The organism is Limnohabitans sp. JirII-29 (assembly GCF_003063395.1).
Taxonomy (GTDB): Bacteria; Pseudomonadota; Gammaproteobacteria; order Burkholderiales; family Burkholderiaceae_C; genus Limnohabitans.
In genome coordinates, this window is record NZ_NESB01000012.1 from 1 (window position 1) to 57,671 (window position 57,671).

Sequence of the window (57,671 nt, forward strand, 5' to 3'; positions counted from 1 at the left end):
CACCCTCAACGTGAACGATGTGCTGGACATGGCCGGCATGAACCTGTTCAACAGCAGCAACACCAGCGCAGCTTCAGGCAGCGCCTTGGACGCCAGCGTGGCCAAGCACCAGCTCATGGTGTGGGGTAACGCCAACGACCATCTGGCGTTCAACCTGAGCAGCAGTGGCTGGGAGGTGTCTGCACTGCAAACCGCGATTGCTTACCAAGGGCACACGATGGCGGTGTACAACGCCAGCAATGGCATCACCGCTGTCCAGTTGTTGGTGGACCAACAGATGGCTCTGACAAACAACCCGCTGCTGTGACGGGCTCAGGCTACGCTTGAAGAGAGGGTGCACTGCAGCAGCTGTGCAGCCACCGCCACCGCAATCACCTCGGGCTCTTTGCCGGTGATGCCTTCAATGCCGATGGGGCAGGTCACCCGCGCCAGCTCGTCGGCGCTGAATCCGCGTGCTTCCAAGCGGTGACGAAAGGTGGCCCATTTGGTTTTGCTGCCAATCAGGCCAATGAAGCCTATGTCGCCCAAGGCGCGCTGACGCTTCAAGCAGGCCGCCACCACATCCAGGTCTTCAGCGTGGCTGAAACTCATGATGAGCACGGCTGAGTGGGGTGCCAAATCGGCCACCGCTGCGTGCACCGGGTCCGAGTGTTCGCACACCACATTCAGGGGCACCTGGGCCGGAAAAATTTCGTCTCGGCTGTCAATCCAGCGCACCGCAAACGGCAAGCTGCCCAACACATGAATCAGGGCACGCCCTACGTGACCGCCACCAAACAAGGCCAGCGGTTGACCATTGGCGAGCAAGCGTTGCTGCAACGCTGGAGCGTCGGCAACGCCAACGGGTTCAAACCGCAGATGCACCACACCGCCACAGCATTGGCCCAGCGCCGGCCCCAGCGCGTAACGCAAGGTGAAGGTGTGGTCTTCGTGGCTGGCTGGCGCCTCGGCAGAGGCATTAGCGCGCCTGTGGAGCAAGGCGCGTGCTTCGTCGATGGCCTGAAACTCCAGGTGGCCACCGCCAATGGTGTTGACCAAGGTGTGCGGAAAAACCGCCATCCAAGCCCCCACGTCGCGCGGGCCCGAGCCTTCGACGCTGTGCACCGTCACCAGCACGCCGTCGGCGTGCTGGAGTTGGTTCAAGAGTTCAGCGGTGTATCGCGGCACAAGCTCAGTGTGCAGCGGCTTTGGCGCGTTCGCAGGCCATCAAGATACGCTCGGGCGTGGCCGGTGCATTCATGTGGACCACGGTTTTGTGGTCGGCACTGGCACTCACCGCATCGCGCAAGGCAAAGTAGGTGGACAGGGCCAACATCAGCGGCGGCTCGCCCACAGCCTTGCTGTTGAACGGCGTCGGCTTGACGTTGCTGCCATCGAACAAGGTGATGTTGAGGTGCTCTGGAATGTCACCAGCCACCGGGATTTTGTAGGTGCTCGGACCATGGGTGAGCAGCTTGCCTTTTTTGTCCCAAATGCACTCTTCCATCGTGAGCCAGCCCATGCCTTGCACGTAGCCGCCTTCGATTTGGCCTTTGTCGATGGCCGGGTTGATGCTCTTACCCGCGTCGTGCACGATGTCCACCGCTTTGAGCCACCACTCGCCGGTGCGGGTGTCGATCTCGACCTCGGTCACCGCAGCGCCGTAGCAGTAGTAATAGAAAGCACGGCCATTCAAGGTGGTGAAGTCGTACGCAATTTCGGGGGTCATGTAAAAGCCCGTCACCGACAAGCCCACGCGGTCGAGCCAGGCTTGCTTGGCCAGCGCAGACCAAGCCACCGACTTGCCACCACCATGGGCTTGGCTGTCGGCAAAGGTGACGGCGGAAGCGTCGCAACCCAACATGCGGGCGGCCACGGGTTTCAAGCGCTCACGCATTTGTGCGGTGGCGTTCATGATGGCGGCACCGTTGATGTCGGCACCACTAGAAGCCGACGTGGCCGATGCATTGGGCACCTTCTGGGTGTCGGTGCCTGTGACGCGCACGTACTGCAAAGACACACCCAAACCATCGGCACACACCTGGGCCATCTTGGTGTTGAGGCCTTGGCCCATTTCCGTGCCACCGTGGTTGACGCTGATAGAGCCGTCCATGTAGATGTTGAGCAAGGCACCCCCTTGGTTGAGCATGGTGGCGGTGAAGCTGATGCCAAACTTCAAGGGCACCAAAGCCAGGCCGCGCTTGCGCTTGGTGTTGGCCTGGTTGAAGGCGTTCACGCTGGCACGACGCTCGCGGTACTTGGACTCGGCTTCGACTTGGTTGACCACTTGGTCACCCACCCAGTCTTCGATCAACTGGTTGTACTGCGTGGTCATGGTGGCGGGGTTGCCCGAGATGGCCGGGTCTTGGTACATGTTGAGCTTGCGCACATCCAGCGGGTCTTTGCCCAAGGTGTTGGCGATTTGCTCAATCACGGTCTCAATGCCAAACATGCCCTGTGGGCCACCAAAACCACGGAAAGCGGTGGCGCTTTGGGTGTTGGTTTTGCAACGGTGGCTGATGAGTTGCAGGTTGGGGATGTAGTAGCAGTTGTCGATGTGCAAGCAGGCACGGTCGTTCACCGGGCCCGAGTAGTCGGTGCTGTAGCCGCAGCGTGACAGCAAGGCAATGTCGGCACCCAAGATGCGGCCGTCGTTGTCAAAACCCACCTCGTAGTCAATCCGAAAGTCGTGGCGCTTGCCGGTGATGGTCATGTCATCGTCGCGGTTGACGCGCAGCTTGACCGGCTTTTGCAGCAAATGGGCCGCCAGCGCAGCGCTCTGGCTGAAGATGCTGGCATTGCCCTCTTTGCCACCAAACGCACCGCCCATGCGACGGCAAATCACTTCGACGTCGTTGGTGGTGAGGTTCAGCGCCGCAGCGGCTTCACGCTGATTGCCATCGGGGTGTTGGGTTGACGAATACAAGGTGAGTTGACCGTCTTCACGCGGCACCGCGTAGGTGATGTGGCCTTCGAGGTAGAACTGCTCTTGCTGACCGGTTTCGGTGCTGCCTTTGAGCTGGTGCGGTGCCTTGGCAATCGCTTCAGCCGCGTTGCCACGGGTGATGCCTTTGGGGGGCATGACAAAGCTTTGTGCGGCCATGGCCTCGTCGATGGTCAAGATGGGCGTGAGTTCTTTCACTTGCACCTTGGCTTTTTTGGCGGCTTCGCGTGCGTACAACATGTCGCGCGCCACCACCACCGCCACGGCTTGACCAATGAACTCGACCTTACCCACGGCCAAGAACGGATCGTCGTGGTTGATGGGGCCGCAGTTGTTTTCACCCGGAATGTCTTTGGAGGTGTAGACCGCCACCACGCCGTGTTCTTTCAGAATGGCGGCGCGGTCAATGCCGTCGCCGATCAACTCGCCATGCGCCACGGGCGACAAAATGAGGGCGGCGTACAAGGTGCCAGCCAACTCAGGAATGTCGTCGGTGTAGGTGGCTGAGCCGGTGACGTGCAGGTGTGCCGACTCGTGAATCACGTCGGTACCTTGTTGCACACCCGAGGCGGGCAACAAGTTTTTGAGGTTGATAGGAGCATTCATTTACGCCACCTCCGAGGTTTGTTCTTCGATGAAATCCAGCACCAGGTTGCGCGCCACCAGCGAGCGGTAAGCCCAGGTGGCCCGCAAGCCGTCACGCGCCACAAAGCTGGCTGCAATGGCAGCATCCAGCTCAGCCGCGCTGACGCCAGCCGGTGTTTTGCCTTCCAACACCGCTTCGAGCTTGGGCGCACGGCAAGGCGAGGGCGCCAAACCGTTGTAGGCCAGCTTGACGCCGCTGAGCTTGCCGTCTTTGAGGCTGTAGCTGATGGCGGCGCAAGTGGCCGAAATATCTTGCTCAAAACGCTTGCTCACCTTGTGGGCACGGAACACCGCGCCCGCTGCCGGTTTGGGCAGTTCAATGGCTTCGATGAATTCACCGGCTTGCAACACGTTTTGCTTTTGCCCGGTGTAGAACTGATCCAGTGCCACGGTGCGGGTTTTGTTGCCAAGGCGCAGCACCAAGGTGGCGCCCAAGGCCATCAAGCAGGGCATGGTGTCGCCAATCGGAGAACCGTTGGCAATGTTGCCCGCCAAAGTGGCGGTGGAACGAATGGGCGGCGAACCAAAGCGGCGCAGCACCTCGGCAAAGTCGGGGTAGGCCTGGGCCACCAGGGTTTCAACCTGCGTCAGCGATACCGCAGCACCGATGCGCCAGGCCTTGGGGGTGTCGGCCACTTGGCGCAGCTCTTGCACGTTGCCCAAGTACATGATGTGGTCAGGGCGGCTGAACTGTTTGTTCACCTGCAAACCCACTTCGGTGCTGCCTGCCAGCAAGGTGGTGGTGGGGTGCTTGACCAAGTAGTCAGCCACTTCGGCCAGGGTGGCGGGCGACACGAACTCGTTGCCCTTTTTGGTACGCACCACGGGCTGCACGATGATGTCGCCGTCCAAGCTCAGGGTGGGTGTGGCGGCACGCTTGATTTCTTGCAACAGCGGCACATCGGCGCTGTCATCCACTTTCAAAGCGGTTTTCTTCTCGCAGGCTTTGACCGTGGCGTCGATGATGGGGGTGTAGCCCGTGCAGCGGCACAGGTTGCCGCTCAGGGCATCGGTGATCTCTTGGCGTTTGGGGCTGGTGTTGGTTTGCATCAGGTTGACCAAGCTCATCACGATGCCAGGGGTACAGAACCCGCATTGCGAACCGTGACAGCCCACCATGGCTTCTTGCACCGGGTGCAGGGAGCCGTCGGCTTTTTTCAGGCTTTCCACGGTCTTGACCGATTTGCCATCCAAAGCGGGCAACAACTGGATGCAGCTGTTCACCGGCACATAGTTCACGCCAGTGCCAGCGGCATTGAGCTCGCCCACCATCACCACACACGCACCGCAATCGCCTTCGGCGCAGCCCTCTTTGGTGCCGGTGCGGTGCAGTTGCTCACGCAGGTAATCAAGGACAGTGGTGGTGCGGCGCACACCTTGGGCTTCAACGATTTGGCCGTCGAGCACAAATCGCACAGTGTTGGTGACTTGGGTCATGGTGGGGGCTGAAAAGCTAGAGAAAAATATCACAGGATTTTAATGACTTGCTCCCCGAATTCGGGGCAGGTATGCCACTTGGTATACAAATAAATCAGGTCTGCAGCGCACTAAATAGCTAAATCGACCGCCCTACACTGAGCCTATGGAACACAAAGACTATTCTTCTTGGCGCGTCAAATCCAACAGCAGCCTCAAGCTGCGCGATATCGAGACTTTGCCCTCGCCCAAAGACTTGCCCACCGATGAGGCATGGCAAAGCAGCATGCACAAACTCGGCGACAAGCTCAACAAGCTACAAGGCACTTTGCATGCAGGCAAAAGCAAGGGCTTGCTACTGGTCTTGCAAGGCATGGACACTGCGGGCAAAGACGGGGTGATTCGCAGCGTCTTCACCCACATCAGTCCTTTGGGCGTGCGTGCCGAGGCCTTTGGTGCGCCCAGCGACTTAGAGAAAAGCCACGACTTTTTGTGGCGCATCCACCAAAAGACGCCTGCGTTGGGTGAGATGGTGATTTTCAACCGCAGCCATTACGAAGACGTGCTGGTCACGCGTGTGCGTGGCTGGGTGAAAAAAGACACCTGCGAGAAACGGTTTGATGACATCAAGCACTTTGAGAGCCTGTTGGCTGATTCGGGCATCACCGTTCTCAAATGCTATTTGCACATCTCCAGAGCCGAACAAAAAAAGCGTTTGCAAGCGCGCCTAGACGACCCTCACAAACACTGGAAGTTGCAGCCCTCAGACTTTGAAGACCGTCAACTGTGGCCCAAGTTTGCCGAGGCCTATGAAGACGCGCTGTCGGCCACCAGCACACCCGACGCACCTTGGTATGTGGTGCCTGCCGACTCCAAACCCTACCGCGACTTGTTTGTGGCAGACCTGTTGGTACAAACCTTGGAAAGCATGAAGCTGGAAATGCCCAAGCCTTTGTTTGACCTTTCTAAAGTCAAGCTGGACTGAGCGTCTGCATGCGGCAACATGTAACCCCGCTCAGTCCTTTTCGAGGAGTATTTATGCCAAGTGCCAACGCCTCAGCCTTGAAAGTTGCTCGCTCACGTGAACGCAAGCGAGCGGCAGGGTTGCGTCCCGTGCCATTTTGGGTACTTGATACCCGCCAAGATAGCTATGCCACCGAATTGCGCATGCAATATTTGGCATTGAAAGGGGACTTGGGTGAAGCCCAAGCAACGACCTTACGGAGGCAGCTGCACAGCGGCTGGGTACGACGCAGCGGGGGGACTTGGTAACCATTTACCCGTCCGGTGACCAGCGTGATCCGCACGGCAACTTTTCGAGTGAGTGTTGAACTTATGCCCGGCAACGGATTGCGTCATGTGTCTCAAGTCATGGTGGACAAACTATCCACGCTGCCTCGGTCCAAGGTCAGCGAGCCCTTTGGGCACCTTGAAGAAGAAAAGATGCGAGAGGTCGAAAGAGCGATGTTGTTGGTGATTGATGTGATTTGAAAAATAGATACTGAACAGCTCACTCGTCAGTCACTGCGCCAGCGGCTTCTAACAAATGCGATGGCAATGCCTTGGTGGGTTTCACACCAAGCTCTTTAAGCATCTCGGCCTGACGGATGACATTCCCTTTATTCGTACTGAGCTTGGCAAAAGCGTCTTTATAGGACTCTTGCGCTTGTCGCAGTCTGTCACCCACCCTTTCCAAGTCTGAAACGAAAGCAAAAAGACGGTCGTAAAGTTCAGCACCTCGCTTGGCGATGTCTTGTGCATTTCGGTTCTGCGCTTCTTGACGCCACAAATGAGCAACCGTGCGCACAACGAAAAGCAAGGTAGAAGGACTAACCAACAAAACATTTTTGCCCCATGCATCCATGAACAGTTTGTCATCCTGAGTCACGCCCAACATGAACGCTGGCTCAATAGGTATGAACATCAAGACGAAATCCAAAGACTGCAGGCCATACAGACTTTGGTAGTTGCGCTCAGACAAGCCCTTGATGTGACTGCGAATCGACTCAAGATGACGGCGAAGCGCTGCTTGGCGCTCTGCATCGTTTTCTGCAGACGCATACTCTTCATAAGCTGTTAACGAAACCTTGGCATCAACCACCAAGTGCCTATTCTCGGGTAAGTGAATCACTACATCAGGCTGGGCACGGGAACCGTCCTCGCGTGTGTGGCTCTCTTGTACGTCGTATTCCTCTCCCTTACGAAGGCCCGATGCCTCAAGCACACGCTCAAGAATCAGCTCACCCCAATTACCTTGCGACTTGGATGAGCCCTTCAATGCCAATGTCAGATTTTTAGCATCGTCACTCAGCGTTTTATTCAAATCCATCAATTGCGTCACTTGCTGCGCAAGTGCTGAACGCTGCTTGCCCTCAGTGTCGTAAAAGAGTTCAATCTTTCCTTGAAATTCTTGCAAACGTGTTTTTAGTGGATCAAGCAGTTGCCCTAGATTATTTTGGTTCTGCTCCGTGAAGCGTTTGCTTTTTTCTTCAAGGATATCGCTGGCCAAACTTTTGAATTGATTGGTGAGCGCATCCTTGGCCTCCAATAAAAGTGCCAACTTTTCTTCTGATTGTTTACGTTCGGACTCTAATCGTGTCTTCAGTTCCGTAAGCTGGGATTGCTGAATCGAAACCTCGATGGTTGCAGTCTTCAGCAATTCACTGGTTTGAGCAGATTCAGTACGCACCAATTTATGTGCATCTTTTTCGGCCTGTAGTTCGGCCTGTACACGTCCTACGTCTTCGCGCAGTGATGAGAGCGTCATTTGGTGCCGTGCGTTGTCTTGTTCTAGACGGGCAACTTGTTCACTGAGCGGTGCGATTCGTTCGTTATCCACTGCTAAGCCTGCGCACCTAGATTGCTCTTGTGCAAGTAGTTCTGACGTGTTTCTCAACCGGTTCGAAACGTCTGCAATGGTTAACCTGAGCTGCTCAATCATGTTTCCAGATTCATTACGCACAAGTGTGTGTGCATCTTTTTCGGCCTGTAGTTCGGCCTGTACACGCCCTACGTCTTCACGCAATGATGAGATCATCGTTTGGTGCCGCACGTTGTCTTGCTCTAGGCTGGCAACTTGTTCGCTAAGCGGCGCGATTCGTTCGTTATCCGCTGCTAAACCTGCACACCTAGATTGCTCTTGCGCGAGCAGCTCTGACACGTTCTTTAAACGATCTGTTATGGTTTCAAAATCACGTGCTAATTCTTGGTTACGTGCGTTCACAACCTGCAATTCACGCGCTTTTTCAGCTTCACTTGTTGACAGTTCAAGAATGCGCGCCTGCGCATTCTGGTTATACGAAGTTGATTGGTTCAACTGCTCATTGAGCTTATGCATTTCACTTTCAAGACCACGCATACGCTCACGTACCGTCGCCAATTCAGTCGCTGAATCGTTCTTTACTTGCTGGGTGATAGCGTCCGACTGGCTTGCATTGATGCTCTTTTTCAACCAGTACCCTATGGCAAGCCCAACGAGCAAGACCGTGACCATTGCGATAGTATTTAATTCATTCATGCCTGCTGCTCCATGCGATCTTCAACAAGACTTTGATTAAAAACCTCAGGCACAGCTAACCGTTGCGCTGGGTCGCCGATAAGTTCAAACCACTTGTTAAGAAAGTGCCTGAATCCTTCAACGCTTGTTGTTGCTACTTCCCATCCAGTAAGCGTTCCCTTTTTATCTCTAATTTCAGAGAAAAAACTGATGCTATCGATATTTAATTCAGTTGAACCAAGAGCAAAAAAACCGCTATGTGCCAGTGCGTTGCGTAAACAATGTAGAAGACGACTTAGTGTAATTTCGCTGTTTTCAATTATTCCTATTTTTCTTTCAGCAACATCATGTACTTCTTCAAAATTAACACATTTTCCTATTGTCCAAAACTGCTCATCGCCTGTTTTAGCTAATTCACTTATATTAATTTTCTCTGCGAATTTAATAGCAAGGGCTTTTAATGCCCCGCCATATTTCTCAGGGCTCACACTCTTAAAAGCTGGATGCTGCTTCCAATCAGCGCTTTGTTTTTTTGGGGCATCGTTATTTTTTAAATATTGCCAAGGCATAGCAAAGCCAGCGACAGCAATAACCAGCAAGGTTGTTACGCTCAAGTCCTCTTGGTGCGTGTTTTCTGATTGTTCGATTCGGCACCACAACTCTTTGCATCTTGAAGGGAAATCACTGTAAATATCCTGATAACAACTCATAAGCTTTAGCCCTTCTGACTCAATTTTTTGTACGGCCCAAAACCAAATTTGGACTGTTGCGATTCGATCATCAAAGCGACCGAGACATAAAAAACGTCACGATTATGAGCTATTTAGTTGTAAATAATGACTTTATCTTCAGCCATTAAAAAGTAAGCGGAACTGGGTTCAGAAGGCCGTCATTAAGATGGACTTACATCGATTGATGCTGCCTCAACCCACTTGAAATACCAAGACAGCATTTCAAGCTTCAACGCATAGAGCACCTAAAACTCAAGACCCCCGATAGGTCGAATAACTCCAGGGGCTGACCAGCAACGGCACGTGGTAATGCTGGTCGGTATGGGCCACGCCGAAGTCCAGGATCACTTGGTCTAGGAAGTTAGGTTCTGGCAAAGCCACGCCCTTGGAGGCGAAGTAACCCTTCACGTCAAACACCAGTCGGTAGGTGCCCTTCTTCAGGCTGTCGTTGTCATACAGCAGGCCATCTGGGTTGCGACCATCGTGGTTCAGGGTGAACGATTTGACCAAGCTGGCTTGGCCATTGGCTGTGGTAAACATTGACACCTGCATGCCTGCGGCGGGGCCACCGTGCATGGTGTCTAAAACGTGTGTGCTCAATCCCATGTGTCGCTCCAAAAAAAGATGGCAACCAAAACGGTTGACTGAAAGTGTATACAGTTTTTGTATTTGAAGCTATCATTGAGCGACAACGACCTTGCCGGAGACCCTCATGGACAGCTCAACCGCCACTCGAAGCATTGTGGATGCGATGACCAAAGCCATCGTGGAACACCGCCTGCACCCAGGCACCAAACTGGCCGAGCAAAAACTAGCCGATCACTTTGGCGTGTCACGCACCTTGGTGCGCCAGGCCTTGTTTCAGTTGGCACAAAAACGCCTGATTCGCATGGAGCCCGCACGCGGCGCCTTTGTGGCCACCCCCTCTTCCGACGAAGCGCGCCAAGTGTTTGCCGTGCGCCGCATGCTCGAAGCCGAAATGACGCGCAACTTTGTGCGTCACGTCACTCCTGCGCAAATCAAAGCCCTCAAAGAACACGTGGCGCAAGAAAAAGCCGCGGTGAGCAGCGGCGATGTGCCAGGCCGCACCGACTTGCTGGGCGACTTTCATGTGCGCATCGCCGAATTGATGAACAACCAGGTGCTGGCCCAAATGCTGGGCGAGTTGATTTCACGCTGCGCGCTGATCACGCTGATGTACCAAAGCACCCATGCCGCGGAGCACTCGGCAGAAGAGCACGCCGACATCATCAAAGCCATTGCCGCCAAGGACGAGAAGTTGGCTGTGCGCTTGATGGACGAGCACCTGCGCCACGTGGAAGAAAACCTCACCCTCGACCGCAAAGTGCCCAGCAACGACATTGCCATGGCCTTAGCCTGAACCGGAACACCCCATGTCTAACCCCCACGCCATTTACAACAGCACCGCCCCCTACCCGCGCGACTTGGTGGGCTATGGCCGCACACCGCCGCATGCCCAATGGCCGGGCCAGGCCCGCGTAGCGGTGCAGTTTGTGTTGAATTACGAAGAAGGCGGCGAGAACGCCACCTTGCACGGCGATGCCGGCAGCGAAATGTTCTTGAGCGAGATGTTCAACCCACCGAGCTTTCCAGACCGCCACCTGAGCATGGAAGGTATTTACGAATACGGCTCACGCGTGGGCGTGTGGCGCATCTTGCGCGAGTTTGAAAAACGCGGCCTGCCCTTGACGGTGTTTGGCGTCAGCATGGCACTGGAACGTCACCCAGAACTCACGGCTGCACTGGTCGAGATGGGACACGAGATTGCCTGCCATGGCTTGCGCTGGATCAACTATCAAACCATCGATGAGGCGACAGAGCGGGCGCATCTGGAACGCGGCATTGAGATCATCGAGCGTTTGACGCACACCACCCACGGCAACTCGATCCACGGCGCGGGTTGGTACACCGGACGCGACAGCCCCAACACACGCCGGCTGGTGCTCGACCATGGCGGCTTTGAGTACGACAGCGACTACTACGGCGAAGACCTGCCCTTTTGGATGCAAGTGCAAAAAAGCAATGGCGACATCGCGCCGCACTTGGTGGTGCCCTACACGCTGGACTGCAACGACATGCGCTTTGCCTTGCCACAAGGCTTTAGCCAGGCAGAAGACTTCTTCATCTACTTGCGCGACACCTTTGATGCGCTCTACGCCGAAGGCGAAGACGCCCCCAAGATGATGAGCGTGGGCATGCACTGCCGCTTGCTGGGCAAGCCCGGACGCATCGTGGCGCTGCAAAAGTTTTTAGACCACATCGCCAAACACGACCGTGTGTGGGTGGCGCGGCGCATTGACATTGCCCGCCACTGGAAGCAAGTGCATCCCTACCCAGCCAACGTCTAACCGCATCCGCAGGACACCCCATGAGCACCACGCACATCACGCTGAACCAAATCAACACCTTGCCCCGCGCAGAGGCTGCGGCCTTGCTGACGGGCTTGTACGAACATTCAGATTGGATTGCCGAACAAGCCCTCGACGCACGTCCTTTTGCGTCTGCTGCCGCGCTCAAACACGCCATGGTCGAGGTGCTCAACCGTGCGGGCCGTGACGCCCAAGTGGCCCTGGTACGTGCCCACCCTGAATTGGCTGGCAAAGCCATGGTGACAAAAAGCCTCACCGCTGAATCAACGAATGAGCAAAGCAAAGCGGGGTTGACCGACTGCACCCCGCAAGAGTTTGCTCACATCCAACAGCTCAACGCCAGCTACAACGCCAAATTTGGGTTTCCCTTCATCCTGGCGGTGCGTGGCCCACGCGGTGCGGGCTTGACGCGCCAACAAATCATTCAAACTTTCGAACGTCGTCTGGACAACCACCCCGACTACGAATTGGCTGAGTGCTTGCGCAACATCCACCGCATTGTGGAGATTCGCCTCAACGACAAACTTGGCTACCAACCCACACTGGGCCACGAGGTGTGGGACTGGCACGAATGGCTGGCCCAATTCAGCGATGCAGACGACGCGCTGACCGTGACCTATCTGACCGATGCCCACCAGAAATGCGCCCGCACGATTGAACTGGGGCTTCAAGCCTGCGGCTTTGACGATGTGCGCATTGACGCGGTGGGCAACGTGGTGGGCATCTACAAAGCAGCCACCGAGAACGCCAAAACCTTGATGACCGGCTCGCACTACGACACGGTGCGCAACGGCGGCAAGTACGACGGACGCCTGGGCATTTTTGTGCCCATGGCCTGCGTGCGTGAACTGGCCCGCGCTAACCAGCGTTTGCCCTTCAACCTGGAAGTGGTGGCCTTTGCAGAAGAAGAAGGCCAGCGTTACAAAGCCACCTTCTTGGGATCGGGCGCTTTGGTGGGCGACTTCAAACACGAATGGCTGGACCAAGCCGATGCCGACGGCGTGACCATGCGCCAAGCCATGCAACAAGCGGGCTTGAAACTGGCCGACATCCCCAAGCTGGCACGCGATGCATCCAAGTACCTGGGGTTTGTGGAAGTGCACATCGAGCAGGGGCCGGTGCTCAACGAGCGCGACCTGCCCCTGGGCGTGGTGACCTCGATCAACGGCAGCGTGCGCTTTGTGGGCGAGGTGAGGGGCATGGCTAGCCATGCAGGCACCACCCCCATGGACCGCCGTCGCGATGCCGCAGCAGCCGTGGCCGAACTGGCCTTGTATGTGGAGCAACGCGCTTTGCGCGACCGCGGTGCTGACGGCCAATGCAACGCCGTGGGCACAGTGGGTTTGCTGACGGTGCCAAATGGTTCGATCAACGTGGTGCCAGGGCGCTGCCAGTTCAGCCTGGATTTACGCGCCCCCACCAACGGACAGCGCGACCTGTTGATGCGCGATGTGCTCAATGCTCTGCAAACCATTTGCACCCGCCGTGGCGTGCATTACACGCTGGAAGAAACCATGCGTGCCAGCGCCGCCCCCAGCTCACCGCAGTGGCAAGCGCGCTGGGAAGCCGCCGTGCAAGCCCTGGGCGTGCCCTTGTTTCACCTGCCCAGCGGCGCCGGGCACGACGCCATGAAGTTGCATGAGGTGATGCCCCAGGCCATGCTGTTTGTGCGTGGCCAAAACGCAGGCATCAGCCACAACCCGCTAGAGAGCACCACCAGCGACGACATGCAGCTCGCCATCGACGCCTTCATGCACTTGCTGCACAACACCCACGCTTGAGCCTGCGCACCCCACCACGAGACACCCATGACCGACCACAACCACAACGCCGCCTACGCCCAACTCGATGCTTGGATCGACGCCCACTTTGACGAACAGGTGAAGTTCTTGCAAGCCTTGGTGCAAGTGCCCACCGACACACCCCCCGGCAACAACGCGCCCCATGCAGAGCGCACCGCTGAATTGCTGCAAGGCTTTGGCTACGTCGCCGAAAAACATGCCGTGCCCAGCGACGAGGTGAAGGCCTATGGCTTGGAGAGCATCACTAACCTCATCGTGCGCCGCAAGTTTGCCGATGGCGGCAAAACCATTGCCCTCAACGCGCATGGCGATGTGGTGCCCCCAGGCGAAGGCTGGACCCACAAGCCCTACGGCGGCGAAATTGACAACGGCGCCATGTATGGCCGCGCCACCGCCGTGAGCAAAAGCGACTTCTCCACCTTCACCTTTGCCACACGCGCCTTGGAATCTTTGGGTCTGCTACTCAAGGGCGGCGTAGAACTGCACTTCACCTACGACGAAGAGTTTGGCGGCGAAAAAGGCCCCGGCTGGTTGCTGGCCCAAGGCCTCACCAAGCCAGACCTCATGATTGCCGCAGGCTTTAGCTACCAGGTGGTGACCGCGCACAACGGTTGCCTGCAAATGGAAGTCACCGTGCAAGGCGAAATGGCGCACGCCGCCATTCCCGACAGCGGCACCGACGCGCTGCAAGGCGCGGTGCATATCTTGAATGCGCTGCACGCACTCAACGCCCAGTACCTCAAGACCACCTCCAAGGTGGAAGGCATCACCCACCCTTACCTCAACGTGGGCCAAATCAGTGGCGGCACCAACACCAACGTGGTGCCGGGCAAGGTGGTGTTCAAACTTGACCGCCGCATGATTCCCGAAGAAAACCCCGTCGAGGTGGAAGCGTCGATTCGCAAAACCATCGAAGACGCAGCCGCTTCATTCAACCCACCGCGTGGCGGCAAGCAACTCAAGGTCGACATCAAACGCCTGTTGCTGGCCAAAGCCATGGTGCCACTCGCGGGTAACCAGCCCTTAGTGGACGCCATTCAAAAACACGGCGAGCAACTGTTTGGCGAACCTATCCCCGCTGTGGGCACCCCGCTCTACACCGATGTGCGTTTGTATGTGGAGCGTGGCATTCCCGGCGTGATTTACGGGGCAGGCCCGCGCACCGTGCTAGAGAGCCACGCCAAGCGCAACGACGAACGTGTGATGCTGGAAGACGTGCGACGCGCCACGAAGGTGGTGGCGCGGACGTTGTTGGATTTACTCAGCTAAAGCAGTCAGCACATAAATGCGGATACGGCCCTCATGGGCCGTATTTTTTTGAGCGCCACATTTACACACCATTCTTTTTGAATGCAAAGATGAATTCATAAATATTTTGTAAACCCATGATTTACACTTTATGATCATCAGCTTCAAACATAAAGGCCTCGAAACTTTTTTTCACACCGGCAGCGTTGCTGGCATCCAAGCCATTCATCGCAAACGATTGCGTGAAGCGCTAACTGTGTTGAACGTGGCACAAGGACCAGAAGACTTACAGCGTCCTTCTTGGCGAATACATCAATTGCGCGGTGACCGAAAGGGGTTCTATGCAATTTGGGTTCAAGCCAATTGGCGACTGACTTTTCGATTCATAGACACAGACGTTGAACTGCTCGACTACTTGGACTATCACTGATGGCAACTTTAAAAATGCACAACCCCGCATCCCCTGGTGAACTTTTGTCAGGCTGGTTAAAAGACCTGCATATGAGCGTGACTTTGTTTGCGTCTCACATTGGCACCAGCCGCGTCATGCTCTCGCGGGTGGTCAATGGGCGCTCGGCCATCAGTGCCGATATGGACTTGCGCTTATCCGAGGCCCTCGGTACTACACCTGGCCACTGGCTGGCCTTGCAGCAGCAACGCGATCTTTGGACCGCGCAGCAGCTTGCCAAGAAACGCAAGCGCATCAAACCGCTCACCCCAACGCTCAAAAGTACGAGCTAAAAGAAAACCCGTCTTTTGCACGTCTGCTTTGCAGCAGAACCTTGGCCGAGACCAAGACGTGTGGCGGGTGAACCGCCCCGGGAACCGAGGAGGCTCCAACCTTTGAGAAGGTGGAGCCATGAACAAGATAAACAAGTTTTCCCCCGAAGTCCGGGAGCGTGCGGTGAGGCTGGTGCAGGAGCACCGAGGCGAATATCCCTCGCTGTGGGCGGCTGTTGAATCGATTGCGCCCAAGATCGGCTGTTTGCCCCAGACGCTGCTGGAATGGGTCAAGCGCGAGGAAGTCGACAGTGGGCAACGCGAGGGACTGAGCACCAGCGAGCGTGACCTCTGCAATGGGCGTGAGCTACTCATCGAGTTGAAAGCCACACTTGAGTACTACTTCGTCGCGAACGGCTTGCGCGTCGAGCGTGTTGAACAAGCTGGCCTCTTTGTCGGCAATGAAGGCTTTGAACACGGCGAGTTGTTCGGCTTTGTTGGCGTTGGGATCAGGCGCGAAGTCGGCACGGGGGAAGGCGCTCTTTTGCAGCGTTAACAAGCCAGCGAACAACGATTGCCCGTGGCGTGATGCACTACTTTTAGCTTATTAAATCGTCCAGTAAGGGTTTCCCGTTATGCAGCTTACATACAAAACTGTATACAGTTTGCCCCGTAACGACCTTGTAAGGACCCCCCTATGACCCAATCCACCCATCCCGTCGATGAACGCTTGCCCAACAGCAAACTGGCAGCGTTAGGACTTCAACACGTGCTGGTGATGTATGCCGGCGCTGTGGCTGTGCCTCTGATCGTGGGCCGCGCCTTGAAACTCAGCCCTGAGCAAGTGGCGATGTTGATCTCGGCCGACTTGTTTGTTTGCGGCTTGGTCACACTTATTCAGTCGTGGGGTGCCACGCAGTGGTTTGGCATTCGTCTGCCAGTGATGATGGGCGTGACCTTTGCCGCTGTGGCACCGATGGTGTCGATGGCCAATGCCAACCCGGGCGACACGGGCGCGCAACTGATTTTTGGTGCCATCATTGGCGCAGGTGTTATCTCCATCTTGATTGCACCGGTCGTGAGCCGACTGCTGCGGTTTTTCCCGCCTGTGGTGACAGGCACCATCATTGCTGTGATCGGTATCAGTCTGATGCGCATTGGCATCAACTGGATTTTTGGCAACCCCTTTGGCCCCACGGCACCATCGATCGTGAATCCTGAGCATGCCAAGTGGCTGGCTGACGCTGCGGCCGCTGCCTCAGCACCAGGGTCTGTCTTGCCCCCCGTGCCGAAGGGCCTGGCCTTGGTGGCTCAGGTGCCCAACCCCAAGTATGCAGACCTCACGGGCGTGGGCATTGCCGCACTGGTGCTTGGCTCCATTTTGTTGATCGCCAAGTACGCACGTGGCTTCATTGCCAATATTTCGGTGCTGTTGGGCATCATCATTGGCGGTATCGTCGCCACGTCCTTGGGCTTGATGAATTTCGACAAGGTGGGCAAAGCTGCCTGGTTTGACGTGGTGCTGCCCTTCCAATTCGGCATGCCTGTGTTTGACCCCGTGCTCATCTTGACCATGACGCTGGTGATGATTGTGGTGATGATCGAATCCACGGGCATGTTCCTGGCCTTGGGCGAAATGACCGACCGTCATGTGGACCGCGCCGCCTTGACGCGTGGTTTGCGCACCGATGGCCTGGGCACCTTGATTGGTGGCATCTTCAACACCTTCCCCTACACCAGCTTCTCGCAAAACGTGGGACTGGTAGCGGTCACTGGTGTGAAGAGCCGTTTTGTCTGCGTGGCAGGCGGCATGATCTTGATCATCTTGGGCGTGATTCCCAAAATGGCCGCCTTGGTCGAGTCACTGCCCACCGTGGTGTTGGGTGGTGCAGGCTTGGTGATGTTTGGCATGGTGGCGGCCACCGGCATTCGCATCTTGGGTGGCGTGGACTTCAAGAACAACCGCTACAACAGCTTGGTGGTCGCGATCTCGGTGGGCATCGGCATGATTCCACTCATCGCACCCAACTTCAAGCAATGGATGCCGCACAACCTGCACCCGCTGATTGAGTCAGGCATCTTGCTGGCATCCTTGTCGGCAGTCTTGCTGAATCTGTTTTTCAATGGTGTGAGCGAAGACGACTCAGCCGCCATCGAAGCAGCGCGTCAAGCCGATAGCCACTGACCCTTGCACAACCGCTAGATTCACAAAGGCCCGCATTGCGGGCCTTTGTTTTTTGGCAAACATCCTGGCAACAACATTGTTTGGCGCGCCCTGCGATGGGTCACCCCTTGCGCAAGATTGGCACCAGACAAGTGCAAGCAACCAAGGGTAGACCCACCCGCGGGGAACCCCAAATCATTCGCGCCCCAAATTCGCGCACAATTTGCCCCTGAATGGTAGGTCTGTGGTTTTGTAACTGGCACCCTTATTGCAAGACCATTGCATACAACTTTGTTCACTCTTTTCGCCCTTCAGGAGCACCCCCATGATCAAACGCGACTTTTTTAAAACCACTCTGAGCTTGGCCTTGATGGCCGGCTTTGGCATGGCTCAAGCCCAAACCACGCCCATCAAGTTCCAACTCGACTGGCGCTTTGAAGGCCCTGCCGCTTTGTTTTTGGTCCCTGCTGCCAAAGGCTATTTCAAAGACGCCAAGCTCGACGTGACCGTGGATGCTGGCAACGGTTCTGGCGGTGCCGTGACCCGTGTGGCTTCGGGCACCTACGACATGGGTTTTGCTGACTTGGCAGCCTTGATGGAATTCAACGCCAACAACCCCGACGCGCCCAACAAGCCAGTGGCCGTCATGATGGTCTACAACAACACGCCCGCTTCGGTGATGGCGCTCAAAAAATCAGGCATCAAAACGCCTGCCGACTTGAGCGGCAAAAAGCTCGGCGCTCCGGTGTTTGACGCAGGCCGTCGCGCCTTCCCGATTTTTGCCAAAGCCAACAGCGTGATCAACGTGGCTTGGACCGCCATGGACCCTCCTTTGCGCGAAACCATGTTGGTTCGTGGTGATGTGGATGCCATCACAGGCTTCACCTTCACCTCCTTGCTCAACATCGAAGCACGTGGCGTGAAAGCCGAAGACGTGGTGGTGTTGCAGTACCCCGACTACGGCGTCAAGCTGTATGGCAACGCCATCATTGCCAGCCCCAAACTGATCAAAGAAAACCCAGCGGCCATCAAAGCTTTCTTGAGCGCCTTCACCAAGGGCATGAAAGACGTGATCGCCGATCCCAAAGCAGCCATCGAAACCGTGCGCGCACGTGACGGCATCATCAACAGCGAACTCGAAACACGCCGTTTGCAACTGGCCATTGACACCGTGATCAACAGCCCAGATGCACGTGCCGAAGGTTTTGGCCAAGTCAAAGGACCACGCTTGTCACTCATGGCCTCTCAAGTGTCTGATGCGTTCAACACCAAAAACCGCGTCAATGCAGACACCATTTGGAACGGTAGCTTCTTGCCAACAGCCAAAGAACTCGACATCTTGCCCAAGCCCAAGAAATAAGCGACACGGACAAGATGACTACCCCTGCTGACAACTTCGTCGACTTTAAAAACGTCTGGCTGGCCTACAACGACGAGTTGCTGGCGCAAAACCACTTTGCAGTGGAAGACATCAACCTGCAGGTCAAACAAGGCGAGTTCATCGCCATCGTTGGACCTTCAGGCTGTGGCAAGTCCACCTTCATGAAGCTCACCACTGGCTTGCGCAAACCAAGCCGTGGCAGCATTCATGTGGATGGTCAGCCCGTCAACGGGCCCCTCAAGATCAGTGGCATGGCGTTTCAAGCGTCTTCGCTGCTGCCTTGGCGCACGACGCTCGACAACGTGCTGTTGCCGCTGGAAATTGTGGAGCCCTACCGTTCCAACTTCAAAGCCAAAAAGGCCGAGTACGAAGCCCGTGCCATCAAGCTCTTGCAGACCGTGGGTTTGGGTGGCTACGAGCGCAAGTTTCCATGGCAACTCTCAGGTGGTATGCAGCAACGCGCCAGCATTTGCCGTGCGCTGATTCATGAGCCCAAGATGCTGTTGCTCGACGAGCCTTTTGGCGCGCTCGATGCCTTCACGCGTGAAGAGTTGTGGTGTACCTTGCGTGACTTGTGGACCGAGCAAAAGTTCAACGTCATCTTGGTCACACACGATTTGCGCGAGTCGGTGTTCTTGGCCGACACGGTCTACGTGATGAGCAAGAGCCCGGGCCGCTTTGTGGTCAAACGCCACATCGACCTGCCGCGTCCACGCGATCTCGAAGTGACCTACACCCCCGAGTTCACCGACATCGTGCACGAGCTACGCGGCCACATTGGCGCGATTCGCAAAACTGGCGCAGTCATTCAGCAATAAGTCACCATGAATCAAAAACAAATCGAACGCTGGTCGCCTTGGGCGCTGCTGGTCCTTACCTTGCTGCTGTGGCAGGGCCTGTGCTCGGCTTTTTCTGTCTCTGAATTTGTCTTTCCAAGTCCGCTGCGGATTTGGGAACAAATGGTGGAGTTTCGCGACGTCATTGCGGCCCACGCTTGGCGTACCTATTGGGTCACCATGGCGGGCTTTGGCATTGCCATCGTGGTGGGTGTGTTGCTGGGTTTTGTCATCGGCAGCTCGCGCATCGCCTATGCCGCGGTGTATCCGTTGATGACGGGCTTCAATGCCTTGCCCAAAGCGGCCTTTGTACCAATCTTGGTGGTGTGGTTTGGCATTGGTGTGGGCCCTGCCATCTTGACCGCGTTCTTGATCAGCTTCTTTCCCATCATGGTGAACATTGCCACCGGCCTGGCCACCTTGGAGCCAGAGTTGGAAGACGTGCTGCGCGTGCTCGGTGCCAAGCGCTGGGACGTGTTGGTCAAAGTGGGGTTGCCACGCTCCATGCCCTACTTTTACGGCTCACTCAAAGTCGCCATCACCCTGGCCTTTGTGGGCACCACCGTGTCTGAAATGACAGCGGCCAACGAGGGCATTGGCTACTTGCTGATCTCTGCGGGCTCTGCCATGCAAATGGGTCTGGCGTTCGCTGGATTGGTTGTTGTGGGTGCCATGGCCATGGTGATGTACGAGCTTTTCAGCTACGTAGAAAAGCACACCACGGGGTGGGCACATCGTGGTTCACAAGGCGAGTAAGTCTTCGTATTTACATGCTCAGGGCACCCTTTGTGGTGCCCTTTTCACGAGGGTGCGAACTTTATAAGTCATCAAAAGTTACAAGTTCAATTAACTCGACAAATATTCAAAATAATTAACAAAATTACGAATATCATTCTGGCCCATTGGCCCGAGGCTGTGCCTAGCACAGGCTGTCGGCTTTTTCAACGCAATGGCACAGAAGTATGAAAACGTCGAACGATCACACGCCACAGGTCCCGCATCTGGGCCCCACCACCACAGACTATTTCTTCCTGGCTTTCTTAGCCTTGGTACTCGTCGCAGTCACATGGCTGGGCATCAAAAACTACGGCGAAGGCCTGAAAACAGAAACCTCCAAATTGAATGGTGAAACATGGGCCGCATGGATGACCGAAGCGGGCACCACACGTTTTGATGAGAACACCAAACACCCGGCCTGCAAAGGCGGCGTCAAGCCCGGCGCAGATGCCAAGCCAGATGCACCAGGTACCTGGGGCGCGTGTTTGAAGTATTTGATGACTGAGACCGAGTTGAAAGACTTGGTCAACCCTTTCTTCAAAGAGCCACCCAAACTGATCGCGCAATGCGTGCCTTCTGACCGCAGCACCCCGGGTGCCATCGTCATTGAAGACTTGATGCCCACACCCGCAGGCTCCGCCTTGCCATTTGTGGCGAGCCAGTTGGTCGAAGCAGACCCGATTGATTACAAGATGCAACTGCGCATCACGGTATGCGACAAAGGTGGCTACCCCATCAAAATTACTGAACTTGAATTCTGAGGTTTGACATGGACAACAAAAGCCAATTCCTCAAAGACCTGAACATTGAAGCCATCTTGGGCGGCCAAGATGACGAGGCAAAAATTGATCGTCACTTGCCCATGCGCAAATGGCTGTATTCATGGTTGCTAGACCCGCACATCCCGGGCAACTTTCAAAAAGACATCGACAAATGGATCAGCTACCTGATCATTGCGAACCTCTTTAGTTTGATGTTCGAACACGTGCCTGCGGTGTTTGAACCCAACAAGCACTGGTTTGAGTTCTTCGACATTTTTTCTGTGGCCGTCTTCACCATTGAATATGCCTTGCGCTTGTATCTCGCGCCCGAGGATGAAGAGTTCAAAAACAGAAAAAGCGCACGTTTTGGCTTCATCACCAGCCCGTTTGCCATCATCGACTTCTTGGCGGTGGCACCGTTCTATTTGAAAGCCTTCATCCCGATTGACCTGCGCGTGCTGCGGTTCTTGCGACTGCTGCGAATTTTGAAACTGTTTCGCGTGGTGGTTCCTGCGATTCAAGAGTTCAAAGAGCTCAACAAAGACCGCACCTTCCGCCAAAAAGTCCACGCACTGGTGTACCCCAGCCCTTACGGCGGCACCATGCAAAACATTTTTGAAGTGTTCATTGCCGTGTGGGTGCTGCTGTCTGTTTTGGCCGTGGTGCTGGAGTCTGTACAAAGCATTCAGTACATCCTGAATTTGCAATTTGTCGTGCTGGACGCCTTGGCTGTGGCCATCTTCACCGTGGAATACTGCATGCGCATTTACTCATGCGTGGAAGAACCTGGCTTCAAAGGTGCCATCTCAGGGCGCATCAAACAAGCCAAAACGCCCTCGACCGTGATCGACTTTTTGGCGGTGCTGCCTTTCTTTCTGGAAGTGTTCTTGCATCACCTGTTCGACTTGCGCTTCTTGCGGGTGTTCCGTTTGGCACGACTGCTCAAACTCACTCGCGGCAGTGATGCCACTGCCACCTTGTTCAAAGTCGTGGTGCGCGAATGGCCCGTGATGAGCGCATCGGCCTTCATCATGTTGCTGCTGGTGATCTTGACGGCCAGCTTGGGCTATCTGTTTGAACACGACGCACAGCCCGACAAGTTTGAAAACATTCCCACCTCGATTTACTGGGCCGTCATCACCTTGGCGTCGGTGGGCTATGGCGATATCTCGCCGATCACCCCCATCGGTCGCACGCTGACCATCATCTTGGCCTTGCTAGGCATTGGTATTTTTGCCATCCCTGCAGCCTTGTTAGCTTCCGCCTTCAGCGATGAATTGGTCAAAGAACGTGACGCCCTGAAAGCCAATCTGTTCAGCATCCTCAAAGACGGCAAGATTGACGATGAAGAAGCTGCTTTGATTCGCTCAGAAGCCAAGCGGCTGCACCTGACCAACGAAGAGATCAATGCCCTGATCGACCAAGTGATCAAAGAGCATGAGCTGGAAGAACGAAGCCCTCTGCCCGTGCACAAAATCGCCGAAAGTCCGGCACTAGCGGTGGAGCATTTCAAAACTCTGCTCGGCCAAATTCGACAACTGGGCATTCACACCGACACAGCCAAATTCGAAGCCACGGCCCAAGCCGGCGCGTTGAGCGAGAAAGAAATGGCGCTGTGGCAAAGCATTCAAAACCGAAGCTGAAACACCGCGCTTGACCTGTGACACAGAGCGGGGCTTGGTCTGCCCGCTCTGACCTTGACGACCTTGTATAGAAATTTTTGACGATGATCACCGGCCTACAACGCAGCCTCATGGAGATCCTGGATGGATCGCCCAAGCACACGCTCAGCAGATATGTGGAGTGGCTCATCACCACCGTCGTGCTGGTCAATTGCTCGGCGGTGATCTTGGACTCGGTGCCCGAGGTACATGCCGAATTCAAAGAGTTCTTCCATGAGTTGGAATTTTGGAGCGTGATGTTCTTCACGGCCGAGTACGTGCTGCGCGTCTGGTCTTTGGGCGTGCGCTTCTCTGCGGAAGAAGGCGGCGCCTGGAAGGGTCGCCGTGGCTACATCTTCAGCTCGTTTGGCCTGATCGACTTCTTTGCCACCATGCCGCATTACATGCACATGTTCTTTCCGTATCTGGACTTACGCATCTTGCGGGTCTTGCGACTGCTGCGAATCTTGAAGCTGTCCAAATACAACACCGCGTTGCAAGACTTGTTTCATGCCGTGTACTCCGAACGTCAAGCCTTTGGCTCTGCCGTGTTCTTGCTGACGATTGCCACCATCGTGTCGGCCTCGTTGATGCACTTTGCCGAGGGTCATGAGCAGCCTGAGTTTTTTGGCACCATCCCACACTCGATTTATTGGTCCATCATCACCATCACCTCGGGCTACGGCAACGTTGAACCCATGACCAAAGCCGGCGAAGCCATTGCGCTGATCACCGGCTTCTTGGGTGTGTGTATGGCCGCCATCATGACCGGTATTGTGGCGTCGGCCTTCTCCAACCAAGTGGCCCGCAAGAAAGCTGCGTTTGAAGCACAGCTGCGCGAAATCTTCTCTGACGGCAACATGTCTGACGAAGAACAAGCCAGCCTGAAACGTTTGCAAGCCCACTACCGCCTGACCGACGAGCAGGTGGAGGCCATGCTGCAGCGCGCACAAAACAAAACTTTGAAAAACGGCTGAGCCCTGCCATGACGACCGTCTCCACACCCCCAACCCACACCAGCGCTTTGAAACGCATCAAGCGTCGCACCTACGAAATTCTGGAAGGTGCCGTGCCCGACAAGGCCAGCCATTTCTGTGAAATCTTCATTGCCGTGCTGGTGGTGGCCAACGTGATCGGCATCATCTTGGAGTCGGTGCCTCACATCCACGAAGAGTTCGAACACATCTTCCACGCCTTTGACGTCTTCAGCGTTGCCGTGTTCTCCATCGAATACGTGCTACGCGTCTGGTCGTACAGCGAAAAATACCACGCGGTAGAAGACTCGCCTTGGCGCGGGCGCAAAGAGTACATGTTCAGCTTCTACGGCCTGGTTGACTTCTTCAGCACCGTGCCGTTTTACTTGCAACTGTTATTCCCAGGTGCCGATTTGCGCGTGCTGCGCATGTTCCGCCTGATGCGAATCTTCAAACTCTCGCGCTACAACAGCGCCTTCGAAGACATGGTGGCTGCGGTCAAAGCGGAGCGCGATTCATTTTCGTCGGCTGTGTTTTTGCTGTTCATCAGCTGCTTGTTGTTCTCGTCGCTGATCTACATCATCGAAGGCCACGACCAGCCCGATGTCTTTCCCTCCATCCCTGCGGCCATGCATTGGTTTGTCATCACCATCGTCTCAGGCTGGGGCAACGTCGACCCGGTGACGTTTGTCGGCACCATCCTCGTGATACTCACTCAGGTGCTGTCCATCGCCTTGGCCGCTATCTTGACCGGTGTGGTGGCCACGGCCTACACCGCGCAGGTGGAGCGTCGCGAGGCTTTGTACGAAATGGAAGTGCGCTCGGTCTTGGCTGACGGCGTGATCACCGAAGAAGAAAAGACCAAGCTCAAAACCATGCAGGCCAAATTTGGCATGTCGGATGACCAGGTTGAATCCATCGTCAACCAGATGGACGAAGAGCGCCGACTGGCCGATAGCCACGTCAACAAATAAGCGCGTGTCACAGGCCACGCACACCGGTGTGTGTGCGTGCTTGGGTATCATCCCAGCATGACCGGTTGGCACGCAAAACTCTCTCTCGCTTATGCCACCTCGGGCCCACGCACCGTGGTCCGCTTCGAGCACCAAGGCCCTTTGCGCGTGCTGCAAAGCCTCTATCCCGAAGGCGATCGCGTGTGCCACAACGTGTTGGTACACCCCCCAGGCGGTTTGGTGGGTGGCGACACCTTGGACATCCAGGTGCAACTCGACACCCACAGCCATGGTCTTATCACCACCCCCGGTGCCACGCGCTTTTACCGCAGCGAAAACGGCTTGGCCACCCAGCAAGTTCACGCGCAATTGGGTGAACACACCCGGCTGGAGTGGCTGCCGCTGGAGACCATCGCCTACAACGGCTGCCATGGGCTCAACCAAGCCACGTTTGACATGGCCCCCAGCGCCGAGCTGATGGCTTGGGACATCACTGCGCTGGGCTTGCCCAACGCCAATTTGCCGTTTGAGCAGGGACAACTGCAACAGCACCTGGAAATCAAAGGCGTGTGGTTAGAGCGTGGGTTGATTGACGCGCAAGACCTGCGCTTGCTCAACGGCCCCTTGGGGCTGGCAGGCCAGCGCTGCATGGCCACCTTGGTGTTTGCCTGCGGTGCTGACTTGAACCGCGAGCGGCGTGAGCTGGCCCTGAGTGTGGCGCGCGAAGCCTTGGGTGAGGCCGTGCCTGGCGTGCAAGCGGGTGTCACCTCACCGCACCCGCGTGTGGTGGTGCTGCGCACCCTCTCGCCCTTGGTGGAGCCCGCGCAACAGCTGCTACGCGCCGTGTGGGCCGCTTGGCGCAAAAGCTTGTGGCAGATGGGTGACACACCGCCACGCATCTGGGCCATGTAACAACTGATCCGACAGCAGGAAGGTGGCTTAAATGGCCACCAACTGGCGCACCCCGTTGGCTTGCATGTCACGTCCCGCGCCACGGGCAATCACCTCGCCGCGTTCCATCACCAAGTAGTCGTCGGCCAGCTCTTCGGCAAAGTCGTAGTACTGCTCGCACAGCAAGATGGCCATGTCACCCCGACTGGCCAACATGCGGATCACGCGGCCAATGTCTTTGATGATGCTGGGCTGAATGCCCTCCGTCGGTTCGTCCAACACCAACAGCTTGGGGCCAGACGCCAGGGCACGCGCAATCGCCAGCTGTTGTTGCTGCCCCCCCGACAAGTCGCCACCTCGGCGGTGCAACATTTGTTGGAGCACCGGGAACAGTTCAAACAACTCGGCAGGAATGTCGGTGCCTGCGGGCTGCGTGGCCAGCCCCATGCGCAGGTTGTCCTCCACCGTCAAGCGGGCAAAAATTTCGCGTCCTTGTGGCACGTAGCCAATGCCCGCACGTGCGCGCTCATAAGGTGCGGCACGTTCAATCGGCTGGCCATTGAACTGAATGCTGCCATTGCGAATCGGCACGGCGCCCATGAGCGATTTGAGCAAGGTGGTTTTACCCACCCCGTTGCGCCCCAGCAGCACGGTGATGCGGCCCAAGTTGGCTTCAAAACTCACATCACGCAAGATGTGTGAGCCGCCGTAGTACTGGTTGACGTTGGCCACTTGGAGCAGTGGCGGGTGTGTGTTGGTCATTGAATTCATCGTCCCTGTTCGTCGACTTTGTTCATCGGCCCAAATAGACCTCAATCACACGCTCATCGGCTTGCACCTGATCCAGCGTGCCCTGCGCCAGCACCGAGCCGTCGCACAACACCGTCACGATGTCAGAGATGGTGTTGATGAAGCTCATGTCGTGCTCCACCACCATCAGCGAATGTTTGCCTTTGAGAGTCAAGAACAACTCCGCAGTACGTTCGGTTTCAAAGTCAGTCATGCCCGCCACCGGCTCGTCGAGCAGCAACAGCTTGGGGTCTTGCATGAGCAGCATGCCAATCTCCAGCCACTGTTTTTGACCGTGGCTCAGGTTGCCCGCTTGGCGCGTGACGCTGTCTTCCAGATGGATGGTGTGCAGCACCTCACTCAAGCGGTCACGTTGGGTGCCGTTGAGTTTGAAAAACATGGAGGCCGCCACGCCTTTGTGCGTCTTCAAGGCCAGCTCCAAGTTTTCAAACACGCTCAGATGTTCAAACACCGTGGGCTTTTGAAACTTGCGGCCAATGCCCAGCTGGGCAATTTCGGGCTCGTTGTGACGCAGCAAGTCGATGGTGCTGCCAAAAAAAACCTGCCCCGAATCGGGCTTGGTTTTGCCCGTGATGATGTCCATCATCGTGGTCTTGCCCGCACCGTTGGGGCCAATGATGCAGCGCAACTCGCCCGGGGCGATGTCGAGTGACAGATGGTTGATGGCCTTGAAGCCATCGAAGCTCACGTTCACATCTTCCAAATACAAAATGCGGCCGTGCGTCACGTCCAGTGAGCCAGGCTCATGCACACGGCCATAACCTGCGCTGCGGTCGCCCGAATTCACCTCAGGCGTCACACGCGCTTGGTGGGCAGCCAGGCGCTCAGAGCCTTGTTCAAACAGATCGGGGGTCATGCTTTGTCTCCTGCACGCTTGTTGAGCCAGCCCATCACACCTTGCGGCAAATACAGCGTCACCACAATGAACAGCGCACCCAAAAAGTACAACCAAAACTCAGGCGCTGTCACCGTCAACCAGCTCTTGGCACCGTTGACCAAGAAGGCTCCCACGATGGGGCCAATCAAGGTGGCACGTCCACCCACTGCGGCCCATACTGCCATCTCGATGGAGTTGGCGGGGCTCATCTCGCTCGGGTTGATGATGCCCACTTGTGGCACATACAAAGCCCCTGCAATGCCACACATCACAGCCGAGATAACCCAGATGGTCAGCTTGTAGGGCAAGGGCGAATAGCCCGAGAACATGACCCGACTCTCGGCATCGCGAATGGCTTGCAGCACACGGCCAAATTTGCTTTGTACCAACCAGCGGGCAAACAAGAAGCAAGCCAGCAGCAAGACGGAGGTCAGCACAAACAAAGTCATGCGCATGCCGGGGGTGGCAATGGGCAAGTCCAAGATGCGTTTGAAATCGGTGAACCCGTTGTTGCCACCGAATCCAGTTTCGTTGCGAAAGAACAGCAGCATCGCGGCAAACGTCAAGGCCTGCGTGATGATGGAGAAATACACGCCTTTGATGCGCGAGCGAAAGGCAAAGTAACCAAACACCCAGGCCAGCACACCGGGCACGGCCACGATCAAGATCAAAGTGGCGATGAAGCTGTCGCTGAAGGTCCAGTGCCAAGGCAAGGTTTTCCAGTCAAGAAACACCATGAAGTCGGGCAAGTTGCTTTTGTAGTTGCCGTCGGTGCCAATTTGGCGCATCAGGTACATGCCCATCACATAGCCGCCCAAGGCAAAGAACAAGCCGTGCCCCAGCGACAAAATACCGGTGTAGCCCCAGATCAAATCCATCGCCAAGGCGCAGATGGCATAACACATGATCTTGCCGATCAAGCCCACCGCGTAGTCGCTCATGTGGAACACGCTGTCAGCGGGCACCCACAGGTTGAGCACAGGCACCACCGCGCACAGCGCCACCACAGCGGCCAAGAAAAAAGCCCATCCAACGCGCCCCAGCAACGCAGGGGCCCCAGGCAAAGTCACAGGAGTTGCATTCATAGAAGTGGTGTGGTTCATGTCAAGCCTCCGCACTGCGGCCCTTCATGGCAAACAAGCCTTGCGGTCGTTTTTGGATGAAGACAATGATGAACACCAGCACTGCAATTTTGGCCAACACGGCCCCCGCCAGGCCTTCGAGCAATTTGTTCATCAGCCCCAGGCCCATCGCGGCGTACACCGTACCCGCCAACTGGCCCACACCGCCGAGCACCACCACCATGAACGCGTCCACGATGTAGCTCTGTCCCAGGTCTGGGCCCACGTTGCCAATTTGGCTCAGCGCGCAACCCGCCAAACCTGCAATGCCGCAACCCAGCGAAAACGCATAGGTGTCAATGCGTGCCGTGTTCACCCCCAGCGCCGAGGCCATGGGCCGGTTTTGCGTGACGCCACGCACAAACAGTCCCAAGCGTGTTTTGCCAATCAACAAGGTCATGCCCACCAGCACGCACAGTGCAAAGGCAATGATGACCAAGCGGTTGTAGGGCAGCGACAAGTTGGCCAGCAGCTGCACGCCACCACTCATCCACGATGGGTTTTCCACGCCCACGTTTTGCGCGCCAAACACCGTGCGCACCCCTTGCATCAACACCAAGCTGATGCCCCAGGTGGCCAGCAAAGTCTCTAGCGGGCGACCATACAAATGGCGCAGCACGGTACGCTCCAGCACGGCACCCACCACAGCCGCCGCCAAGAACGAGGCTGGCACAGCCACCACCAAATAGGCATCAAACGCGCCTGGCAGGTACTGACGGAACAAGCCCTGCACCACGTAGGTGGCATACGCGCCAATCATCATCAGCTCACCGTGGGCCATGTTGATCACGCCCATCAAACCGTAGGTGATGGCCAGCCCCAAGGCCACCAGCAACAAAATAGAACCCAGGCTGATGCCGGTGAACAAAGCACCCAGCTTCTCGCCCCAATTCAACGCCGATTGGATGGTGCGCAACGACGACTCCAATTGCGCGCGCACTTGCTTGTCGTCTTCTTGGCTCAAGCGCTGGTTGAGCAGCAACTGGGTGTCTGGGGTTTGGCTCTCGGCCAAGGCCTTGGCAGACGCCAAGCGCTCAGCCACCTTCTCGCTGTTGAGCAGCACAGCGGCACGGGCCAACAACATTTGTGTTTTGACCTTGGCATCGGCTTCAGCGCCCAAGGCTTTTTCCAACATGGCCAGCTTGGTCGGGTCTGGCTCTTTGAGCAAAGCATTCACCGCAGCCAAGCGCTTGGCCGCGTCGGGGCTGAGCAACTGCAAGGCCGCCAAGGCGGAGTCCACCTCGCCGCGCATGCGGTTGTTGTTGATCACATCCTCCGCGCCCTCGGGCAAAGCCATGGTGTTGCCGGTCACCGGATCTGTGGCTTGGCCATCGCGCACCACCAACACCTGAGCGCCATGGAGCTTGACCGCATCGTCGGCCATGGCCTGCAAGAAAGCAGCTGTTTTTTCATCGGGCGAGGCCAAGGCCTGCTGCAACGCGGTGATGCGTGCATCCGTCTCGCCCACTGTCAAGGCACGTGCCTGCTCTGCGGTCAACGCATGGGCATGCGCCCCCCACAGCAGTCCACAGGCAATTCCCAAAAAGGCCAATCGATTCATCGACATTCCAGTAAAAAAGGGGAGAGCAGCGCCCTCCCCCAAAGTTCATCCCTAGGAAAACGCTTACTTCTTCACAGGTTCATCAGGCTTCTTGTCGTTGCCTTCAATGAACGGGCTCCATGGCTTGGCCTTGACAGGACCGGGTGTCTTCCACACCACGTTGAATTGGCCATCGGCCTTGATCTCGCCAATGAACACCGACTTGTGCAAGTGGTGGTTCTTCTCATCCATCTTGCTGGTGATGCCGCTCGGTGCCGTGAAGGTCTGACCCGCCATCGCCGCAATCACCTTGTCCACATCGGTGCTCTTGGCCTTCTCGACCGCTTGCTTCCACATGTTGATGCCGATGTAGGTGGCTTCCATCGGGTCGTTGGTCAGTGGCTTGTCCTTGTGACCCGCGATGTTGTGCGCCTTGGCATACGCAGCCCACTTCTTGATGAAGGCGTCGTTGGTCGGGTTCTTGATGCTCATGAAGTAGTTCCATGCCGCCAAGTGGCCCACCAGAGGCTTGGTGTCCACACCACGCAGCTCTTCTTCGCCCACACTGAATGCCACCACGGGCACGTCTTTGGCCTTCAAGCCTGCGTTGCCCAGTTCTTTGTAGAACGGCACGTTGGAGTCACCGTTGATGGTGGACACCACGGCGGTCTTGCCACCGGCTGAGAATTTCTTGATGTCGGCCACGATGGTTTGGTAGTCGCTGTGGCCAAACGGGGTGTACTTTTCGTCGATGTCAGACTCTTTCACGCCCTTGCTCTTGAGATAAGCGCGCAAGATTTTGTTGGTGGTGCGGGGGTACACATAGTCGGTACCCAGCAAGACCCAGCGCTTGGCAGCACCACCGTCTTTGCTCATCAAATAGTCCACGGCAGGGATGGCTTGTTGGTTCGGGGCAGCACCCGTGTAGAACACGTTTTTGCTCAGCTCTTCACCTTCGTATTGCACGGGGTAGAACAGCAAACCGTTGAGCTCTTCAACCACGGGCAACACCGACTTGCGCGACACGGAGGTCCAGCAACCAAACATCACGGCCACTTTGTCTTGGGTCAGCAACTGCTTGGTTTTTTCTGCAAACAAAGGCCAGTTGGAGGCGGGGTCGACCACCACGGGTTCGAGCTTTTTGCCCAGCACGCCGCCTTTGGCGTTGATTTCGTCAATCGCCATCAAGACGGTGTCTTTGAGCACGGTCTCCGAGATGGCCATGGTGCCCGACAGGCTGTGCAGCACGCCCACCTTGATGGTGTCTGCGGCAAAGGCTTGCGGCACAACGGCAAACGATCCCACCGACAGCGCTGCGGCTGCGGCCAGGGCCTTGAGGTTTCCTCGACGATTCATCATGGGGTTCACTCCAAATTAGAAAGTTCATCACGCGGGACCAACTCGACGCGCTCTTTCACCTTTTGCAAAGCCCGTGCCAGCACACTTTTTCCCTAAAGAAAATTCCAACTTCTATAAAGAGCCGGCTTCATTCCCACACAGCTCGGTGATGCGCACCAAGTTCGACCGCCACACCCCCTTTCAAACAGTCAACGCACAGATTGGGTGCATCCTATGACGCACCATGTCGGACTTTTCGCACCAAAGCATGCACATTTGCGTCACAACTCAGACGGACAATAGGGCACACAAGTTGCAAGGAAAAAACCATGGAACTCACACCTCGCGAAAAAGACAAACTCCTGATCTTCACCGCCGCGCTGCTGGCTGAACGGCGCCAAGCACGCGGCTTGAAACTCAACTACCCCGAAGCCGTGGCCCTGATCAGTGCCGCCGTGATGGAGGGCGCACGCGACGGCAAAACCGTGGCTCAACTCATGAGTGAAGGCCGCAGCGTCTTGACCCGTGCCGACGTGATGGACGGTGTGGCCGAGATGATTCCTGACATACAGGTGGAAGCCACCTTCCCCGACGGCACCAAGCTGGTGACCGTGCACCAACCCATTCTTTGACCTTGTTTTTTGCTGCGTGTCACACGCTGTGGAGCTGCCCCCATGAACAAACTTCTTTCTCTGCTGAGCGCACTCAGCCTCAACGCCTGGGCCCATGAAGGCCATGGCATCGAAGGCGCATCGCACTACCACGCCACCGATGTGGTGGGCTTTGTGGCAGCTGCCGCTGTCGCTGCTTTGCTGTGGTGGTTCACGGGCCGTGGCAAATAAAGCGAGGCGCACATGACACCCGGAGAACTCTTCATCGATGAGGGCGAACACACGCTCAACCCCGGACGGCGCACGCTGACCTTGGTGGTGCAAAACACCGGCGACCGCCCTATCCAAGTGGGCTCGCACTACCACTTTGCCGAAACCAATGGCGCCTTGGGCTTTGACCGCACGGCGGCACATGGCATGCGCCTGAACATTGCCTCGGGCACTGCGGTGCGCTTCGAGCCTGGTCAACAGCGCACGGTGGAGTTGGTCGATCTGGGCGGTGACCGCCAAGTGTTTGGTTTTCGCGGCTTGGTCAACGGCGCTGTTGACGCCCCTGTCAAAGGACAACACTGATGGCAACGATTGGCAAACGCGCTTACGCGGAAATGTTTGGCCCCACCGTGGGCGACCGGGTTCGTCTGGCTGACACCGATTTGGTGATTGAAGTCGAACAAGACTTCACCCTGCGCGCTGGTGGTTATGGCGAAGAAGTTAAATTTGGCGGCGGCAAAACCATCCGCGACGGCATGGCTCAAAGCCAACGCACACGCGATGGCACAGGCTCAGGCCCGCAAGCTGGCGGCGCGGTGGACACCGTGCTCACCAACGCGCTGATCCTGGACCACTGGGGCATCGTCAAAGCCGACATTGGCCTCAAGGGTGGGCGCATCGTGGCCATTGGCAAAGCCGGCAACCCCGACACCCAAGCCGGTGTGGACATCGTGATTGGCCCGGGCACAGAAGTCATCAGCTGCGAGGGCAACATCGTCACAGCGGGCGGCATCGACACCCACATCCACTTCATCGCGCCACAGCAAATTGAAGAAGCGCTGACCAGCGGTGTCACCACCATGATCGGCGGCGGCACCGGCCCGGCCACCGGCACCTTTGCCACCACCTGCACACCCGGGGCCTGGAACCTGGAGCGCATGCTGCAAGCCGCCGACGCCTTTCCCATGAACTTGGGCTTTTTGGGCAAGGGCAACGCGGCCCTGCCCGACGCCTTGCACGAACAAATCAACGCCGGGGCCATTGGCCTCAAGCTGCACGAAGACTGGGGCACCACACCGGCGGCCATTGACAACTGCCTGAACGTGGCCGAGGCCACCGACACCCAAGTGGCCATCCACACCGACACCCTCAACGAATCGGGCTTTGTGGAAGACACCGTGGCCGCGTTCAAAGGCCGCACCATCCACACCTTCCACACCGAAGGTGCGGGCGGTGGCCATGCGCCCGATATTTTGAAAGTGGTGGGCGAGGCCAATGTGTTGCCCTCCTCCACCAACCCCACGCGGCCCTACACCATCAACACGCTGGACGAACACGTCGACATGCTGATGGTCTGCCACCACCTCGACCCGTCGATTGCCGAAGACTTGGCATTTGCTGAAAGCCGCATCCGCAAAGAGACCATTGCCGCCGAAGACATCTTGCATGACCTGGGCGCCATCAGCATGTTCAGCTCCGACAGCCAAGCCATGGGCCGCGTGGGTGAGGTGATCATTCGCACTTGGCAAACCGCCCACAAAATGAAATTGCAACGCGGCAAACTCCCGGGCGACAACGACCGTCACGACAACTTCCGCGTCAAGCGCTACCTGGCCAAATACACCATCAACCCCGCGATTGCTCACGGCATCAGCCACGAAGTGGGCAGCATCGAAGTGGGCAAATGGGCCGATCTGGTGATCTGGAAACCCGCCTTCTTTGGCGTCAAACCTGCCGTCATCTTGAAAGGCGGCTTCATTGCCATGGCCGCCATGGGTGACCCCAACGCCTCCATCCCCACGCCCCAACCGGTGCACTACCGCCCCATGTTTGGTGCCTATGGCGGCGCCTTGGCACGTGGCTCGCTCACCTTTGTGTCGCAAGCCGGATTGGCCGCTGGCATTGGCGGACGTTTTGGTTTGCACAAAACCTTGAGCGCCGTGAAAAACATCCGCACCGTGGGCAAGCGCCACATGATCCACAACGACTATGCACCGCGCATGGAAGTTGACGCTCAAACCTACGCCGTGCGCGCCGATGGTCATCTGCTGACCTGCGAACCTGCGGTGAGCCTGCCCATGACACAACGCTACTTTTTGTTCTGATGCTTCAAATTTCCAAATGCATAACGGGCGGCAAAGGCTTAGCCTCTGCCTTGGTCAAACGTGCGCCCACGGTGGAACTCGACTGGGACGTGCGGCAAAAAAGCCGCTTCGACGCCACCGACTCCACGGGTCGCGCGGTGGGTGTTTTCTTACCCCGTGGTACCTTGGTGCGCGGTGGCGATGTGCTGGTGGCCGAAGACGGCTCGCTGATTCGCGTGGTGGCTGCGCCCCAAGAGGTGCTGCGCATCACCGCCTGCACCGAGCACGGCTCGCCGTTTGACCTCACACGTGCGGCCTACCACCTGGGCAACCGCCACGTGCCCATTGAGTTGCAACCCGACCACCTGAAGATTGAACCCGACCACGTGCTGGCCGACATGCTGCGCGCCATGCACATGACCGTGGTCACGGTGCAAGAAGCCTTTGAGCCCGAAGGCGGCGCCTACAGCAGCCAAGGCCATGCGCACGCGGCACATGGGCACGCGGGACATTCGCATGGCGCTCACACACATGGCGCACACGGCCATGCCCATGCCCATGACGACCACGACCCAAGCGATGGGCACGATCACGCCCATTGCAACCACGACCATCCGCATGCGCACTGATCCCAGCGCACCTGCAATCAGCGCGGCCGCCACACCCCCACTGTTGCAACTCATCTGGCTGGCCTCACCTGCGCTGCCCATTGGCGGCTTTTCGTATTCCGAAGGTTTAGAGGCCGCCATCGATCACGGGCTGGTGCACGACGAGCACAGCGCTGCCGAGTGGTTGGTGCACCAGCTGCACCTCACCCAGTCGCGTGGCGACATGGCAGTGTTGGCCCAAATGGTCACAGCCTGGCAACACCACGACGTTGAACGCCTCGCCACCTTGAGCCAATGGGTGCACGCCACACGCGAGAGTGCGGAGTTGCGTTTGCAAGCCGAACAAATGGGCCGCTCCATGCTGGAGTGGTTGCGCAACCAAGACCAGATCGATGCCGACACCGTGGCCCTGTGCAACCGACTGGTGCCCACCTACCCCTTGATGTTTGGCCTGGCCCTCTCACGCACTGGCGCACCGCTGGACCAATGCCTGCAAGCCTATGCCTTTGGCTGGGCGGAGAACATGGTGCAAGCCGCCCTCAAATCGGTGCCCTTGGGGCAAAACTCCGGCCAACGCATCTTGGCGCAACTCGCCCAACACATCGCACCGGCCGTGGCGCATGCCATGCAAGTCACCGACGACACACGCCAAGCGTTTTCTCCCATGCTGGCCATCCTGTCAGCGCAACACGAAACCCAATACTCCAGACTGTTTAGATCATGAGCACACTGCACCACATCGCCAACCGCACCAAACCACTCCCCCCGCTGCGCGTGGGCATCGGCGGGCCTGTGGGCTCGGGCAAAACCACCTTGCTGGAAATGCTGTGCAAAGCCATGCGCGAGCAGTACGACTTAGTGGCCATCACCAACGACATCTACACCAAAGAAGACCAGCGCTTGCTGACGGTGAGTGGCGCGCTGCCTGCCGAGCGCATCATGGGGGTGGAGACTGGTGGCTGCCCGCACACCGCCATTCGCGAAGATGCGTCCATCAACCTCGAAGCCATCGACCGCATGCTGGTCGACTTTCCCAATGCCGACGTGGTGTTTGTCGAGAGCGGCGGCGACAACCTGGCCGCCACTTTCAGCCCTGAGCTGAGCGACTTGACCATCTATGTGATCGATGTGGCTGCCGGCGAAAAAATCCCACGCAAAGGCGGGCCCGGCATTACCAAGAGCGATTTGTTTGTCATCAACAAAACCGATCTGGCCCCTTATGTGGGCGCTGACCTGTCGGTGATGGAAGCCGACACCCAACGCATGCGCGCCTCGCCCAAAGGCGTCAAGCCTTATGTCATGACCAACTTGCGCACCCTCGACGGCTTGCAAACAGTCATCAGCTTCATCGAAACCAAAGGCATGCTGCGGCGCTGAAATTGGCGTTGATTCAAGCCCCGTTGTTGAGATAGGCCACATAACGCTCAAGCGCGTCCGTGGGCAACGCACCGCGTTGCAACAACAGGTCGATGCAACGGGCACTCAAATCGAAACTTTGGTAGCCATGGTGCATCAACAAACACAGATGCTTGAGTTGCTCGTTGTCCATGGTCACGGGCTGAACAAAGTCTTTGACATAGACCATATCCGCCTCTAACAACTGGTTCAGGCGTGGCCCGTTGGGGCTGATGTTGGATGCCGACAAAGGCGCGATGGGCCAATGCTTGATCTGTGCAAAACAGTGGGGCACAAAGCCCATGCCGCGGAGCACTTGGTCAATGGCCCCAAAGGTGGGCTGCTGCTCATACAAGGCGATGAATGACATTTCGGTTTGAATCACCACCGCTTGCTTGAGTCTTTCCACACCGCCTTGAAAGACATCCAGCTCTGCGCCTTGCACATCGATTTTGAGCATGTCAAACGGCATCAGTTGCGTCACATCATCCAAACGCTGGGTGTGCAGGGCAAGCACAGACTCGACCGTGGCATTGGATTGAAATTGGGGAAACACCTCCAACGCAGCCGCACGCGGTTTGAGCAAACTTGTCCAACCGGAATAGCGACAAATATTCAACTCTGCGGGGCCACCGTGACCAATGGCATAGGGAAGGTATGTCTCATGGGGGCCTTTGCGCCGGTTCAAGTCAGCCAGGGCTTGCGCTTGCGGCTCAAAGCCCGTGACCGTGCACAGGCCTTGCAGCAACATGGCTTTGTAGGGTGGGTCCCCATCCACAGGATTGGCCCCCACATCCACCACATGGGTGGCTCGCTCGGGCTGGAGCAGATTTACAAGGAAGCGAGACATTGCAAGAACTTCTCACCCATGATGTGGGCCCGCCCCTCAAACAGCACAGTCACTTTGTCGGCTCCGGTGTACTGCTGGCGCAAAGCAAACCGCTCTTCGTGGTTGTTGGCCAAACGCACGGCTGCACGAACATAGTCGTCTTCGGATTGGGCGATCAACCAATCGGGCAAACCCAGTCTGCGAAACAGTCCTTCATCGATGTGTTCATGCACCTCAGGACCTGTTTTGCACACCCCCACGATGCCAGCGCTGATGGTGTCGATGATGCCGTTGGTGTTGCCAAAGGGGAACGGGTTGATGAACATGTCGCACCCGGCAATCACGTCCATGTACGCGGTGTAGTGTTGGTGCGGGTAGACCGTGGCGTGGCGACCTAAAAACTGCGCCACCACACGCTGCACATTGGGATAGGTCAGGCCTTGCGCTTGCCCGATCAAGAAGTGAAAGTGCACCGGCACCGCACTCTCATGCACGATGCGCGCACAAGTGTGCAAGAACCTGGGGTTGAGTTTCATGGTGGTGGCACACATGGCAATCAACACCACATCGGGTTTGAGACGGGGCTTGGCAATCACCTTCAACCCCGCCGCAGCCGCAGACGGACGGTAAGGCATGCCGTCGCTGGGCAGCTTGAGGAGTTTTTCACTGAAGCAGGCATCGCTGCCCACGTAATCCTCTTCCACCACCACATAGTCGATGGATTGCGAATGGGAGGTGGCAGGATGGCCCAAGGCCATCATTTGCAAAGGGGCCACACGCAAATTGGCCAACCACATGGTGAGGGGGAACATGCCCACACTGGGCATGTAGCAAATGCTGACGTTGCGCTGTTGCGCTTCTTTCTGGATGTGTTTGAGTTGGTCCAGCAAGCTGTGGTGCCGCTGGATGATCACCACCTCGTCGAACACTTTGCGGGTGATCTCGTCGGTGCAGTTGTCATAGGCCATGGCTACCACATGGAAGTGCTCTCGTGCAGCCTCCATGGTCAGTGAGTGGGTCCGGTAAATCGAGTGCCCGCTGGTGAACCACTCCAGCACCACCAGCAGCACCGGCTTTTGAGGGGCGGGCTTGAGAGACGCGAACTCGTCCAGTGCCCAGTCGTGAAAACCGTTCACCATGAGTTTGCGTCGAATCAAACTGTTGATGGCTTTTTTGATGTCGTGCTTGTCGGCACGGTCTGCATAGCTGCAATGCATGTACAAGTCGTGCATCACCCCCAAGGGCAGTTGTTCGATGTCGTCAATCTGCTCCAAGCGTTGGCTCAACCAAGGCAAGATTTGTTCTCGCTTGCTGTGTGCTGCCGGAGACCCTAAAAAACGCGGTGACAACAACACCAAGCACAGACCTGCGGCCATGACCTTGTCCGCCTCCCACAAGGCATCGAGGTCCAGCGGCACTTCAGATTCAGGCGAATAGAGCAAGCAAAATTTCAACAAATCTGCTGGATCAATTTGCAACTGATGCAGGTCAGACTTTTGATCGCCTGTGCGTGCGTTGAGCGCACGCATCACATGGTCTGCATTACGAAACGGCGTAGCGGCAAACAGTGTCGACAACCAACGGTGGTGGGCCAACACGTTTTGACGCCACTCAGGGGCGAAAAACAATTGCGAATCGGCCAACAAGCAAGAAGCTGCAGCGGCGGCGCGTGTCCAGATGTGCTGGTTGAGGTCTAGATCGGACACCGACTGCAAGGGCTGCGCCTTGAACTGGTCACTCACATTGCCATAGTTGGCATCCAAGTCTTGCAGCAATGCCAACAGCTCTCGCATGCCCAATTCGCGGTCTCGGCTGTAGGCAAGAGACTCAAATTTTTCCAATGAAAACGCCATCACATATCCACTCAAAAATAGAAGTTTGTATTTTCGGTGACAAACGTTGCGCTCACGCCCGGGCACAATGAAGATATTGCCAGCCAACACACCATCGCATGACCCATTTCTACGAACCCCGCCTCGGCCACGGCCTGCCGCATGACCCGTTCAACGCCATCGTCGGTCCACGACCGATTGGTTGGGTGTCCACCCAAAGTGCCCAAGGCGTGTTGAACCTGGCACCCTACAGTTTTTTCACCGCCTTCAACTACATTCCCCCCATCGTGGGTTTCTCCAGCATTGGCGCCAAAGACTCGCTGCGCAATGTGCAAGAAACCGGTGAATTTGTGTGGAACCTGGTGACGCGCCCGCTGGCCGATCAGATGAACCAAACCTGCGCCCCGGTGGCCCCTGACGTGAACGAGTTTGAATTGGCCCATCTCACGCCGGTAGCGTCACGTGTGGTGAAGGTGCCGCGCGTGGCCGAAAGCCCGGTGTCGTTTGAATGCCGTTGCACGCAAATCTTGCAGCTCGAAGGCATCAATGGCGAAAAAGTGCCCACCTGGCTGGTGTTGGGTGAAGTGGTGGGCGTGCACATCGATGAGCGCTTGCTCAAGGACGGCGTGTACGACACCGCCAGCTCTGGTCATGTGCTGCGCGGCGGCGGTCCGGCGGACTACTTCACCGTGGGGCCAGAAAACCTGTTCAAGATGTGGCGACCAAAAGCCTGAGTTTTTCAGACGCTGCCGGTGCAAAGCTTGCCTTGACTTCAAGTCACATCTAAACGGTCAAAAAAACCACCGGCAGCTCGCTCAATGGAGTCAGGGCCCAATAAGTCGGCTGCGGCACATATGAGCTACGCCGTATTGCTAGCGCTCTCTTTTATAAAAACAAAGTTCTCGTCCCAGCCTAAGAATTACTGCATGAATATTTCGTGAAGACAGCACACGCGTGCAGCGGCTTTTTTTTATTCAACTATTCGCCGAGCTAGAAGGCTACTTTTCGAATATTTAACTATCTAAACAATAAAAATATCATTTTTATTGTTTATAATTAATTTAATTAATTTTTAATTTCAATTGATTATTCTGAATTTAATGGGTATTTAAATCACTTTTGCTGAATTTTCAGCGATTCTATATTCTTTCGGCGATTCGCGCATTGCACCCTTTTCGATGGATGGGTCGACGCGATTCTCGAAGGTCAAGACGCGATCGCTCAAAAACCACGCAAGCCTGGCAGCAAAAGGTGGGGCGGTAAGTCATGAACAAGATCCACCGCGTCCTTTGGAATAAGAACACCCAGACTTTTGTCGCGGTTGCAGAGGTAGCCAAATCCTGCGGCAAAGGCACGGCGCGCGCTCGCGTTTGCGCAGTGACAGCAAGCAACCTAGACCTGGCGTTGCAAACGATGTGGGCCGCTTTGGCGAGCGCAGGCTTGTGTTGGAGCGCCGCCTTTGCCCAAACACTGGCACCGGCCCAGTTACCCATGGGCGGCCAAGTCAGCGCTGGCAGCGCCAAAATTTCGCAATCCGGTGCCACCATGGCCATCACGCAAGACAGCCAGCGTGCCGCCATCAACTGGCAAAGCTTCAACGTGGGCTCACAGGCCAAGGTCAACATCACGCAGCCCAGCAGCAGCAGCGTCTTGCTCAACCGCATCCTGGGCAACTCTGCTTCACAGATCTATGGGCAAATCAACGCCAACGGGCAAGTGATCATGTCCAACCCGTCGGGCGTGTATTTCTCGCCCACGGCGTCGGTCGATACCAGCGCGTTCACCGCCACCACCCACGGCATCAGCGACACCGACTTCATGGCTGGCCTCCTGAAGTACACCCGCGATGGCGCCACCGGAAAAATCATCAACGAAGGCACCATCTCTGCGGGCCTGGCGGGCTACATCGCCTTGCTGGCACCTGAGGTGCGCAACAGCGGGTTGGTCGTGGCCAAACTCGGCACTGTGGTCATGGCTGCGGGTGAAACGTTTGAACTCGAATTTGACAAACAAAACCGACTGACCAACATCTTGGTGGCTCCTGCCACCATCGCAGCCTTGGTGGAAAACCGTCAAGCCGTGCAAGCACCGGGTGGCCTGATTATTTTGTCGGCACAAGCCGCCAACCAGCTGCAAAGCGGCATCGTCAAAAACTCAGGTGTCGTACAAGCCACCGGCTTGGTGGACAACGGGGGGGTGATTCGACTGTCCGCCAGCCAACGCGTGGTCAACACCGGCACCCTGCAAGCCGATGCAGCCCCCAACAGCACAGGACAAGGCGGAACCATCACGGCCATCGCCGATTTGAGCAACGCCAACAGCAGCGCTGAAATTGGCGGCACGCTCTCAGCCAAGGGCGGAGATTTGGGTGGCAACGGTGGATTCATTGAAACCTCAGGGTCTCAAGTTGTCATTCAAAACAACACCACCGTCACCACCTTCGCCCCCAAAGGCAAGTCAGGCACTTGGCTGATCGACCCCACCGACTTCACCATCAGTTCAGGCACTGCCGCCCAAACGACCAGTGGCATCGGTGCAAGCACGCTGGTCACGGCCTTGAATGCTGGAGATGTCACCATCAGCACCAGCGCGACAGACACGACGACCAATGGCACGGTTGAACTTGGCAACATCTATGTGCAAGACAACATCATCAAAACATCGGGTGCCGCATCCACCTTGACGCTTGACGCCATCAACCGCATCAAAGTGGATGCGGGCGTCACCATCGGTCACAGCGGAGCCAATGCACTGAACTTGAACTTGAGCACCGGCGGAGGCAATGGCGCTAGAAATTTTGAAGGTATTTTCAGTGGCAGCGGTAGCCTGACCAAAAGCGGCACCGGCATCTTGACCCTCACGGGCAGCAACACCTACACCGGCAACACCACGGTCAGTGGCGGCATGCTGCAAGTTGGCGACGGCACATCGGGCTCGCTCAATGCGTCGAGCGCGGTGGACGTGGCCAGTGGCGCAACGCTGATGCTCAACCAGGCAACGGGGTCGAGCTTTGCAAACGCGGTGAGCAATAACGGCACGCTGACTTTTGCGCAGAGCGGCAACCTCACCGCTTCGGGTGTGATCTCGGGCACAGGTGCCCTCATCCAATCGGGTTCGGGTGCAACCAAGGTGAACGCAAACAACAGCTACACCGGGCAAACGACGGTGAACTCTGGGAAATTGGAAATAGCATCCAATTTCGGATTTGAATCTTCCAACGCGGGTAAGGCCTACACCGTCAATGGTGGTGTATTGCAATTCGATGGAGGAAGTATTTTCTCCGCTTCATCCAACACCTCCGTCTACGTGTATGGCGGTGGGCAGTTGTTATTCAATAACTCCAATCCAAGCCAGGACAGTATTTCGTATTTCGGAAACATCACGCTTGATTCAAGCAATGGTGTTGCTGCGCAAGTAAGTTCTAGCAGTTCATCGTATGCCATGAAATTCGGAAGTGATCGTGCGGCCAGGATCGTCACGTCTATTGGTACTGTCGACAACATATTTGCAGCACCCGCAACGTTGGTGAGTGGCCCAAGTGGCTCGCTGACTTTTAACGTCAGCAACAATTTATGGATGTCTGGAATCATCAACGACTATTCCAGCTTGAAAGGTGCATCCGTCACAAAAACGGGCACGGGCACGTTGAAGTTCACGGGTGCCAACAGCTACATCGGCACCACAACCATCAGCAACGGCACGCTGGCGCTGTCTGGCTCAGGCAGCATCGCAAGCTCGTCGAGCGTGGCAAGCTCCGGCGCTGGTGTTGTGGATATTTCGGGCACCACCAGCGGGGCGACCCTGGTCTCTTTGACAGGCACCTCCTCTGCAACCACTGGTGTAGTGCTTGGCAGCAAAAGCCTCACGCTGAGCAATGCATCGGGCACTTATGCAGGCGTCATCGGCGGCACGGGTGGCCTGACGCTGGCTGCGGGCAGCGAAACACTGTCTGGCACCAACACCTACAGCGGCGGCACATCGGTGACTGGCGGCACCTTGAACGTAGGAAGTGCCAGCGCTTTGGGCAACAGCAGTGCAGCGCTCACTGTCAACGGCGGCACACTGAATTTAGGCAGCAACAGCATCAGCACAGGGGCCGTCACCATTGGAAGTACGGGCGGCAGCATCACTGGCACCACGGGCGTTTTGACCGCAACGGGCTACACCTTCAACAACACGGTGGGCAATGCCGCCACCGTGTCGGCCATCTTGGCGGGCTCAGGCAGCTTGACGCAAGCAGGCACCGGCACCACCACCTTGAGTGGGGCCAACAGCTACAGCGGTGTCACCAACATCAACGCGGGCACGATCCAACTCGGGGCGGCTGGCTCTGGGGCCAACAGTCCCTTGGGCACCAACGCTGCGGGCACCATCGTGGCCGCTGGCGCTGCGCTCGACCTCAACGGTTGGAGCCTCGCCACCAGCGAAGCTCTGACCTTGAGCGGCACAGGCGTCGCCAATGACGGTGCCTTGAAAAACACCGGCGCATCCACGGCCACATATTCGGGCCTGATCACCCTGGGCGCCAGCACCACCATCACAGGGGGGACTGGGGCCATCAACCTCAGCAACACCGGCACCATCACTGGCGCGGCCTTGAACCTGACCTTGGACGGTGCACAAGGCGGCACCTTGGCCAGTGTGCTGGGAACCGGAAGCGGCCAGCTCAACAAAACGGGCGCGGGCACTTGGACGGTCTCTGGAAACAGCACCTTCACGGGGTACACCAACATCAACGCTGGCGTGCTCAAACTAGGGTCTGTGGGCACTGGCGGCAACACGCCGCTGGGCACCACAGCGGGTAGCACCCTCGTGACCAGTGGCGGCACGCTCGACCTCAACGGCTTGAACCTCAGCACCCAAGAAAACCTGAGCATCAGCGGCGCAGGATCGGGCGGCATGGGTGCCATTGCCAACAGCAACGCGTCCACCGTCGCGCTCAGCCAGAACATCACCTTGGCGGGTGCTGCCACCATTTCAGGCAACAGCGGCAACATCACCCTCAGCAGCAGCATCGCGGGTGGCAACAATGTGCTCACTCTCGGCGGCGGCACAGGCGGCAGCGTCAACAGCGTGCTCAACACCACACTTGGCGGTTTGGTCAAAGACGGCGCAGGCACTTGGGGCTTGGCGGGTGCCAACACCTACACCGGCAGCACCACCTTGGCAGGCGGCAAACTCAGGCTGGACCACGCCAGCGCCAGTGCAAACAATGCGACCAATGCCATAGGTCCGTCAGGGCAAATCTTTTTCACGGGCGGGGCCTTGCAGTTCAGCGCCACCAACACAGTGGACTATTCGTCGCGCTTCAACACCAGCGCCAGCCAGGCCTATGCGTTTGACACCAATGGCCAAAACGTCACCTTGGCCACCGTGGCGGCCAGCACGGGCACCTTCACCAAAAGCGGCTCGGGCAACCTGACCCTCACCGATGCCACCACCCACTTTGGCAACGCCACCCAGGGTGCGACCACCATCAGCGCTGGAACGCTGACCTTGACAGTCGCCAACCCGAGAACGATTGCCGCACAAGCCAGCATCAGCGGTGCTGGCACCTTGGCCATTGAGCACAGCACCGCAGCCGGCGCCACCGGCTTTAACAGCACGGTGACCACCAGCACCGACTTGTTGTTCAGCACGGGCGGCGGCAGCTTGGGTGCATTGAGCGTGGGCAAGACAGGCGCCACGGCCAACGTCACCCTCGACAGCCTCGCCAACATCAGCATCACCGGTAACCAAAGCTACTTTGGCGGCAACGTCACCATCGCCAACAATGCCTCGTCGACTTACACCAATTGGAGCAATGGCGCCACACTGACCTTGTCTGGCACGACATCGGTCAACATCTTGGCCCCTGTGTCCATCAACAATGCCAACAGCAGCATTGCCATCAAAACCAGCCAAGCCACGGGTGGGGGCAACAACGTGGGCTATTACGGCTTTGGCCTGAGCAGCAGTGGGTTTGCTGGACGCCTGCAATTCAGCGGTGCCTCGGGTCAGACCTTCACCACACAAGACGGCACCAACAGCGCCAACCTCAAAAATTACACCTTCATCACCACACTGGCAGAGCTCAACACCTCTTTGGCCACTGGCAATTACGCTCTGCGCACCGACATAGATGCAACCAGCTTTTTGCTGCCAGGCGTGGCAGGACAAGACAACGGCACAGGCATCGGCAACCCCTACCCCTACACCTACGTTCGCAACGGCAGCTTCACAGGCAGCTTGGCGGGCTTGGGGCACACCGTCACCAACCTGAGCATCCGCAGCAACGGCGTCAACTTCTCGGGCATGTTTTTCCAATTGGGCGGCGGTGCCGTGGTGCAAGACGTCCGGTTTGAAAAAGCCAACGTCACCGGCCTCAACATGAATTACCTTGGCACCCTCTCGGGCTATGCCAACGGAGCCAACATCACCGGCATCATGGCAGCCAATGGGTCGGTGAACCTCACTGGCAGCGGCTCAGCAGCCGGCGGTATCGTGGGCTACACCGAAAGCGGCACGATCCGCGACGCCTGGGTCGTCAACAACCCCGTGACGGGTTTGACACAAACCGGTGGCATTGCGGGACGCACCTTGATGACGGCCAGCAACGTGCACAACCTCAACAGCACCATCATCAGCACTGGCAACAGCAACTCAGTGGGAGGTCTGTTTGGCGAAAAGTGGAACAACTTCGGGCTCTCCGACTCCGACTCTACAGGCAACGTCACCGGCAGCGGCAACTACGTGGGCGGCCTGGTCGGCTACAACTGGGGAGCGGTCACCAACGCCTCTGCCTCAGGCAATGTCACGGGCTGCTTGACGTCGACGTATTCGAGTGTCGGCGGATTGATCGGCTATCACTATTCCGGGGCCATCACCAACGCCAGTGCATCGGGCAATGTGCTGAACTACTGGTCCAACGTGGGCGGCTTGGTGGGCTACACATGGGACAACATGGTGATGACCAATGTCTCGGCCAGCGGTACGGTGCGCAGCACCAACTACGCTGCAACAGGTGGCCTGGTGGGATACGCCACCTACTCTGTGACCCTCAACAATTCAAGCTACAGCGGCACGTCAGTGAGCAGTGGTACAGGTGATCTAGGGGTGGGTGGTCTAGCGGGTTACGTGGATGGGCGCATCACCATCTCCAACTCCAGCGTCAGCAACGCCAGTTCGCGCATCACCATCAACTCGACAGGTGCCACAGGCGGCATGGTCGGCTGGGCACGCAATGGTGTCACCATCAATGACTCGTACGTGTCCAACGCCAACATCACAGGCGGCACCTATGTGGGCGGCTTGGTGGGTGAACAACGCCGAAGCGATGTCCTCATCAACAACGCCTATGCGGGCGGCAGTGGCAACACCAACGTCATCGGCTCCAATTTTGTCGGCGGTTTGGTCGGCGAGATGACCGCTGGGCGCATCAACAACGCCTACTTCTCGGGCAACGTCACCGGCAGCAACAGCTACGGCGGCATCGTGGGCTTTTTAAAGCCAGGTGCCTACCTGTCCAACACCTACTACAACGTCAGCGCTTCGCTCATCAACGGCAACCCCACGCTCACCATCGGCGGTTTGTACAGCGGTCAATTCAGCGATTGGGTGAGCAGCAACGCGAGCACCGTGGCATCACGCGCGTTGACCATTGGCAATTACTTCGACAGCGATGGTGGTTACTACACCATCAACTCCAGCAACACCATCGGCGCCAGAAACGACCTGAGCAACCTGATGGGGTTTGCACAAGGCGACACCAGTGGCAACGCCAACGCCTACAAGTTCAAACTCACCGCCAACGTGGACGTGGCGGCAGCCACCACCAAGTTCGTGCCCTACTTTGCAGCGGCTGAATTCAAAGGCAATGGTTTCGCAGTAAGCAACTTCTCCTGGAACGCGTCAACCTCCAACGTGGGCTTCTTCGGCTTTGCGCACAAGAGCACGATCAGCGACCTGCAAGTCGCCAGCGTTCCCTATGAAAGCGTTGGCAACTACAACGCCGTCAACGGCCAATACTATGTGGGTACGGCCATAGGCTCGCTCTACGGTGGCGTGTTGTACAACTCGAGTGCGATCTTGGGCGGCACCACGCGCGGGCTCGACAACACGGGCGGCTTCATCGGCTACTTTGGCAACGGTGCCATGGGCAACGTCAGCGCCACGCGCTTGGCCTCGGTCACCAATGCATCCCAAGCCATGGTCATCGGCACCATGTCGTACAGCGTAGACGGGGACCAGTGGCAAGACTTGCGCGGCAACACGGGTGGCGTGGCGGGCTATGTCGGCAGTTCGTCCGTCAACCAACTCACGTCCAATCTGGACATCAATGCCTCTGGCTACCAAAGCGGTGGCTTGATGGGCTACCTCTCCGTTGGCAACTACGCGCATGCGTCCGTCACAGCCAATGCAGCCAACAACCTCAGCGCCAGTGGCAACGTCACGGGAAGCAACCAACAAACCGGTGGTTTGATCGGGCAAGCCATTGGCAGCGCCACCATGTCCAACAACTGGACCGCCTCTGGCAACGTCACAGGCACCGATTACATGGGCGGCTTGGTCGGCAGTTTGTCCAGCGGCGTCTTCAACAACTTGACCAGCACCATGCCCAACGTAACCTCCAGCAACAGCGGGTGGCAAGCGGGTGGTTTGGTGGGTTGGATGTCGGGTGTGACGCTCAGCAATTCCAGCGCCAGCGCCAACTTATCGGGCTCAAGCAGCAACTCAGGGGGCCTGGTTGGCAACCTCGACAGCACCAACACACTCACCAACGTCAGTGCCAGCGGTAACGTGACCACCAATGGCGGCTCTTACGTGGGTGGTTTGATCGGTGGCTTGTATGGCACCAGCACCATCAGAGACTCCCGCTACGTTGGCGCATGCGTGTCTGGCAATACCTATGTGGGTGGATTGATCGGGGTGGCCAACAGCGTCAATGCTGTGGTGCAAGGCTCATACGCCACCACCAACATCACCGCCACGGGCGACTACGTGGGCGGCTTGATCGGCTACTTCGAAGGTCAACTGGGTGACAGCGCCAACCTGACGGGCTCGGCTTATGGCAGCCCTACCAACCACAGCTATGCCACGGGCAATATGAGTGGCCGCTACGACGTGGGCGGCTTGATCGGCCGCCTGGGCAGCTATGGCCAAGTCATCAACACCACGGCCAGTGTCAACATCACCGCCGACGCGAACTTGGGTGGATTGATTGGCTATTTTTCGCCCGGCGCGGAAGTGACCAACTCCCACTACAACATGGCGGGCATCACCATCCGGGCCTACACGCCTGACAGCCCGTCCACCCGCTTGCTTCTGACCGACGCCAACGGCCTGCTGACCATCGGCGGCTTGTATGGGCCCCAATTCAACACCTGGTACAACGCTGGCGCACTCAATGGACTGGCCAGTGGCCCGGCCAACGATGCCAACAGCTTCACCCTGTCAGGGGGCTACTACAGCATTGACAGCGTTGACAAACTCAAAAGCTATCTGGGCTATGCCGACCAAAGCGCACTGAAGTTCAGCCTGGACGCTGCCCTGAGCCTGCCTGCGGGCCTGCATGTGCCCTATGTGGCGGGTGAACTGCGTGGCAACAACGCCATCATCAGCAATTTGTCGTTGAGTCAAAACACATCCAACCTAGGATTCATCGGCCATTTGCGCAACAACAGCACGCAGGCCAGCGCCAATTTATCGCTCGCCAACCTCAGCGTGAGCGGCAGCATCAACGGCATGATGAACTTGGGGCTGGTGGCAGGCTCGGACTGGCAACGCAACATCACCGATGCCAACACCTCAGGCAACGTCACTGGCACTGATAACTACTACAACATCATTGGCCTTGACAAAGATGACCGAGGCGAAAACAACAACAGCTGGAGCAACGCAGGCGGCGTGTTGGGCTATGGCTGGGGGCGCAATACCAACAACACCACCACCTTGCAGTTGACCAACATCAGCTCATCGGCCAACGTCACAGGGGTCAACGCAGTGGGCGGGCTGGCCGGGCAAATCCAGTTCGGGCGCATCACCAGCAGCAGCAGCACGGGCGCTGTGACCAGCGTGGCCAAAACCAATATTTCGGTTTACCGCACCGGTGGCTTGGTCGGTTACCTCAACTCCAATTACTCAGAAATCAGCAACAGCAACCACACCATCGGCTTGGTCAAGGGTTTTAACTACGTCGGTGGTTTGGCCGGAGAGGCCATGGGCCAACTGGGGGTCAACGTCTCAGTCAACAGCACTCCCAGCTACAACACCTTTGTCTCCAGCAATGTCGAGAGCAACGGGGAACGCACCGGTGGTTTGGTGGGCTCGTTCTCGTCGGGCTACATCACCAACGCCCAAATGAGCGGCACGGTCACGGGTTGGACCAACGCCGGTGTGCCCGGCTACACCGGCAACACCTACACCGGCGGTATCGGTGGCTATGTCACGGGCACAGACGTCAAATACGTGCGCTACATCGGCAGCTTGGTCAAAGGCAGCCAACAAACAGGGGGGCTGATTGGTCACCACGACAACACCCTGTCTTACGCTTACAGCAGTGGCAACGTCACCTCGAACTCCGACTATGTGGGCGGCCTGACGGGCTACAGCAACACCATCAACTACGGCAACAGCACGGCCACCGTGACAGGCGGCACCTACACCGGTGGCGTGGCGGGTTATATGGGTGGCAGCATCAACAACTCGAATTACACCGGGGCCTTGGTCACAGGTGGCAACCAATCCGGTGGATTGGTTGGCCACATAGACAACACCATCGACAACTCGTATTCAACTGGCAATGTCATAGGCACCTCTTCCTACACGGGCGGCTTGGTCGGCTACGCTAGTAACTGGGTACGTACCACGTATGCCACAGGCAATGTGATCGGTCCCAGCGATCACGTGGGCGGCCTGGCTGGCTATGCGGCCTACATTGATGCGTCCTACGCCACGGGCAATGTCACGGGTAGCTCATCCTATGTGGGCGGGCTCGCGGGTCGTTTCAACCAGCTAGGCAACAACATCAGCTCTGTCACCTCCTACGCAACGGGCAATGTCACAGGCGCAGGCGAGCGTGTGGGTGGCTTGGTAGGCAGCACAGACGGCGGCAACATCTACAGTGCCTATGCCACCGGCAAAGTGACTGGCAACTCCAACTACGTCGGCGGTCTGGCAGGCAATATAGGGGGCGGCACCGTCACCAACGCCTACGCCACGGGCAACGTCACGGGTCTAGGTGCCTACGTCGGTGGATTCGCAGGCTACAACTCCGGCACGCTCACAGCGCCCACGTCCAGTGGCTCTGTCAGCGGTGGGCAGCAGGTGGGCGGTCTGGTGGGTCGCAATGACTCGGTGGTCAACTCTGGCACCAGCTCGGGCAACGTCACGGCCACGAACAACTACATAGGTGGCTTGGTGGGCTTCAACGTGGGCACCATCAACACCTCGTCTTCCACGGGCTATGTTTACACCGCCAACAGCAGCAACTCGTACTACGTGGGTGGCTTTGCTGGGTGGAACCAGGGCACCATCAGCTACTCGTCGGACACCATCAGCGTGGTCAACCCCACCAGCTTGGTGGGCGTCAGAGGCACACAGCGTGTGGGTGGTTTTGTGGGGCAAAACTCCGGCACCATCAGCAACGCCACCAGCAGCACCAGCACCAGCGCTCAAAACGACTATCTGGGTGGCTTTGTCGGATGGATAGATGGCGGCACCATCAGCAACTCAGGCGCTTGGGGCACAGTGGTGGGCCCCTACTCGGTGGGCGGTTTTGCAGGCTACCAAAACGGCGGCACGATCCAAACCTCTTTTGCCAACACCGTGGTCTCAGCAGGCGACACGGGGTTGACCGCCAGTGGCAGCCGAGTGGGCGGCTTTGTTGGGACGATGAACAACGGCAGCATCACCAGCTCGCGCGCTGCGGGCTCGGCCACGGGTTTGGGCAAGGTCGGGGGCTTTGCTGCCTACATCACCAACAGCGCGACGATCAACACCTCGTATGCCACCGGTGCGGTGACGCAAACCAACACCTCGACCGCATCCACCACAGGAGGCGTCGGTGGTTTTGTGGGCTACTTAGACACCAACTTCATCGGCAGCATCAGTGACTTTTACGCCATGGGCTCGGTCACGGGCACGCAAAACGTGGGTGGCTTGATCGGTTACGCAGACCGAGGCACCTTGACCAACGGCTACGCCACGGGCATGACCAGCTTCAACACCGCCAGCAGCCCCAGCCCGGCCAACATCGGGGGCGTGTTTGGCAACTTCAACGCCACCGCGCTTCGCGTGACCAAATCCAATTTGTATTGGAACACCGACACCTCCAACCAATCCGTCAGCGGTGGCTTTGGCACCGGTTTGACCACTGCGCAGTTCAAAGACACCCTCAGCAACACCGTGGGCTTCAATGCGTCCAACACCAACTGGAACACCAGCACAGGCCTCTTCCCCTATCTGCAAGTGTTCTACCCAACACAAGCACGCGGCATTGAAGGCTATGCCTACTTGAGCAATGGGTCTGTGGCGCAACGCGCACAGGTGGGGCAATACACATCGGGCACCTTGCTCAACGGCGGCACGGCGTCTACCGGGGTCAACGGTTATTACTACAGCGTGGTGGGCACCAACACCTTGTTCAGCGACTCGGCCATTCCTGAGACGATTGCCAACATCACCGTCACCAGCGGCGGCAGCAACTACGTCAACAACGGCACGGTCAGCATCAGCGGAGGCGGTGGCTCGGGTGCCGCCGCCACGTCGACCCGATACAACGTCACCAATGTGGCCACCAACGCCATCCAAAGCATCACCCTCACCAACGCCGGAACGGGTTACACATCGGCTCCCAATGTGACCATCAGTGGCGGCGGTGGCTCTGCCGCAGGGGCCACCTTCAACGTGACCCTCAGCGTGCCTTTTTTCAACACCACGCAATTGGCCACCTTGTTGATGCTTGACGGCAACAGCACCGTCAACAGCACGGTGGCAGGCATGTCGTATACCGACCGCATCCTCACCGACAACACCGCCTACCTCTACAAAGACGCCAACACCAATGTGATGGGCAAGGTCGTCCAAGGCATCACACGCTTGAGCACGCAAAACAGTTCGGCCTCGGGCATGAACACCGATCTCAACACCACCCTCGGCACCACCAAGCGCGCAAGCTTTGCCACCAACTTGACCACCATCTCGTCGCTGGAACTGTTCTCACGTGCCAGCAGCTTCAACCTGGACACCCCGTTGACCTATGCCGACAACGGCGTGAGCAACGCGGGCAATATCACCGTCAACGGCAACAGCAGCGTGACCCTGACGGGCGGCTCTTTTGTGAGCACCAAGGCGCAGACTTACAACGCCTTGTTGACCTTGGGTGCAGACACGACCATGAATGCCACCACGGTCACCACCAACGCCACCTTGGTGGGTGGCAACTACAACCTGAGTGTGAACAACGTGGCCGCAGCCAACAGTGGCAACTTGGTCACAGGTGGCGACTTCACGGGCCTTGGCAACTTCTGGGTCACGGGCAACAGCAGCCTCAACGGCAACGTCAGCTCCAGCGGCAACCAAACCTACAACGGCACGGTGGTTCTGGAAACCGATGTCAACCTCAATGCCAGCAACGCCACGGCCACTGTCAAGCTCAACCGCACGGTCAACAGCAATGCTGCGGCTGCGCATTGGCTCAACATCAACCTCAGCACCGCAGGCGGCAGCACGATCTTGAACGGTGCCTTGGGCAACACAGGGCCGCTGACGAATGTGACGCTCAATGCCACCAACATCGCACTCAACGGAGCGAGCATCACCTCCAATGGGAACCAGTCGTACCGAGGGTCCATCACCCTGGGCGCCAACACCCAGATGCAGGCCAACAACGCGGCAGCCGTGATCACCCTCAACGGCACGGTCAACAGCGATGGCACGGCGCGCGCCTTGAACTTGAACGCCAGCAACGCCACGGGGCGTGTGGTGGTGTTGGGTGCTGTGGGCAACAGTGCGGCCTTGGCCAACCTCAGCGTCAACACCACGGCCATCGCCCTCAATGGCAGCAGCGCCAACACCACGGGCAACCAGACCTACATCGGCAACATCACGCTGGGATCAGATAACAACCTATCGGCCAGCGGTAGCAACGCCATCATTTGGCTAACCAACACCGTCAACAGTGACAGCACAGCACGGGCTTTGAACCTCAGTGCAGCAGGCGGCGGTAGCCGCGTGGTGGTCAGCAGCACGGTGGGCAACACCGCCGCACTGGCCAGCTTGAACACCAGCGCCAGCGCCATTGCCTTGAACGGCAGCAGCGTCAACACCACAGGCAACCAGACCTACTCAGGTGCTGTGACGCTGGGTGCCGACACCGCACTCACCGGCAACAACGTCATCACCACCAGCGGCTCCACCGTGGCAGGTGCGGGCTACAGCATGAACGTCACAGGTAACGCCAACCTCGGCGGAGATGTGACCAACGTCAGCAGCGTCAACGTCAGCGGTACCACGCGTCTGGCCGCCAATGTCAGTTCTACCGGCAATCAAAGCTATGCAGGTGCCATGACGCTGGGCAGCGATGCCACCTTGTTGGCCAGCGCTGCCAATGCGGTGATTAACACCGGCAGCACAATCAACAGCGACAGCACCGCACGTGCCCTCACCGTCAATGCCTCGGGGGCCAATGGCTCGGCGGTCTTCAGTGGCGCACTGGGCAACACCGCCGCACTGGCCAGCTTGAACACCAGCGCCAGCGCGATTGCCTTGAACGGCAGCACCGTCAACACCACAGGCAACCAGTCCTACACCGGTCTCGTCACCTTGGGCGCAGACACCACCCTCTCGGCCAGCGGTGCCAATGCCGTGATCACCACCAACAACGCCGTCAACAGTGACAGCACCGCACGGGCGCTCACCGTCAACGCCTCTGGGGCCAACGGCTCTGCCGTGGTCAACGCTGCGCTGGGCAACAACAACGCGCTGGCCTCCCTCAACCTGACCGCTGCCAACATCGGCTTGAACGGCAGCAGCGTCAACACCACAGGCAACCAGACCTATGCAGGTGCGGTGACGCTGGGCGCGGACACGGCACTCACCGGCAACAACGTCATCACCACCAGCGGCTCTACCGTGGCAGGTGCGGGCTTCAGCATGAACGTCACAGGCAACGCCAACCTCGGCGGAGATGTGACCAACGTCAGCAGCGTCAACGTCAGCGGCACCACGCGTCTGGCCGCCAACGTCAGCTCTACCGGCAATCAAAGCTATGCAGGTGCCATGACGCTGGGCAGCGATGCCACCGTCTCGGCCAGCGGTACCAACGCCGTGATCACCACCAACGGCCCTGTTGACAGTGACAGCACCGCACGCGCCCTCACCGTCAACGCCTCTGGGGCCAACGGCTCGGCGGTCTTCAATGGCGCATTGGGTAACACCAACGCCCTGACAACACTCAACGTCAGCGCCAGCGCCATTGCTTTGAACGGCAGCAGCGTCAACACCACAGGCAACCAGACCTACTCAGGTGCTGTGACGCTGGGTGCCGACACCGCACTCACCGGCAACAACGTCATCACCACCAGCGGCTCCACCGTGGCAGGTGCGGGCTACAGCATGAACGTCACCGGCAACGCCAACCTCGGCGGAGATGTGACCAACGTCAGCAGCGTCAACGTCAGCGGTACCACGCGTCTGGCCGCCAACGTCAGCTCTACCGGCAATCAAAGCTATGCAGGTGCCATGACGCTGGGCAGCGATGCCATCCTCTCTGTCAGCGCTGCAAACGCCGTGATCACTACCGGCAACACGGTCAACAGCGACAGCACCGCACGGGCGCTCACCGTCAATGCCTCTGGGGCCAATGGCTCGACGGTCTTGAATGGCGCAGTGGGTAACACCAACGCCCTGACATCACTCAACGTCAGCGCCAGCGCGATTGCCTTGAACGGCAGCACCGTCAACACCACGGGCAACCAGACCTACAGTGGCCCTGTCACCTTGGGCGCAGACACCACCCTCTCGGCCAGCGGCTCCAACGCCGTGATCACCACCAACAACGCCGTCAACAGTGACAGCACGCCTCGCGCCTTAGTGTTCAACGCCACAGGCAGCAGTGGTCGCGTGGTGATCAACGCTGCGCTGGGTAACAACAACGCGCTGACAGCACTCAGCGTGACCGCCGCCAACATCGGCTTGAACGGCAGCAGCGTCAACACCACAGGCAACCAGACCTATGCGGGTGCTGTGACGCTGGGTGCCGACAACGCACTCACCGGCAACAACGTCATCACCACCAGTGGCTCCACCGTGGCAGGTGCGGGCTACCGCATGAACGTCACAGGCAACGCCAATCTTGCGGGCGATGTGACCAACGTCAGCAGCGTCAACGTCAGCGGCAGCACGCGTCTGGCCGCCAATGTCAGCACCACCGGCAATCAAAGCTATGCAGGTGCCATGACGCTGGGCAGCGATGCCATCTTGTTGTCAAGCGGTGCCAATGCGGTGATCACCACCAACGGCCCTGTCGACAGCGACAGCACCGCACGGGCGCTGACCGTCAATGCCTCGGGGGCCAATGGCTCGGCGGTCTTGAATGGCGCGCTGGGCAACACCAACGCGCTGACAGCACTCAACGTCAGCGCCAGCGCCATTGCCTTGAACGGCAGCACCGTCAACACCACGGGCAACCAGACCTACACCGGTCTCGTCACCTTGGGCGCAGACACCACGCTTTCGGCCAGCGGTGCCAACGCGGTGATCACCACCAACAGTCCAGTCGACAGTGACAGCACGCCTCGCGCCTTGGTGTTCAACGCCACAGGCAGCAGTGGTCGCGTGGTGATCAACGCTGCGCTGGGTAACAACAACGCGCTGACAGCACTCAGCGTGACCGCCGCCAACATCGGCTTGAACAGCGGCAGCGTCAACACCACAGGCAACCAGACCTACGCAGGTGCTGTGACGCTGGGTGCCGACACCGCACTCACCGGCAACAACGTCATCACCACCAGCGGCTCCACCGTGGCAGGTGCGGGCTACCGCATGAACGTCACAGGCAACGCCAACCTCGCGGGCGATGTGACCAACGTCAGCAGCGTCAACGTCAGCGGCACCACGCGTCTGGGCGCCAATGTCAGTTCTACCGGCAATCAAAGCTATACAGGGGCTGTGACTTTGGGCAGCGACGCCATCTTGCAAGCCAGCGGTGCAAATGCCGTGATCACCACGGGCAGCACGGTCAACAGCGACAGCACGGCACGGGCGCTGACCCTGAACGCAAGCGGCAGCAATGGCAGCGTGACCCTCAATGCAGCAGTGGGTGACACCAACGCTTTGACTTCCCTCAACCTGACCGCCGCCAACATCGGCTTGAACGGCGGCAGCGTCAACACCACTGGCAACCAGACGTACGCAGGTGCGGTGACGCTGGGTGCCGACACCGCACTCACCGGCAACAACGTCATCACCACCAGCGGCTCCACCGTGGCAGGTGCGGGCTACCGCATGAACGTCACAGGCAACGCCAACCTCGGCGGCGATGTGACCAACGTCAGCAGCGTCAACGTCAGCGGCACCACGCGTCTGGCCGCCAATGTCAGTTCTACCGGCAATCAAAGCTATGCAGGTGCCATGACGCTGGGCAGCGATGCCACCTTGTTGGCCAGCGCTGCCAATGCGGTGATTAACACCGGCAGCACAATCAACAGCGACAGCACCGCACGGGCGCTCACCGTCAATGCCTCTGGGGCCAATGGCTCGACGGTCTTGAATGGCGCAGTGGGTAACACCAACGCCCTGACATCACTCAACGTTAGCGCCAGCGCGATTGCCTTGAACGGCAGCAGCGTCAACACCACAGGCAACCAGTCCTACAGTGGCCCCGTCACCTTGGGCGCCGACACCACCCTGTTGGCTAGCGGTGCCAATGCGGTGATCACCACCAACAGCGCCATTGACAGCGACAGCACGGCGCGGGCTTTGAACCTCAGTGCAACGGGCAGCGGTGGCCGCGTGGTGGTCAGCAGCACGGTGGGCAACACCGCTGTACTGGCCAGCTTGAACACCAGCGCCAGCGCGATTGCCTTGAACGGCAGCAGCGTCCACACCACGGGTAACCAGACCTACACCGGACCGGTCACCTTGGGTGCTGACACCACCCTCTCGGCCAGCGGCCCCAACGCCGTGATCACCGCCAACAGCGCCATTGACAGCGACAACACGCCGCGCTCGTTGACGGTGTCCGCAGCAGGAACCAACAGCCAAATTTTGCTGGCCAGTGCCGCAGGTGGCATCCACGATTTGAACGATTTGAGTTTGACCGCATCAGGCTTGTCACTCAATGGCGGAACTATCAACACGTCTGGCAACCAAAGCTACAACGGCTCCGTGACCTTGGGTGCCAATACGCAAATCACCCGCTCAGGCGCTGACGGCCTGATCACTTTCAATGGCACGCTCAACAGCGACAGCACGCCACGCGCGTTGACAGTCAACGCAAGCGGCGCAAACAGCACATTGAATCTTCAAAACTCAGTGGGTGCGAACCAAGCACTGTCGAGCTTTACCAACACGGCGACCACCACCCTGATTGGCAACGCATCGACGCTGTCTGCGGTGTCAATCAAAGCCTTGAACGACCTGCAATTCAGCGGCAGCGTTACGTTGCA

Annotated in this window: 41 protein-coding genes and 1 pseudogene (1 of these 42 running past the window's edge); 29 read left to right on the forward strand and 13 right to left on the reverse strand. The window is 57.8% G+C overall.

What is annotated here, in order from left to right:
• On the forward strand, window positions 1-307 hold a 307-nt coding region (locus B9Z39_RS17010; RefSeq protein ID WP_158269517.1), incomplete at its 5' end, for a hypothetical protein.
• Between the two features lie 5 nt (window positions 308-312).
• Here B9Z39_RS17010 and xdhC read toward each other — a convergent pair.
• Genes xdhC through xdhA form a run of 3 tightly spaced genes read right to left on the reverse strand, consistent with a single transcriptional unit; the run spans window position 313 to window position 5,005 of the window.
• Window positions 313-1,167 carry a xanthine dehydrogenase accessory protein XdhC gene (gene xdhC, locus B9Z39_RS15370; RefSeq protein WP_108302379.1) on the reverse strand — a complete coding sequence of 285 codons (855 nt, stop codon included), beginning with the start codon at window positions 1,165-1,167 and terminating at the stop codon, window positions 313-315.
• Between the two features lie 4 nt (window positions 1,168-1,171).
• Entirely contained in the window at window positions 1,172-3,529 is a 2,358-nt protein-coding gene (xdhB, locus tag B9Z39_RS15375; RefSeq protein ID WP_108302381.1) for a xanthine dehydrogenase molybdopterin binding subunit, read from the reverse strand.
• Complete coding sequence (gene xdhA, locus B9Z39_RS15380; protein ID WP_108302383.1) at window positions 3,530-5,005, reverse strand: xanthine dehydrogenase small subunit; 1,476 nt, start codon at window positions 5,003-5,005, stop codon at window positions 3,530-3,532.
• Window positions 5,006-5,150: 145 nt separating this feature from the next.
• On the opposite strand from xdhA, the gene B9Z39_RS15385 reads away from it, so the two are divergent.
• Genes B9Z39_RS15385 through B9Z39_RS15395 form a run of 3 tightly spaced genes read left to right on the forward strand, consistent with a single transcriptional unit; the run spans window position 5,151 to window position 6,475 of the window.
• The gene (locus B9Z39_RS15385; RefSeq protein WP_108302385.1) at window positions 5,151-5,969 is read left to right on the forward strand and encodes a PPK2 family polyphosphate kinase; all 819 of its coding nucleotides are present in this window, start codon (window positions 5,151-5,153) and stop codon (window positions 5,967-5,969) included.
• A 53-nt stretch (window positions 5,970-6,022) separates the two neighbouring features.
• Entirely contained in the window at window positions 6,023-6,256 is a 234-nt protein-coding gene (locus tag B9Z39_RS15390; protein WP_108302387.1) for an antitoxin MazE-like protein, read from the forward strand.
• A 24-nt stretch (window positions 6,257-6,280) separates the two neighbouring features.
• Window positions 6,281-6,475, forward strand: a complete 195-nt coding sequence (locus B9Z39_RS15395; protein ID WP_255416831.1) for a type II toxin-antitoxin system PemK/MazF family toxin — start codon at window positions 6,281-6,283, stop codon at window positions 6,473-6,475.
• Window positions 6,476-6,494: 19 nt separating this feature from the next.
• Here B9Z39_RS15395 and rmuC read toward each other — a convergent pair whose 3' ends face one another.
• The 3 genes from rmuC to uraH form a co-directional block, all read right to left on the reverse strand.
• Entirely contained in the window at window positions 6,495-8,501 is a 2,007-nt protein-coding gene (gene rmuC, locus B9Z39_RS15400) for a DNA recombination protein RmuC (protein WP_233249039.1), read from the reverse strand.
• Window positions 8,498-9,079 (reverse strand): hypothetical protein, encoded by a 582-nt coding sequence (locus B9Z39_RS15405; RefSeq protein ID WP_146183348.1) that lies wholly within the window; start codon window positions 9,077-9,079, stop codon window positions 8,498-8,500. Before B9Z39_RS15405 ends, rmuC begins: the two co-directional genes overlap by 4 nt.
• Before the next feature lie 384 nt (window positions 9,080-9,463).
• Complete coding sequence (gene uraH / locus B9Z39_RS15410) at window positions 9,464-9,817, reverse strand: hydroxyisourate hydrolase (protein WP_108302393.1); 354 nt, start codon at window positions 9,815-9,817, stop codon at window positions 9,464-9,466.
• Window positions 9,818-9,923: 106 nt separating this feature from the next.
• On the opposite strand from uraH, the gene B9Z39_RS15415 reads away from it, so the two are divergent.
• The 16 genes and pseudogenes from B9Z39_RS15415 to B9Z39_RS15490 all read left to right on the forward strand — a co-directional run bounded on the left by B9Z39_RS15415 (window position 9,924) and on the right by B9Z39_RS15490 (window position 25,790).
• On the forward strand, window positions 9,924-10,592 hold the full coding sequence (locus B9Z39_RS15415) for a GntR family transcriptional regulator (RefSeq protein WP_100147786.1): 669 nt from the start codon (window positions 9,924-9,926) through the stop codon (window positions 10,590-10,592).
• A 13-nt stretch (window positions 10,593-10,605) separates the two neighbouring features.
• A complete protein-coding gene (gene puuE, locus B9Z39_RS15420) occupies window positions 10,606-11,580 on the forward strand; it encodes an allantoinase PuuE (RefSeq protein WP_108302395.1) in 975 nt (324 codons plus the stop codon).
• Window positions 11,581-11,600: 20 nt separating this feature from the next.
• Window positions 11,601-13,382 carry a 2-oxo-4-hydroxy-4-carboxy-5-ureidoimidazoline decarboxylase gene (gene uraD / locus B9Z39_RS15425; protein WP_108302397.1) on the forward strand — a complete coding sequence of 594 codons (1,782 nt, stop codon included), beginning with the start codon at window positions 11,601-11,603 and terminating at the stop codon, window positions 13,380-13,382.
• Window positions 13,383-13,409: 27 nt separating this feature from the next.
• A complete protein-coding gene (locus B9Z39_RS15430) occupies window positions 13,410-14,672 on the forward strand; it encodes a M20/M25/M40 family metallo-hydrolase (protein ID WP_108302399.1) in 1,263 nt (420 codons plus the stop codon).
• Between the two features lie 130 nt (window positions 14,673-14,802).
• Window positions 14,803-15,081, forward strand: coding sequence for a type II toxin-antitoxin system RelE/ParE family toxin (locus B9Z39_RS15435; RefSeq protein ID WP_100147782.1), 279 nt, complete (start codon window positions 14,803-14,805; stop codon window positions 15,079-15,081).
• Window positions 15,081-15,392, forward strand: coding sequence for a HigA family addiction module antitoxin (locus tag B9Z39_RS15440; protein WP_100147781.1), 312 nt, complete (start codon window positions 15,081-15,083; stop codon window positions 15,390-15,392). The genes B9Z39_RS15435 and B9Z39_RS15440 overlap by 1 nt, the downstream gene beginning before the upstream one ends.
• Window positions 15,393-15,510: 118 nt before the next feature.
• Window positions 15,511-15,720, forward strand: a pseudogene (locus tag B9Z39_RS15445) (IS3 family transposase); the annotation flags it as partial.
• A gap of 348 nt (window positions 15,721-16,068) precedes the next feature.
• Window positions 16,069-17,556 carry a nucleobase:cation symporter-2 family protein gene (locus tag B9Z39_RS15450; RefSeq protein WP_108302401.1) on the forward strand — a complete coding sequence of 496 codons (1,488 nt, stop codon included), beginning with the start codon at window positions 16,069-16,071 and terminating at the stop codon, window positions 17,554-17,556.
• A 304-nt stretch (window positions 17,557-17,860) separates the two neighbouring features.
• Window positions 17,861-18,895 carry an ABC transporter substrate-binding protein gene (locus tag B9Z39_RS15455; protein WP_108302403.1) on the forward strand — a complete coding sequence of 345 codons (1,035 nt, stop codon included), beginning with the start codon at window positions 17,861-17,863 and terminating at the stop codon, window positions 18,893-18,895.
• 14 nt (window positions 18,896-18,909) lie between these two features.
• Complete coding sequence (locus B9Z39_RS15460) at window positions 18,910-19,734, forward strand: ABC transporter ATP-binding protein (protein WP_108302405.1); 825 nt, start codon at window positions 18,910-18,912, stop codon at window positions 19,732-19,734.
• Window positions 19,735-19,740: 6 nt separating this feature from the next.
• Window positions 19,741-20,508, forward strand: a complete 768-nt coding sequence (locus B9Z39_RS15465; protein ID WP_108302407.1) for an ABC transporter permease — start codon at window positions 19,741-19,743, stop codon at window positions 20,506-20,508.
• Between the two features lie 206 nt (window positions 20,509-20,714).
• A complete protein-coding gene (locus B9Z39_RS15470) occupies window positions 20,715-21,290 on the forward strand; it encodes a hypothetical protein (RefSeq protein WP_100147776.1) in 576 nt (191 codons plus the stop codon).
• Window positions 21,291-21,298: 8 nt separating this feature from the next.
• A complete protein-coding gene (locus B9Z39_RS15475; protein WP_108302409.1) occupies window positions 21,299-22,933 on the forward strand; it encodes an ion transporter in 1,635 nt (544 codons plus the stop codon).
• An 83-nt stretch (window positions 22,934-23,016) separates the two neighbouring features.
• The gene (locus tag B9Z39_RS15480; protein ID WP_100147774.1) at window positions 23,017-23,928 is read left to right on the forward strand and encodes an ion transporter; all 912 of its coding nucleotides are present in this window, start codon (window positions 23,017-23,019) and stop codon (window positions 23,926-23,928) included.
• A gap of 8 nt (window positions 23,929-23,936) precedes the next feature.
• The gene (locus B9Z39_RS15485) at window positions 23,937-24,899 is read left to right on the forward strand and encodes an ion transporter (RefSeq protein WP_100147773.1); all 963 of its coding nucleotides are present in this window, start codon (window positions 23,937-23,939) and stop codon (window positions 24,897-24,899) included.
• A gap of 57 nt (window positions 24,900-24,956) precedes the next feature.
• Window positions 24,957-25,790 (forward strand): urease accessory protein UreD, encoded by an 834-nt coding sequence (locus tag B9Z39_RS15490; protein ID WP_108302411.1) that lies wholly within the window; start codon window positions 24,957-24,959, stop codon window positions 25,788-25,790.
• Between the two features lie 27 nt (window positions 25,791-25,817).
• Here B9Z39_RS15490 and urtE read toward each other — a convergent pair whose 3' ends face one another.
• The 5 genes from urtE to urtA all read right to left on the reverse strand — a co-directional run bounded on the left by urtE (window position 25,818) and on the right by urtA (window position 31,473).
• On the reverse strand, window positions 25,818-26,510 hold the full coding sequence (gene urtE, locus B9Z39_RS15495) for an urea ABC transporter ATP-binding subunit UrtE (RefSeq protein WP_108302470.1): 693 nt from the start codon (window positions 26,508-26,510) through the stop codon (window positions 25,818-25,820).
• 52 nt (window positions 26,511-26,562) lie between these two features.
• On the reverse strand, window positions 26,563-27,435 hold the full coding sequence (urtD, locus tag B9Z39_RS15500) for an urea ABC transporter ATP-binding protein UrtD (RefSeq protein WP_108302413.1): 873 nt from the start codon (window positions 27,433-27,435) through the stop codon (window positions 26,563-26,565).
• On the reverse strand, window positions 27,432-28,541 hold the full coding sequence (urtC, locus tag B9Z39_RS15505) for an urea ABC transporter permease subunit UrtC (RefSeq protein WP_100147841.1): 1,110 nt from the start codon (window positions 28,539-28,541) through the stop codon (window positions 27,432-27,434). The genes urtD and urtC overlap by 4 nt, the downstream gene beginning before the upstream one ends.
• Window positions 28,542-28,560: 19 nt before the next feature.
• A complete protein-coding gene (gene urtB, locus B9Z39_RS15510; protein ID WP_100147770.1) occupies window positions 28,561-30,138 on the reverse strand; it encodes an urea ABC transporter permease subunit UrtB in 1,578 nt (525 codons plus the stop codon).
• Window positions 30,139-30,201: 63 nt separating this feature from the next.
• Window positions 30,202-31,473, reverse strand: coding sequence for an urea ABC transporter substrate-binding protein (gene urtA / locus B9Z39_RS15515; protein ID WP_108302472.1), 1,272 nt, complete (start codon window positions 31,471-31,473; stop codon window positions 30,202-30,204).
• A gap of 311 nt (window positions 31,474-31,784) precedes the next feature.
• Between urtA and B9Z39_RS15520 the strand changes: the two genes are divergently transcribed.
• Genes B9Z39_RS15520 through ureG form a run of 7 tightly spaced genes read left to right on the forward strand, consistent with a single transcriptional unit; the run spans window position 31,785 to window position 36,345 of the window.
• The gene (locus B9Z39_RS15520) at window positions 31,785-32,087 is read left to right on the forward strand and encodes an urease subunit gamma (RefSeq protein ID WP_100148165.1); all 303 of its coding nucleotides are present in this window, start codon (window positions 31,785-31,787) and stop codon (window positions 32,085-32,087) included.
• A gap of 42 nt (window positions 32,088-32,129) precedes the next feature.
• Window positions 32,130-32,297, forward strand: coding sequence for a hypothetical protein (locus B9Z39_RS17015; protein ID WP_158236208.1), 168 nt, complete (start codon window positions 32,130-32,132; stop codon window positions 32,295-32,297).
• 12 nt (window positions 32,298-32,309) lie between these two features.
• On the forward strand, window positions 32,310-32,639 hold the full coding sequence (locus B9Z39_RS15525; RefSeq protein WP_100148164.1) for an urease subunit beta: 330 nt from the start codon (window positions 32,310-32,312) through the stop codon (window positions 32,637-32,639).
• A complete protein-coding gene (ureC, locus tag B9Z39_RS15530) occupies window positions 32,639-34,381 on the forward strand; it encodes an urease subunit alpha (RefSeq protein WP_108302415.1) in 1,743 nt (580 codons plus the stop codon). Before B9Z39_RS15525 ends, ureC begins: the two co-directional genes overlap by 1 nt.
• Window positions 34,381-34,989: an urease accessory protein UreE gene (ureE, locus tag B9Z39_RS15535; RefSeq protein WP_108302417.1), complete on the forward strand. Its 609-nt coding sequence runs from the start codon at window positions 34,381-34,383 to the stop codon at window positions 34,987-34,989. The genes ureC and ureE overlap by 1 nt, the downstream gene beginning before the upstream one ends.
• A complete protein-coding gene (locus tag B9Z39_RS15540) occupies window positions 34,979-35,692 on the forward strand; it encodes an urease accessory protein UreF (RefSeq protein ID WP_100148161.1) in 714 nt (237 codons plus the stop codon). Before ureE ends, B9Z39_RS15540 begins: the two co-directional genes overlap by 11 nt.
• Complete coding sequence (gene ureG / locus B9Z39_RS15545; RefSeq protein ID WP_100148160.1) at window positions 35,689-36,345, forward strand: urease accessory protein UreG; 657 nt, start codon at window positions 35,689-35,691, stop codon at window positions 36,343-36,345. Before B9Z39_RS15540 ends, ureG begins: the two co-directional genes overlap by 4 nt.
• 13 nt (window positions 36,346-36,358) lie before the next feature.
• Here ureG and B9Z39_RS15550 read toward each other — a convergent pair whose 3' ends face one another.
• Window positions 36,359-37,213: an FkbM family methyltransferase gene (locus B9Z39_RS15550; protein ID WP_108302419.1), complete on the reverse strand. Its 855-nt coding sequence runs from the start codon at window positions 37,211-37,213 to the stop codon at window positions 36,359-36,361.
• Window positions 37,195-39,045 carry a peptide transporter gene (locus B9Z39_RS15555; protein ID WP_108302421.1) on the reverse strand — a complete coding sequence of 617 codons (1,851 nt, stop codon included), beginning with the start codon at window positions 39,043-39,045 and terminating at the stop codon, window positions 37,195-37,197. Before B9Z39_RS15555 ends, B9Z39_RS15550 begins: the two co-directional genes overlap by 19 nt.
• Window positions 39,046-39,143: 98 nt before the next feature.
• Between B9Z39_RS15555 and B9Z39_RS15560 the strand changes: the two genes are divergently transcribed.
• Complete coding sequence (locus B9Z39_RS15560) at window positions 39,144-39,758, forward strand: flavin reductase family protein (protein ID WP_100148157.1); 615 nt, start codon at window positions 39,144-39,146, stop codon at window positions 39,756-39,758.
• Window positions 39,759-40,290: 532 nt separating this feature from the next.
• Window positions 40,291-57,671, forward strand: partial view of an autotransporter-associated beta strand repeat-containing protein gene (locus tag B9Z39_RS15565; RefSeq protein ID WP_108302423.1) — the 5' portion only. 2,314 nt of this gene lie beyond the right edge of the window; 17,381 of the gene's 19,695 nt are visible here — the first part of the coding sequence; the start codon lies at window positions 40,291-40,293; the stop codon falls past the right edge of the window.

Coding starts and splice junctions, on each gene's coding strand:
- xdhB (WP_108302381.1), bottom strand. CDS start 3,529: ATGAATGCTCCTATCAACCTCAAAAACTTGTTGCCCGCCTCGGGTGTG.
- xdhA (WP_108302383.1), bottom strand. CDS start 5,005: ATGACCCAAGTCACCAACACTGTGCGATTTGTGCTCGACGGCCAAATC.
- B9Z39_RS15385 (WP_108302385.1), top strand. CDS start 5,151: ATGGAACACAAAGACTATTCTTCTTGGCGCGTCAAATCCAACAGCAGC.
- B9Z39_RS15390 (WP_108302387.1), top strand. CDS start 6,023: ATGCCAAGTGCCAACGCCTCAGCCTTGAAAGTTGCTCGCTCACGTGAA.
- rmuC (WP_233249039.1), bottom strand. CDS start 8,501: ATGAATGAATTAAATACTATCGCAATGGTCACGGTCTTGCTCGTTGGG.
- uraH (WP_108302393.1), bottom strand. CDS start 9,817: ATGGGATTGAGCACACACGTTTTAGACACCATGCACGGTGGCCCCGCC.
- B9Z39_RS15415 (WP_100147786.1), top strand. CDS start 9,924: ATGGACAGCTCAACCGCCACTCGAAGCATTGTGGATGCGATGACCAAA.
- puuE (WP_108302395.1), top strand. CDS start 10,606: ATGTCTAACCCCCACGCCATTTACAACAGCACCGCCCCCTACCCGCGC.
- uraD (WP_108302397.1), top strand. CDS start 11,601: ATGAGCACCACGCACATCACGCTGAACCAAATCAACACCTTGCCCCGC.
- B9Z39_RS15430 (WP_108302399.1), top strand. CDS start 13,410: ATGACCGACCACAACCACAACGCCGCCTACGCCCAACTCGATGCTTGG.
- B9Z39_RS15435 (WP_100147782.1), top strand. CDS start 14,803: ATGATCATCAGCTTCAAACATAAAGGCCTCGAAACTTTTTTTCACACC.
- B9Z39_RS15440 (WP_100147781.1), top strand. CDS start 15,081: ATGGCAACTTTAAAAATGCACAACCCCGCATCCCCTGGTGAACTTTTG.
- B9Z39_RS15450 (WP_108302401.1), top strand. CDS start 16,069: ATGACCCAATCCACCCATCCCGTCGATGAACGCTTGCCCAACAGCAAA.
- B9Z39_RS15455 (WP_108302403.1), top strand. CDS start 17,861: ATGATCAAACGCGACTTTTTTAAAACCACTCTGAGCTTGGCCTTGATG.
- B9Z39_RS15460 (WP_108302405.1), top strand. CDS start 18,910: ATGACTACCCCTGCTGACAACTTCGTCGACTTTAAAAACGTCTGGCTG.
- B9Z39_RS15465 (WP_108302407.1), top strand. CDS start 19,741: ATGAATCAAAAACAAATCGAACGCTGGTCGCCTTGGGCGCTGCTGGTC.
- B9Z39_RS15470 (WP_100147776.1), top strand. CDS start 20,715: ATGAAAACGTCGAACGATCACACGCCACAGGTCCCGCATCTGGGCCCC.
- B9Z39_RS15475 (WP_108302409.1), top strand. CDS start 21,299: ATGGACAACAAAAGCCAATTCCTCAAAGACCTGAACATTGAAGCCATC.
- B9Z39_RS15480 (WP_100147774.1), top strand. CDS start 23,017: ATGATCACCGGCCTACAACGCAGCCTCATGGAGATCCTGGATGGATCG.
- B9Z39_RS15485 (WP_100147773.1), top strand. CDS start 23,937: ATGACGACCGTCTCCACACCCCCAACCCACACCAGCGCTTTGAAACGC.
- B9Z39_RS15490 (WP_108302411.1), top strand. CDS start 24,957: ATGACCGGTTGGCACGCAAAACTCTCTCTCGCTTATGCCACCTCGGGC.
- urtD (WP_108302413.1), bottom strand. CDS start 27,435: ATGACCCCCGATCTGTTTGAACAAGGCTCTGAGCGCCTGGCTGCCCAC.
- urtC (WP_100147841.1), bottom strand. CDS start 28,541: ATGAATGCAACTCCTGTGACTTTGCCTGGGGCCCCTGCGTTGCTGGGG.
- urtB (WP_100147770.1), bottom strand. CDS start 30,138: ATGAATCGATTGGCCTTTTTGGGAATTGCCTGTGGACTGCTGTGGGGG.
- urtA (WP_108302472.1), bottom strand. CDS start 31,473: ATGAATCGTCGAGGAAACCTCAAGGCCCTGGCCGCAGCCGCAGCGCTG.
- B9Z39_RS15520 (WP_100148165.1), top strand. CDS start 31,785: ATGGAACTCACACCTCGCGAAAAAGACAAACTCCTGATCTTCACCGCC.
- B9Z39_RS17015 (WP_158236208.1), top strand. CDS start 32,130: ATGAACAAACTTCTTTCTCTGCTGAGCGCACTCAGCCTCAACGCCTGG.
- B9Z39_RS15525 (WP_100148164.1), top strand. CDS start 32,310: ATGACACCCGGAGAACTCTTCATCGATGAGGGCGAACACACGCTCAAC.
- ureC (WP_108302415.1), top strand. CDS start 32,639: ATGGCAACGATTGGCAAACGCGCTTACGCGGAAATGTTTGGCCCCACC.
- ureE (WP_108302417.1), top strand. CDS start 34,381: ATGCTTCAAATTTCCAAATGCATAACGGGCGGCAAAGGCTTAGCCTCT.
- B9Z39_RS15540 (WP_100148161.1), top strand. CDS start 34,979: ATGCGCACTGATCCCAGCGCACCTGCAATCAGCGCGGCCGCCACACCC.
- ureG (WP_100148160.1), top strand. CDS start 35,689: ATGAGCACACTGCACCACATCGCCAACCGCACCAAACCACTCCCCCCG.
- B9Z39_RS15550 (WP_108302419.1), bottom strand. CDS start 37,213: ATGTCTCGCTTCCTTGTAAATCTGCTCCAGCCCGAGCGAGCCACCCAT.
- B9Z39_RS15555 (WP_108302421.1), bottom strand. CDS start 39,045: ATGGCGTTTTCATTGGAAAAATTTGAGTCTCTTGCCTACAGCCGAGAC.
- B9Z39_RS15560 (WP_100148157.1), top strand. CDS start 39,144: ATGACCCATTTCTACGAACCCCGCCTCGGCCACGGCCTGCCGCATGAC.